Source organism: Bradyrhizobium sp. KZN70725, assembly GCF_055264925.1.
In genome coordinates this window covers 1-52,650 of sequence record NZ_JBUYWT010000056.1, presented here as the reverse complement: position 1 = coordinate 52,650, position 52,650 = coordinate 1, and the positions used below count along the sequence as shown (strand labels likewise).

Genomic DNA, 52,650 nt, shown 5'->3' with positions numbered 1-52,650 from the left:
CGCCGATGGGGACGGTCCTCCGGTCGGGCTACGCCCTCCCTTCGGTCCGCCCCCATCGGCGCAGTCTCACCTTGATTGTCGCTGAAGTCTCACCCTGATCGCCGCCGCGCAGTGCCAGCATACGCGATTGGGCTGCGACGTTCCGGACAATGGCGCGCTCGGGAGCGAGTAGCTTCACGGCCACATCATCGCACTGTGCTGCCATCGCTCGCATCTCTTCCGACGTCATGGTGTCGTATTAGAGGGCGCTTCGACCGGGCCTGCATTTGCCTATGTTTCAGCCCCAAGCCGGGGATTGTGCCGGAGATTCAGCCGCGAGCTTGCGGAGGATGGATCGCAACCACAGGAAGGGAGGCGCCGCTCTCATTTGGCGTGACGGCTAACTCGGAAGCAGAAGTGCGCGAGCGATTTGAATCGAGCTTGCGCCGATGGATCGAGATCATAAACGGAGAGGCCGCCAACTGAGGCGGCCTTACTCAACGACGCCTTTGATATCGGACCTTCGCCGGAACAGTTTTATTTGTCCGATCAGCGGTCGGATCAGATATTTTAGAACAAGGCCGAGACCTATGATCGACACCAGGATTGGCCAGTAGGCCAAGATCGCAAGAACGGCCAACCATTCCGGGCTGCGCTGCTCCCGCCAATACACCGACGCCGCGATGACGTGGGCCACCAATAGCGCGGCCCAAATAGCAAGCGCGACGATGACGGGCTCATCGAATGTCAACGCTTCCCACGCGGCTTCACCCGGCCCTGAAGGCGCACTTTCGCTTTCCATGGCTTGGTCGACCTCCCTCAGCTTCCAACCCCTGCGATGGCGGGCTTATTCCATCGGAATGCTAAGGGGGACGGTAGCGGAGGCTGGAACTCCGTTCACCCACGGAGAACCCCGGTAACACTTCTGCCCTGTGGAGCGAGAACACTTGGCGGATTGCAAAAGCCAGAACATCTGGCGTGCGACTCAGTAGTCTTGCCGAGAACATCGGCCAAGTTACGGTTTTCGTTAGCTTAATCGGAATTAAGACACTCCAAGATTCAACTTGGGACACGGGGCTTAAATACGGCCAGTACCTCGGTTGACATAGGAACATAATAGGAACATAGGTTCTGTAACCTGAGGGTGTGGCGATCGCCTCATCCGCGGCGGACTTGCGTGGCCGCAGGACCAAAGACCAAGCCGCGCACCACTTGCGGATGAATTTCGACGCCTCCTATGATGGGTTGTGGCTGGGGGAGTGCGCGTCATGAGAGTTGCGATCTGGGCGGCCGTTGCGGCCGCGTGGCTGTTTGCGTCTGCAACTCCGTCGAGCGCCCGCGGTCCCTACGGCTCGATCACGGTCGGCAACTGGAAGGGCGGCGCTTTCACCAACGACAAGAATGGCGCCTTCACCCATTGCTCGGCGGGCACCACCTATCAAAGCGGCATCTTCTTCATGGTGTCGATCGCCGAGAATGGCAGCTGGCGGCTCGGCTTTGCCCATGACAGCTGGCGTCTGACGCCGGGCGAGGCCTTTCCGCTGGCGCTGACCTTTGACGGCCAGCCGGCGTTCAACGTCTACGGCATGCCGCTCGGCACCCAGCTCGTGAATGTCGAGATGCCGGTGAATTCCAGTCTAATCAACCAGTTCCGCAAGGCGCGCCAGATGACGGCATTCGCGCAGGGACAATTGTTTCAGTTCAACCTCAATCAGACCGCGCAGCTGTTGCCGGCTCTGCTCAACTGCGTCGTCTCGGTGAAGAAGAACGGCGTCTCCAATGCCGGCGAGTTCGCGGTCGCGACAAAGCCTGCGGCGGCGCCGCCGCAGCAGGCTGCAGCACCCAGCGCGCCGCCGGCGAAGCAGGCGAGATCGGGGACCGGCACCGGCTTTGTGGTCAGCAGCAGCGGCCACGTCGTCACCAATCACCATGTCGTCGGCGGCTGCAGCGAGATCACGGGCAACCTGAGCGGCGAGGCGCCGGTCAAGCTGCGCCTGGTGTCCGATGACGAGACCAATGATCTCGCGTTGCTGCAGGCGCCGACCCCTTTCAAGGATGTCGTCAGCCTCAGGCAAAACCCCATCCTGGTCGGCAACGGCGTAGTGGCGATCGGTTATCCCTATCACGGATTGCTGACATCCGATTTCACGGTCACCACGGGCATTGTCTCTTCGCTGAGTGGCATCCTCAACGATACCCGTCATCTGCAGATCAGCGCCGCCGTGCAGCCGGGCAACAGCGGCGGTCCGCTGTTCGACCTTACCGGCGCGGTGGTCGGCGTGGTGGCTGCCAAGCTCGACGCGGTCAGGATGGCGCGGGCGACGGGGACCATCCCGGAGAACATCAATTTCGCGATCAAGACCGGCGCGCTGCGCGACTTTCTCGACAACAGCGCGGTGGCGTACCGGACCGCCGAGTGGCGCGAGGAGATGAAGAAGGAAACCGCCGAGATTGCCAAGAATGCGCGCGGCTACACGCTGCTGATCACCTGCACGGTGAACGAGCAGAGCGCGAGTGCGAAGAAGGGCAATTGAGACCTCCGCTACCGCTTTCTCCGCTGTCGACCATACGATTTTACCTGCGGCTGCGCGTCCGGGCAGCCGCCGGCTCCTTTGCATGGGGTTGTTTTCGATATTGGCAATGCGCGCCTGCGCCTGCCGCCTACGGGCGGGTATCAGAGCTCAGCGGTCGAGCCGCCGCAGCGAATGCACCGTGATCTCGGCCGGGCAGTTCAGCCGCACCGGCGCCAGGCTGGTGCCGGCGCCGGCCGATGTGTAGCCGGCAAGCGTGCCGAAGCGCCAGGCGCCTCGGCCCATCCGGCGCGGCAGCCGGGCCTCCAGCTTGATCGCGATGCCGCCAGGCAGGCAGAGCTGGCCGCCATGGGTATGGCCGCTCAGCATCAGGTCGAAGCCGGCCGCCGCCGCCGCGCGGTAGGATTCCGGCGTATGTGCCAGCAGGATCGAGAACGCATCGCGCGGGATCGCCGCGGCAGCCCTTGCAATGTCGTCGGTGCGGTAGAAGTGCGCGTCGTCGATCCCGGCGAGGTGGATCGTCGCGCCATCGCGCGTGATCGACTCCTGCTCATTGAACAGCATCCTGATGCCCATCGCCTCCAGCGCCGGCGTCATGCGGATGCTGTCGTGATTGCCGAGGATGCCGTAGAGCGGCAGCTTGATCCGCGCGCACAGATCCCGCATCAACGCGAGGCTCGTTTCAAACGGCCCATACGTCTTGCCGCGGTAGTCGCCCGTGAGAACGCAGATATCGCAGGCGATATCGCTCACGATGTCCATCAGATGCCGCATCGCGCGTTGGCTGATGTCGGCATGGAGATCGCTGAGCTGAAGCATGGCGAAGCCGTCGAAGGCCGCCGGCAGGCGCGCCGACGTCACCAGATTGTGCCGCACTTCGACCCTATCGGCATTACGCCGCGCGCGGCCGTGCAGGCCGGTCACCTTGAGCGCGGTCTCGATGATCCGCGGCGCCAGTTTCCAGTTCTCGACGTTGAACAGCAGCGTGCCCTGGCCGAACACCTGCTTCTCATGCGCGGCCTCGATCCCAAGCCGGCGCACGACGTGATCCGCGCCGATCCGCTCGACCAGTCCCTGCAATGCCGTGTCGGCCATCGTCCCCCGTGCGCTCCGCGATGCCAAGCGCGGACCGGCGCGACACTATCATGCGCAATCCCGGTGGGGATACCGCCGGCACTCAGACCACGGGAACCCGCTTCGCGGCGACCGCGGCCGGCGAGATCACCTCGATGTCGAGCGGTACCTGCCAGCGCTCGGTGAAGCGCACCTGCGGCGGTGCATTGCCGTTGCGCCCACCCTGCAGCACGAAGCCGTCGTAACCCGAGTTCATCACCTCATTGCACTTCTGCACATAGATCGGGAAGCCGCCGATATAGGGCATGAACACGCGGGGACGGCCCGGGATGTTGGCGCCGACATACCACGAGCTGCAGGTCGAGCGCAGCGAGACCGTTGAGACGTCGTTGACATGGGCGACCCAGGCGTCTTCGTCGTCGCGGACCGCCTCGATCGTGCCGGCGCCGATGTCGCGCATATGACTGATGCAATCCGCCAGCCAATCGACATGCTGCTCGATCGCCTGGATCATGCTGGCGAGCACCGACGGGCTGCCGGGCCCGGTGATCATGAACAGGTTCGGAAAGCCCTCGGAGGCAAGGCCGAGATAGGCACGCGGGCCCGCGCGCCATTTCTCGGCCAGCGTCTGCCCGCCGCGGCCGGTGATCGCGATCTTGTCGAACGAGCCGGTCATGGCGGCAAAGCCGGTGGCGGAGACGATCGCGTCGAACTTGTATTCGGTGCCGTCGACGACAATGCCTTCCGTCGTGAAGCGATCGATCGGCGTCGTCGACACGTCGACCAGCTTCACATGCGGCAGATTGTAGGTCTCGAAATAATTGGTATCGACGCAGAGCCGCTTGCAGCCGAACACGTTTCGCGGGCACAGCAATTCGGCGGTGGCGGGATCCTTGACGATGCCGCGGATCTTCTCGCGCGCGAAATCGGCGATGGTGTCGTTGGCGGCCTTCTCGAACAGGAGATCGCCGAACGCGCCGAGGAAGGGCAGGCCGCCGCGCTGCCACGCTTCTTCATATTGCTGCTCGCGCTCCCGCTCGCTCGCCTGCAAGGCGGGCTGGGCGTTGAACTGGAAATAGAAGCCGGTCGGGCGCGCGCGGGCCTTGGCGCGCAGCTCCGGATAATGCGCCTTGGCCTCCTTGAGATATTCGGCCGACAGCCGCTCGTTCCACGCCGGCACCGACCAGGTCGCGGTGCGCTGAAACACGGTGAGCTCGGAGGCCTGCTGCGCGATGATCGGGATCGACTGGATCGCCGACGAGCCGGTGCCGATCACGCCGACGCGCAGGCCGCTGAAGTCGACACCCTCATGCGGCCATTCGCCGGTGTGATAGATCGGCCCGCGGAAATCCGCCATGCCCGGGAAAGCCGGCCGGTTCGGCGCCGACAGGCAGCCGACCGCCATGATGCAGAACTTTGCGGTAACCCTGTCGCCGCGGTCGGTCTCGATCAGCCAGGTGCCTGCCTGCTCGTCGAAGGTCGCCGCGGTGACGCGGGTGTCGAACACGATCTGGCTGCGCAGATCGAAGCGATCGGCGACGTGATTGGCGTAGGCGAGAATTTCAGCCTGCGGAGAATATTTCTCCGACCAGCTCCAGTCCTGATCGAGTTCCTCGGAGAACGAGAAGGAATATTGCAGGCTCTCGACGTCGCAGCGCGCGCCGGGATAGCGATTCCAGTACCAGGTGCCGCCGACGCCGCCGCCGGCCTCATAGACCCGCGCGGTGAAGCCGAGTCCGCGCAGCCGATGCAGCATGTACATGCCGGCGAACCCGGCACCGATCACCACGGCATCGAACGTTCCGGTCTCGGCAGGGCGCACAGTTTTGCGCGCGGTGCTCTCCTGAGCCATGGGCCGTCTCTTCCCTATATCGTTATGTCTTGTCCGCGCCTCGTTGGACGCGGTAGGCAAAGATTAGGGCGAGGGCGGCGCGGCCCGCAAGCAAGCGTATTGCCGTCCAGCGAATAGCTCCTATGCTGTCTCTGGGAGAAGATGGGGATAAGCGGTGATCGGGTAGTTGTTCTGTCGTGACCGTTCATCTGCCCGCGAAGATCGAGGTCTCATGAAGAAGGAAGAAGTAGAAGCTATCTTCGAGTTGGGCGATTTGGGGCCGATCGAAGACTATCTTGAGGCCGTCGCGACCGAGAAACAATTGCCTGCGGCCGCAGTCGGAATGTGCCTGATCAGAATGGAAGAAGCGGCCCCCGCGCTGCGCGCCATCGTCGCCCGGGCAGGGAACGGCGAGGAACTGTCCGACGATGAGGCCAGGCTGCTGTTCCGAGGTGTCTATATCCTCGGTGGAACTCGTGACACGGATGTTTGCCGCGACCTGCTGCGACTGCTGCGCAGACCCGAAAGCGAACTTGATGACCTGTTGGGTGACTGCCTGACCGAAAGCATGGCGCGCATTGTCGCGGGTGTCTTTGACGGGGATGTCGACGCCTTGTTGAGTCTGGTCGTGGATCAGTCCGTCGATCAATTTGCGCGCGAGCAGGTTCTCGGCGCGGCCACCTTCCTCACATGGAATGGGATGATCGGGCGGGAGCGCATGCAGCGCCTGCTCAAAGCATTCCACGAGCAAAACCTGGCGGATGACGAGAACCATGCCTGGTACGCGTGGCAGCAGGCAATTGCCCTCCTGGGGCTGCGCGAGCTGGCGCCCTTGGCGTATCGCGCTTTCGATGACGGGCGTATACCCGATTGGATGACAGAACGCCGCGAGTTCGACGAAATGCTCGTCGATGCCGAGCAGCGACCCGAGGAAATCGCACGATTCGAGGAAGTTGGCCTCGGCTATATCAAGGATGCGGTCCAGGAAATGGAAGGGACCGACTACGGCTACAACGAGACCTTCGACGATCTGGACGCCCCCTTTGGGGACGATCTCGATACATTGTGGAGCCACACCGAACCCGTGAGGAATCCCTTGCGCCATGTCGGGCGCAACGACCCATGCCCGTGCGGCAGCGGCAAGAAATACAAGAAATGCTGTCTCGCTGACCAGCGTTGAGCTGCGGCTCCCTCGGTCTCAGCGCCGGCCAAAGCGACTGTCGTCGCTTCGGCGTCGAGAGGACCGGTCACGCTCCTGTCGTCTTCACGATGCGGATCAGCTCGTCGCCGTAATGCTCGAGCTTCTTGTCGCCGATCCCCGCGATGTTGCGCAGCTCGCTGAGCGTGTCCGGCCGCATCGCGGCGATGCCGTCGATGGTGGAATCGTGCAGCACGACATAGGCCGGCACGCCGCGCTGGCGCGCGACATCCGAGCGCCAGGCGCGCAACGCCGCATGCAACGCGGGATTTGCGACGCCACCCGGGCTGTCGGCCGCTGGCACAAGCTCGCCGCGGCGCGACTTGCCGCGGACCGCGCGGTTGCGCGCGCCTTCCGGCTGCTCGCGCAGCATCACCGCGGTCTCGCCCTTCAGCACGCCGCGGGCGCTGTCGGTCAGAACAAGCGCGCCGAAGGCATCGCTGTCGGCGCGCAGATGGCCCATCGCCACCAGCTGGCGCAGCACCGCGCGCCATTGCTTCTCGTTGAGCTCGCGGCCGATGCCGAACACCGACAGCTGGTCGTGGTTGAACTGCTTGACCCGTTCGGTCAGCCGCCCGACCAGCACGTCGATCAGGTGCATGGCGCCGAAACGTTGGCCGGTGCGGTAGACGCAGGACAGCAGCTTTTGTGCGAGCACCTTGCCGTCGCGGACGCGCGGCGGCGTCAGGCAGTTGTCGCAATTGCCGCAGCTATCCTCCGCGCGGGTCTCGCCGAAATAGCCGAGCAAGCGCTGCCGGCGGCAATGCACCGTTTCAGCCAGCGCAACCAGCGCGTCGAGCTTGCCGACCGAGACGCGCTTGAAGGCGTCGGAGCCGGTCGATTCATCGATCATGCGGCGCTGCTGCACGATGTCGGACAGGCCGTAGGCCATCCATGCCGCCGACGGCTTGCCGTCGCGGCCGGCACGCCCGGTCTCCTGGTAGTAGGCTTCGATGCTCTTCGGCAGATCGAGATGCGCGACGAAGCGCACATCGGGCTTGTCGATCCCCATGCCGAAGGCGATCGTGGCGACGATCACGAGCCCGTCCTCGTTGAGGAAGCGGTCCTGATGTCGGGCGCGCACGCCGGCATCGAGCCCGGCATGATAGGGCAGCGCCGGAATGCCGGCCTCGCTCAGCGCCGCCGCGACGTCCTCGACCTTGGCGCGGGACAGGCAATACACCACGCCGGCGTCGCCGGCATGCCGCTCCTTGATGAAATTCTTCAGCTGCGTGGTCGCATTCTGCTTGTCGACGATCTCGTAGCGGATATTGGGCCGGTCGAAGCTCGCGACGAATTGCGGCGCGTCGGTAAGCTGCAGCCGCTCGGCGATCTCCCTTCGGGTCAGCGCGTCCGCGGTCGCGGTCAGCGCGATGCGCGGCACCTTGGGGAAGCGCTCGGCGAGTGCGGACAGGCCGATATATTCCGGGCGGAAGTCATGGCCCCATTGCGAGACGCAATGCGCCTCGTCGATCGCAAACAGCGCGATCTGCGCCTGGCCGAGCAGATTGAGGCAGCGCGGCGTCAGCAGCCGCTCCGGCGCCACATAGAGCAGGTCGAGATCGCCGGCGAGCAGCCGCCGCTCGACCTCGGAGGCTTCCTCATAGGACAGCGTCGAGTTCAGCACCGCGGCGTTGACGCCGGCTTCAGTGAGGCCCGCGACCTGGTCGCGCATCAGCGCGATCAAAGGTGATACCACGATGCCGCAGCCGTCGCGCAGCAGCGACGGCAATTGGTAGCACAGCGACTTGCCGCCGCCGGTCGGCATCAGCACCAGGCAATTGCCGCCATCGGTGACGTGACGGATGATGTTTTCCTGCGCGCCGCGGAAGCCCGACAGGCCGAACACGGAACTGAGCACGGACAGCGCATCGCGAGACGGGGCGGATGCGCGATCGAGGGCGGGCTGGGCGGTCATGATCCCTTGCGCGATCCCTTTGGGATTTTCAGGATTCCTTGAGGTCAACAGGCGGTGATCGAGGTCTTCTGGCCGAACGATACCGGAACGAAAGGTGTTAATACACGTCCCAACAACAAACTCAATTCAGCATGACTGGTCAGCTGCGGATCATCACAGGCATTGCCGCGATCGTGCTGGTCGCGGGCGCGGCGGCGGCCTTTGCCGTCGCCTGGCGGCCGCAGATTGCCGCCATTGCGCCGCCGCGGGCCGATACCTTCGACCCCGATGTGGTCAAACGCGGCCGCGAACTCGCCGCGATCGGCAATTGCAACACCTGCCATACCGTGCAGGGCGGCGCGACTTATGCCGGCGGGCTCCCGGTTCCAACGCCGTTCGGCATCGTCTTCTCATCCAACATCACGCCGGATGCCGAAACCGGCATCGGGCGCTGGCCGGAGGAGGCGTTCGTCCGCGCGATGCGCTCCGGCGTCGCCCGCGATGGCCAGCATCTCTACCCGACCTTTCCCTATGACCATTTCACCAACGTCTCGGATGCGGACGACCGGGCGCTGTATGCGTTCCTGATGACGCGGCAGCCGGTCCACGCGTCGCCGCCGGCGAATCAGCTTTCGTTCCCGCTCAACTATCGACCGCTGATTGCAGGGTGGAAGCTGCTGTATCTGCGCAGCGGCGATGCCCCTCAGGACTCGGCGAAGGGCGCGGAATGGAACCGCGGCGCCTATCTGGTGGAGGGGCTCGCGCATTGCGGCGCCTGCCACACGCCGCGCAACGCGCTCGGCGCCGAGCGGGTGAATGCGCAGTTCTCCGGCGGCGAGGTCGACAATTGGCACGCCTACGCGCTGAACGACACCTCGCACGCCCCGGTGCGGTGGACCGCCGACGCGCTCTACGCCTATTTGCGCCACGGCTGGCAGGCCGATCATGGCACCGCGCGCGGGCCGATGGCTGAAGTGGTCGGCAATCTGGCGACGGTGCCCGACAGCGACGTGCGGGCCATCTCCGTGTACATGGCCGATATCTCGGGCGCGCCGGCGCCGGATCGCAAGCGGCCGGCCGACGTCGTCGCACAATCGTCTTCCGATGATGCGGCACAGACCCATGCGGCCGGCGCAGCGATCTATGCCGCGGCGTGTGCCTCCTGCCATGAGGGCAACCGCGCGCTGCCCTACGGCGGCGTGAATCTCGCGCTCAGCACGGCGATCGCAAGCCCCGACCCGCGCAACCTCCTCAATATCGTGCTGTCGGGCGTTGGCGCCGTCGAAGGCGAGCGCAGCCCGATCATGCCGGGCTTCGCCAGCAGCATCGATGATACGCAGATGGTCGCGCTCACGGCCTATCTGCGCGAGCGGTTCGGCAAGCGGCCGGCGTGGGCCAATCTCGACAAGGCGGTGCGCGATGCGCGGGCGGTGCAGGCCACGTCGCTTGCGGCGCGCGACACGCCGGCGGAATCCAGACAGCGAGGCAAGCCATGATGACATTGAAGGTCAATGGCAGGGATCATCAGGTCGATGCGGAGCCGGATACGCCGTTGCTCTATGTGCTGCGCAATGATCTGGCGCTCAATGCCGCCAAGTTCGGCTGCGGGCTCGGGCAATGTGGCTCCTGCACGGTGATCGTCGACGGCAAGGCGGTGCTGTCCTGCGTCACGCCGCTGGTCCTGGTCGAGGGCAAGCAGGTGACGACGCTCGAAGGGCTCGGCACCGTGGCCGCGCCGGCGCCGATCCAGCGCGCCTTCATGGAGGAGCAGGCGGCGCAGTGTGGCTACTGCATCGCCGGGATGATGATGCGCGCGCAGGCGCTGCTGATGCGCAACCCGAAGCCATCGGATGCGCAGATCCGCGCCGAGCTGGAGCCCAATCTCTGCCGCTGCGGCACCCATATGCGCATCCTGCGCGCGGTGCACCGCGCCGCCAGGTTGATGGATACGGCCGACGCCGCAAGCGACAGGAGCGTCCGATGACCGCGCCGGTAATTCTCGATCGCCGCAGCGTGCTGGCCGGCGGCGGTGCGCTGATTGTCAGCTTCTCGCTGCGCCATGCGGTGGCGCAGGAGCAGAAGGCTGCGCAGGGCCCGGCGTTGCCGGGCAGCCTGGCCAAAACGCCCAATCTGGATTCCTGGATCCGTATCGATGCCAATGGCCAGGTCACGGCCTTCACGGGCAAGGCCGAACTCGGCCAGGGATTCCGCACCGCGTTCCAGCAGATTGCGGCCGAGCAGCTCGATATTCCCTTCGATGCGCTGAAGGTGATCACCGCCGACACCAAACTCACGGCGAACGAGGGCTACACGTCCGGCAGTCATTCGATGCAAGACAGCGGCACGGCGATCCTGCATGCCGCAGCGCAAGCGCGCATGTTGCTGGTGGCCGAGGCGGCAAAGCGTTTCGGCTTGCCGCCCGACGGCTTGCGAACCGAGAATGCGGCCGTCGTTGCTCCCGATGGCCGGCGTCTGGGCTATGGCGAGCTTGTCGCCGCGGACATGTTGCACGTCCAGGCGCAACCGACATCGAGCCTGAAGGATCCGGCGAGCTTCAAGGTGATGGGCCAGCCGGTGCCACGCGTCGATATTCCGGCCAAGGTCACGGGCGGCGCCGCCTATGTGCAGGACATGCGGCTTCCCGGCATGGTGCATGCGCGCGTGGTGCGCCCGCCGAGCTACGGCGCGCAGCTCGTGGAATGCGACACGGCCGCGATCAAGAAAATGCCCGGCGTGATTCAAATCGTGCGCGACGGCAACTTCCTGGCCGTGGTGGCGGACAAGGAATTTTCGGCGGTCAAGGCCATGCACGCGCTGGCTGCCGCGGCGAAGTGGCGGGAGAGCGCGAAGCTGCCGAACCAGCACGATCTGGCCAACGTGCTGACCACGCTGCCCTCTCAGGATTTCGCGATCTTGCAGCGTAGCGATCCCACGGTGAGCGGCGCGCGGTCGCTCGAAGCGACCTATGCGCGGCCTTACCAGTCGCACGGCTCGATCGGGCCGTCCTGCGCGGTCGCGCAATTCGTCGACGGCGCGATGACGGTGTGGACGCACACGCAGGGCGTCTATCCCGACCGGCAGGCGATCGCCGAGATGCTCGGCATGACGCCCGCCAGCGTCCGCCTGATCCATGTCGAAGGCTCCGGCTGTTACGGCCACAATGGCGCCGACGATGCCGCGGCCGACGCCGCGCTGATCGCCCGGGTGCTGCCAGGGCGCCCAATTCGGGTGCAGTGGATGCGCGAGCAGGAGCACGGCTGGGAGCCCTATGGCCCGGCGATGGTGACGAAATTGAGCGCGTCGCTCACGACCGACGGCAAGATCGCCGACTGGAATTTCGCGGTGTGGAGCAATACCCATTCGATGCGGCCGGGCGGCGCCGGCGCGCTGCTTGCGGCCCAGCACATGGCGCGATCATTCGCGGTGCCGGCACCAAAGCCGTTGCCGCTGCCGGAGGGTGGCGGCGATCGCAACGCGATCCCGATCTACAATTTTCCGAACGCGCATGTGATGCATCACTTCATCCCCGCGATGCCGCTGCGGATCTCCGCGATGCGCGCGCTCGGCGCCTATCACAACGTGTTCTCGACCGAGAGCTTCATGGATGAACTGGCCGATCTCGCCGGCGCCGATCCGGTCGAGTTTCGCCTCAGGCATCTCGACGATCAGCGGGGCCGCGCGGTGGTCGAGAAGGCCGCGGAGGAATTCGGCTGGACGCGCGGACAGCAGCCGCTGCGAAATCACGGCTACGGCTTTGCGTTCGCGCGCTACAAGAATCTCGCCGCCTATTGCGCCATCGCGTCCGAGGTCGAGGTCGATCGAGAAACCGGGCGGGCCCGGCTGGTGCGCGCGGTCGCCGCCGTCGACGCCGGCCAGGTCGTCAATCCGGACGGCATCACCAACCAGATCGAGGGCGCGATCGTGCAGTCGACCAGCTGGACGCTCTATGAAAGCGTCACCTTCGACGAGACAAGGATCACCAGCATCGACTGGCAGACCTACCCGATCCTGCGCTTCAATGCGGTGCCCGACAGTATCGCCGTCCACATCATCAACCGCCCCGGCCAGCCGTTCCTCGGCAGCGGCGAGACCGGGCAGGGCCCGGCCGCCGCCTCGCTCGCCAATGCCATCGCGCATGCAACCGGCAAGCGGCTGCGCGAGCTGCCGCTCAGCCGCAAACGGATCAAGGACGCGATCGACGCGTAATGCGGTCAAGCCGTTGCAGCGGGGGGAGCCGGGGGCGGCGTCATCGGCTCGACGTTGTAGGTCATCGGCATATTGATCGGCTTGTAGGCCGGATCCTTCTCCATGCGCTCCAACACCGAGGCATGGATGGTCGCGCCGTCCGCAATCGGCCGCGGCTCGCCGCGCGGCAGATAGAAGCCGAGGAAGGATTTCCGCTCCGACCATTCCTTCCATTTGTCGCTCTTCGGAATCCATTCCAGGATTTCCCAGGCGGCGGTCAGCGAATTGTGCAGCGGAGCGGTCGCGCTCGGCGGCACATATTCGTGCTTGTGCGGCGGCAACGGCATCCCCCAGGCGAGATGATCGATCAGCGCCTGATCCATGTGCAGCCCGGCTGCCTTGGCCTGCTCGAGCATCCAGATCAGCGGAAACTTCGACGGCCCGCTCTGGTCTTCCGGATAGCCGCCGCCGACGTCGGAGTGCACGCCGGCAAACCAGACCTGGCGGATGTCCTGCTCCACCTCCGTTGCCGGATCGAATGGATCCGAGCGAAATTTCTGCGGCTCGATCCAGCGATTGAGTCGGAACATGCGCCTGCGCTCGTCGATCGAGATCGCCTGGCGGAACCGTTTGACGCTGGAATTGGTGCGGGTGAACAGCAGCGTCTGGAGGTCGAACAGGAAATTGTCCTGTCGCGGCACGATGATCGAGGCCACGGTGTCCCAGACCCCGACGAACTCGATGCCGATGTTGCGGCCGCCGGCAATCTGGCTGAAATGCCAGGCTTCCTTCAATGGAGCATAGTCGAACGTGCCGTCGGATTTCTGGGCGTCGGAGCTGGCTTTTTTGTAGGTGCCGAAGGCGTAGCTCGCGAGGTCGAGCTGGTCGACGGGCAGCAGGCCCATCACATGGACGAAGGCCGCGAGCACGCGCACCGTGTAGGCACCGCGGCTGAAGCCGAACATCCAGACCCGGTCGCCTGGCTCCCACGCCCGGCACAGGAACAGGTAGGCGCCGAGCGTGTCCTGGTCGAGACCGGCGCCGAAGGCCAGCCCGAACAGGCCGCGCATCTGCTGCTTGAAGCGGCCCCAGGCGTTTTGCAGGCCGATGGTGCCGAGGCCGGGGTGATAATAGATCCGCTGCCGGTCATTCTTGTCGGCGACGCGGAACAGCTTCAGCACGTTGGAAATATTGTCACCGATCTCGTTGCCGGTGCCGTCGCAACAAATCACAATATCCTTCGGCATCCGTTGCCCTCGCGGCCGCCGTGAAAATTCGTGGCCTCTATGTACGGCAGAATGCGGTGAAAATTCAATCTCCAATTGAAGACGGTTCTGTGGCGGCGGCGTGACCGCCGGTGGTGCCGGGTAGCGAAGCGCGATGCGCGCCGGCGTTGCCTGCCGTTGGCTTTCGAATTGAATCTCGCCACAGCCGGCCAAAGCTGCGCCAAGGACGGCATCGCTTCAGCTCGCCGATGCCCGGCCGTGACGGAGTGTCCGTGAGAGACCCAATTGCGGTTCGCGATGCTTTGGGCCAGCCGCCAATGGCGCTCTCAAAATTCAATTGCAACACTTCGGAAAAGATGGAAATCTGCTCGTCGATCATTGCTATATGCGTCGACATTTTCTCCCTTTCAGGGACTCCGCGGTGCACGCGATCATCTTTCCTGCGGCTTCCCGCAGCTTCCTCAGCAGCAACAGGAACAGGTCGGCATGAGCCCTCAAGCTCTCGTGACGGCCATTCTCTTGGGACTTGTGGTGGTGGCGTTCGGGCTGTTCTGGTGGGTCGGCAGCTATTCCGATCGCGTGTTCGCAAGCAGGTTCCGCACCCGCTTTCCGGAGAAGACGCTGAGCTACACCGGCGACCAGCTCGGCGAGCTGGTGCAGTCCGATCTGCGGATGAAATATGTCTTTCCGATCCTGTTTCCGCTCGACCTGATCGTCATGCTGGCGCTGGCGGGTGCGATGGGGGCGGCGTCATCGCACTGGCTCAGCCGGATCTACCCGTCCGCTGCGTGGCTCGGCCTGGTCGTGCCGGCGGTGTACCTGCTCAGCGACCTGATCGAGGATTGTCTCCTGGTATGGCTGCTGCTGCACGGCGACCCGCATGCGGCGGCGCGGTCTGTCTCGATCCTGAAGGCGATCACGACGATCAAGCTGGTCGGCATCTTCGCCTCGATCGCTCTGACATTGGCTGCGTTCGTCGGGTGGCTGTTCCACGGCGAGTCGCTTGCCATCTAAGTGCGGCGGGCGGCCTATTGATAGGTCGCGACGATATCCGACACGGCACGCTCGAGCTGCTGCGCGGTCGCGCACTGCCGCAACACGCTGCAGAAGGTCGCGTAGCGCGGCATCTCGGAATCGCCAAAACCCCAGACCATGCGGCCCTCGGGATTGAGCCAGACCAGCCGTTTGGAGCGCTCGCCGATCCGGCGCAGGATGTCGGCGCGCGGATCGAGGTTGTTGCTGCGGGCGTCGCCGAGCACGATCACCGTGGTCTGCGGCGTGATCGCGCTCATCCAATTGTCCTCGAAATCGGCGAAGGAATTGCCGTAGTCGGACGAGCCGAAGCCGACCTTGGACATGATCTCCTTCATCGCCTCTTCCGGCGATTTCGATTCCAGGATGTCGCTGACCTCGATCAGGTGGCCCGAGAAGGCGAATGAGCGGACGTCGTCCACCACCTCGTGCAGGCTGTGGATCAGGAGCAGGAAGAAGTCCGAGACGCGGGCGACCGAGCCGGAAACGTCGCACAGCGCGACGATCTTCGGCCGGTCGCGATGCTTGCGCTTCCAGGCGGTGAGGAAGGGGACGCCGCCCCAAGCCGCGTTGCGGCGCAGCGTGCGGCGGACGTCGAGATGACCGCGGCGCTGGCGCTTGCGCGGCTTGGAGTAGCGCTCGCGCAGCCGGCGCGCGATCTGGCGGATCAGCGCGCGCATCTGCTCGACCTGCCGCGGCTCGATCCGCGCCAGCGGCGCGTTGCGCAGGATCTCGTTGCGCAGATTCTCCGCTTCCTCGCGCCCGTAGAGCAGCAGGGCCTGCGAGACCGCGTCGCGAACGGTGCCGCGCAGGCCGTTGAGCGCCTCCTGCAGCCGTTCGGCGAGCGCGGGATTGCGCGTGGTCTGGTCGTCGATGTCGTCGCGCAGGCGCTGGATCCCCATCGCATCGAGGATGCGGGTCTGGAAGATGCCGCGCTGGGTGAAGTAGCGGATATCCGGCAGCGAGGCGGCGCCGGAGGCGTTGGCGATCGCGCTCGATATCGCGGAGCGATCCTGCGACAGCAGCATCTGCGCCAGCGGCCCGACGTTCTCGCTGGCGGCGCCGCCCGACGCATCGCCATGCTCGTCGGCCGATGGGTTGGCACCGGATTCGCTGCCGTCGTCGGTCTTGCTCTGCTCGGCTTCCTCCTGCTGCGGCTCGGGCTGGCTGAAGAACAGGTCGAAGCATTCGCCGAGCGCGCGCTTCTCGTCCTGGGTCTTGGCCAGCGTCAGCAGGAAGGTGTCGCGCAGGATGTCGCGATCGGCAAAGCCGACCTGGGCGACCGCCCGCATCGCATCGATGCTTTCGGCGGGCGAGACCCGGACCCCGGCTCCCCGCGCCGCACGAAAGAAGCGATGCAGGTTCTCGCGCATCTTGGTTTAGCTGAACACGCCCTGGCGCGACGCCTTGGCGATGAAGGACGAAATCTGCGGTGTCGCGGCCTCGATATCGGCCTCGTATTTCAGGAGCACGTTGAGCGTGTCCTTGACGATCTCGTGGTCGAGCTCGCTGGCCTGCAGCAGCACCAGCACGCGCGCCCAGTCGATCGCCTCGCTGACCGAGGGCAGCTTCTTCAGGTCGAGCGAGCGGATCTCGTGGATGAAGCCGACCATCTGCTTGCGCAGCGTCTGCGAGATGCCGGGCACCCGGCTCTCGACGATGCGCTCCTCCAGCTTCTGCTCGGGGAAGCCGATGTGCAGATGCAGGCAGCGCCGCTTCAAGGCATCGCCAAGATCGCGCTCACTGTTCGAGGTCAGGATCACGGTCGGCGGCGCCACCGCGGAGACGGTCCCGAGCTCGGGGATCGTGACCTGGAAGTCCGAGAGGATTTCCAGCAGCAGCGATTCGAATTCGGCATCCGACTTGTCGATTTCGTCAATCAGGAGCACGCAGCCGGCCGGCTGCTCCAGCGCCTGCAACAGCGGCCGCGGCTCGACGAATTCCTTGGAGAAGAACACATCGCCGAAGGTGTGGAGCTGGTCGAGCGCAGCCGCCAGCGACTGTGCGCCGCCGAGCACCTCGCCGAGCTTGTCCTTCAGGATCTGGGTGTAGAGCAGCTGCTTGGCGTATTTCCACTCATACAGCGCCTTGGCCTCGTCGAGGCCCTCATAGCATTGCAGGCGGATCATCTTCATGCCGCGCCATGCGGCGATCGCCTTCGCCAGCTCGGTCTTGCCGACGCCGGCAGGGCCCTCGACCAGGATCGGCTTCTCGATCTGCTGCGACAGATAGACCGCGGTCGCGATCTGCCGGCTCGCAATATAGCCTTGCGCGGCGAGGCCGCTTTCCACGGCCTCGATCGAGGCGGTGGGCCTGGTGTCAGCCACGAGGATCAGCTCCGAATTTGCCTTGAACTCGGACCTGTTCTGCGCCCGTTGCGGACAAAGCACAAGGCTCGTTTGGCCCGCATAGCGCATGGTTCCGGGGTATTCCGCCAAGCGCAATACGGGCTACGCTTGTTAGCGTGTAGTTCGAACCTCCCCTTGAAAAGAGGAGGTCGCTTTGCTCGCCAGAGCAAAGCGGGTGGGGATCTACTCTCTCCATCAACGCCGGCGTCTGCGGCTGACCCCCATCCCGACCTTCCCCCTTTCAGGGGGAAGGAGAAGAATCTCGTAGCCCGGCTACCGTCAACCCGCAGCTCTTCACGAAATCCTTGCGCTGCGGGCCCGTGATCTTTTGGTCGATGGCCTGCTTCAGGCAGTCGAGCCGCGCCTGCGCCATGCAGAGCTGCATCTGGTCGTGCCGCTCCTGACCCTTCAGCGCCTTCGCCGCGCTCTGGCAGGCCGCGCGCTTCGCGCCGGGCACGGGCGCCGCCGTCGACGCGCTCTGTTGCGCGGGAGCTGCCACCGGCGCTGTTGTGGGGGCTGATGTTGTCTGCGCGAGCGCTGCGACCGGGATCAGCAGCGAACCAGCGGAGACAAGGGCGACGACAAGACGTTTCATGGGAAGTGCCTCCGCGAGGCATGATCCGGAGAAGTGGACGTCGGTTTTCCGGAACGTCATGCTCAGACCAGGAAAGGGGTCACGATGCGATCGCGCCGTGACCCGGGGGGAGGCCGACAATTAGAAGCCGCCGCGTGAATGCGGCATGAACAGGCGCGTAGCCCGCTTCACCTCAGCGTGAGGCCGGTCGCGGCTTCAAGCTCGCCGATCGCCTGCGCGGCATTCGCGACCTTGATCGTGGTCATGCCCATCTCGCGCGCCGGCTTCAAATTGACGCCGAGATCGTCGAGATAGACGCAGTTCTTCGGGTTCACCTGCAGCGTCTCCACCATCATCTGGTAGATTCGTGGGTCGGGCTTGCGCAGGCCGATCTTCGCGGACTCGATGACGTGATCGAACAGCGCCATCACCTCTGCGACGTAGAGCGTGCGTCCGCTGCGGCTGCCGATCGCGTTCGCCGGCAGGTTGTTGGTGATGCAGCCGGTCTTGAATTTCGCCTTGATGCGCTTCAGCGCCTCGACCATCTCGGGGCGCAGGTCGCCGGAGAGCAGCGGCAGCACGTCCTTGCCGCGCACCTCGGCGCCGAGCGCCTTTGATTCCGTGGCGAACAGCGCGTCGAACGCGTCGATATCGATCTCGGCGCGCTCGAACTTGGCCCAGGCGTTCTCGAGATGATTGGCGGCGTTGGTGCGGCGGATGATGTCGATCGGCAGGCCGCGCTCGGTCTCATAGCGCGCGAACGCCTCGAACGGCGAGGTGGTCAACACGCCGCCGAAATCCCAGATCACTGCCTCGATCATGCTTTCCTGCCCAATGATGCGTTGCTTGAGGAGCGGCTAACACGGATCGCAGACCGGGACCAGCCCGATCCGGCGCTTGTTCGGTGCTCGTTCGGCGCTTGGCGACCCGCGCGGAGCGGGCTATTGCTTCGCCGATGAAGTCATCCCGCCTGATCCTCGCCGTTCTCGTGTCGCTGGTCTGCCCTCCGGCTTTCGCCATCGTCGGCGGCGGCGCGCCGTCGACGGATGGCGTTGCGCGCTCCGTCGTCACGATCGTCGGCTCGCGCGGCAATTTCTGCACCGGTGCGCTGATCGCGCCGAAGGTCGTGCTGACCGCGGCGCATTGCGTGCAGCCCGGTGCCGATTACAAGATTGTCGAATATGGCGCGGACAGGCAGCCGAAGCTGCAGGACGTCAGGACGGTTGCGATCCATCCCGGCTTTCGGATGCAGGCGATGACCAGTCATGTCGCGACCGCCGATGTCGCGCTGCTGCAGCTCGCGGCGCCGGCCGCAGGCAAGGCGCCGGCCGCGCTCGGCATGCCAAACATTCCGATCCAGGTCGGCGGCCGCTTCACCATCGCGGGCGTCGGCGTCACCGTGCGTGGTGACGGCAAGAGCGGCGGCGCCACCCGCGTCGCCGGCCTGATCGCGAGCGGCAAGCCCGGCACGTTGCAGATCCGTCTCGTCGATCCGGTCGGGCAGGGCGTGCGCGACGGGCTCGGGGCCTGCACCGGCGATTCCGGCGCGCCGGTGTTCGAGGACAAGCAGGGCGGCCCCGCAATCGTCGGCGTGGTGAGTTGGTCGACGGGACCGAACGGCGCCGCCGGCTGCGGCGGCATCACCGGCGTGACGCCGCTGACACTCTATCGCGACTGGGTGCTGCAGACCGCGCGGCAGTGGGGTGCGAGCTTTTAGCCCAAGATGCATGCTTCGGACAGACCGCACACTCGCAGTTCCGTCATCCTGAGGCTCGCTTCGCTCGCACCTCCAGCGACAAAGGCGAAGCCTTTGCGCGGGGATGACGGTGATGAATTTGCGATGAACCCTAATGCCCCGCGGCCTTGTTCGCGGCGGCGTTGTTCAGCACGATCAGGCCGTCGACGGCGACGCCGAGCTTGCTGTTGATCAGGAACGGGTTGACGTCGATCGAGGCAATGCGGCCATTGGCGTCGGCCATCAGGTTGGAGAGCCCGACCAGCGCCTTCACTGCCGACGGCTCGTGCAGCGCGGGCTTGCCGCGATAGCCCTTCATCTTGACCCCGGCCTTGGTCCTGGCGATCAGCTCCTTCGCCTCGGCGGCGTCGAGCGGCGCGCCGGCGAGCGCGACGTCCTTCATCAGCTCGATATCGACGCCGCCGGTGCCGAACAGCACGACGGGGCCCATCTCGGCGTCGAGCGAGGCGCCGACCACGAGCTCGAGGTCGGCCTTGACCTGCTGCGCGATCAGGATGCCCTCGAGCTTCGGCTTGCCCTTCAGCTTCTTCACCCGCGCGGTGATGTCGTTGAAGGCTTTCTTCACCTCGGCCGCATTGGCAAGGTTCAGCACCACGCCGCCGATATCGGATTTGTGCAGGATGTCGGGGCTGACCACCTTGGCGACCACCGGGAAGCCGATTTGCTTGGCGATCTTCACGGCCTCCGCCGCGGTCTGCGCGACCTCTTCCTTTGAGATCGGGATGCCATAGGCCTTGAGCAGCTTCTTCGAGGCAACCTCGTCGAGCGCGGCGGCACCGTTGGCGGCCTTCAGCGTCTTCTCCAGCACCGCGCGCGCAGATGCCGTCGAGCTCGACGCGATATCGGGCACTTCCTTGCGCAGGCCGGCATATTCGATCAACGACTTGATCGCGCCGACCGCGCGGTCAAGGCCCTGCATGACCGCGATATCGGGCAGCGACTTGCGCAGCCCCTTGGTGAATTCGGTGAAGCCGATCGACATCGCGCTGATATAGATCACCGGCTTGTTGGCCTGGCCCGCCATCTCGTTGACGATGCGCAGATTGCGCTCGCGCAGCTCGTGCGGCGCCTTCGGCAGCTCGGCATCGATGATGACGATATCGGTGTCGGGATCGTCGATCATGATCTTGATCGACTTCATGTAGACGGAGGGATCGACCACCGCCGCGAAGCCGGCGTCGAGCGGATTGCCGACGATGCTGCCGGGGCCAAGCATCTTCGCCAGCTGCTCCGAGGCGTTCGGACTCAGCGGCGCGAAGTTCAGCCCGGCGGAATAGAACGCGTCGATCAGGAGGCCGCGCTTGCCGCCCGACAGCGACACCGCCGCGAGGCGATTGCCCTTCGGCGGATCGGCATGGACGAAGCACTCGGTGGTTTCGATCAGTTCATCCAGCCCGCGCACCCGGATCACGCCTTCGCGGGTCGAGATCGCATCGAAGGTCTCGATCGAGCCGGCGAGCGCGCCGGTATGCGCCATCGCCGCCGCGCGGCCGCCTTCGGAGGCGCCGAGCTTGAGCGCGATCACCGGCTTGCCGGCGGCGCGCGCGGCCTTGCAGGCATCGCGGAATACCTTCGTGTTCCTGACGCCTTCGAGATAGACCACGATGACACGGATGCTCGGATCGGCGGCGAAATAGCTCATCAGGTCCGGGGTCTCGAGGCCGGATTCATTGCCGGTCGTGACCATGTAGCCGACGCCGACCCCACGATCCTCCAGCGCCTGGCGGATCGCCATCACGATCGCGCCGGATTGGCCGGCGATCGCCACCGCGCCCTGCTCCATGGTGACGATGCGGTCGTCGATATTGGTGAACAGGTTCTCGCCGGCGCTGAGATTGCCGAGGCAATTCGGACCGGTGACCGCAAGCCCGGTCTCCTTGATCGCCTGCTTCAGCTCGACCGCGAGGCGCTGGCTCTCTTCATCCTGCAATTCGCTGAAGCCGGAGGTGACGATGGTCGCCGAGCGCGCGCCGGCCGCCGCCGCATCGCGGATCACCTGCACCGCAAACCGGGCCGGCACCAGCACCAGCACATGGTCGGGTTTTTCGGGAAGGCTAGCGAAGTCCTTGTAGCAGGTGACGCCCCAGATCGCTTCGCGCTTGGCGTTGATCGGATAGAGGCCGCCGGCATATCCGTATTTAACCAGATTGTTCCAGATCCGTTCGGCGTAATTGCCGGGCTTGTCGGTGGCACCGACCAGCACGATGTTGCGCGGATGCAGCATCGCGTGGATGCTCTTGACGATATCACTGGCGTCAGCGGGCGGCGCCCATTCGTGGGACACATGAGACGCGGTGCTTGCGAAAGCTTCCATGGAGCCTGCCCTTATCCTTGTTGTCTTTGTTTCCTCTGGCCACGGCGGATCACCGTGAGGCGCGCGATTTTTCATTGTTTTTATGGCGAGGGAAAGGGGGTAGCAACTCATGCCGGCGCAGGTCAGGGCACCGCGCGCAATATCCCGGCAGGCGCAAAATTGATTGCGTATCAGGAACCCGATCCACGCGGGCGCGAATCCGTTTCGACCAAAGTCGCGTGCAACAGATAACGCTCGGGCCCCGATGTCAGCGCATCGAACGGCCAGCAGGTCGACAGCACCAGTTCACGACGGTCGGTGAGCGGATCGATCCCCGATTGATCGAAGCGGACCACCGAACTGCGATCGGCCCGATAGCGAAACATCTTGCCGTCGCTGCGCGTGACGTCGATCTCGTCACCGATTGTGACATCCCTGAGAAAGTGAAAATGCGTATCGCGGTGAGCGGAATAGACCGCGACGCCCCGCTCGCCGGCATCGACTGTCTGTTCGACATGGCCGGGGCCGAACGCCAGCGCCTGGCCGCTGCTGCCGGCAAGCACGATCGCGGAGGCGTGCAGACGCTTCACCTCGATCCGCGCCACTGGCCAGGTATCGGCCCAGCTCCACGGCCTCACCGGCTGGCCGGTCGCGATGCTTTGTGTGAAGGCGCGCTCCAGCAGCACCTGTGCGAGCAGCGCCTTGGCGTGGATATAGGCGCCCTGGCCGAACAGGATCAGGCCGATGAGGGCGAAGGCGAGGAGTGGGATGAAGCGGGGCATTGTTGCGCCTGTTGCTGTCATTCCGGGATGGTCCGAAGGACCAGACCCGGAATCTCGAGATTCTCAGGCGCGCAAGCGCGCACCATAGTTCGATGCTGCGCATCGCCCCGGAATGACATTGTGGGTTGGAAAAAAGTTGCGCGCGCGGCCCCTGGGGGACGGGTGGGAACGCCGCGCGCGCTCTTGAAGGAGGAGGTTGGGGGGCACCTCCTCCTTTCATCCGACGTCATTGGGGCGACGTCTGATGCCGGTTGAACACCAGGAGGAGAATGCTCACCGTGAGCAGGATCACGCCCGCGATCATCTTCAGCTCCGCATCGGTCGCGGTCTTCGGCAGCTGGATCGTGCCGGGACCTTGCGTGGCGACCGGTGACCGCTTCAGCGCAGCGAGCTGCAGCTTGCCGTCGCCGGCGTCGGCGCGCCGCTCGCCCGGGACGGCCGGCAGACTCGGACGCTCGCCGAACAGCTTCGCGAAATCCCAGCCGGCGGGCAGGTTGAGCGGGAGTTCGCTCAACTTCAGCGGCTCGCCTTCCGGGCGGCTCGGCGTCTTGTCGACCGCGACAAGGCTGGTCAGCCGCGTGACGAGCTGATGCTCCAGCGCCAGCGCGAGGATGGTCTTGTCGGCGTCCTCGGGGTTCTGCTGCCGCGTGGTGCGCGCCACTTCGGCATCGGCGATCTTGCGCCGGGCCCACAGTTTCGACAGGCCCTTGCCTTCAGCGGCATTCGCGAGCGGCAGCGTCACGCTCCACGGGCGATCGCCGATACGGCCCTTGATCTCGACCGAGCCGGCCAGCTTGTCGAGCTTGGCGGCCAGCACCAGCGGCTCGTCGCGATAGACGTCAGGCAGTGCCGACGGTGTCAGGTCGGCCGTCGCCTCGGAGAATTTCGCGGAGAGGCTAGTCACCGCGGGATTTTCCAGCTTGGCGAACAGGCCGCGCATGCGCTCGTCGACCTGCTCGACCGAGCCGATATGGGTGAAGGTGCCGCGGCCGAGTTCGGCGGCGCGCGTCATCAGATAGGTGTTCGGCGCCGAGCCGATGCCGACCATGAACACCCGCGAGCGGCCGCGCAGCGCGCTGATGGTCTCGAACAATTGCTGCTCGTTGCCGATGGCACCGTCGGTCAGGAACACGACCTGACGGACGTAATTGGCGTCGTCATGGTTGGTGTCGGACAGCGCTGCGCGCATCGCCGGCACCATCTCGGTGCCGCCGCGGGCCTGCAGCGCGCTGACGAACGCCGTCGCGTTGCCGATATTGGCGTTGTTTGCCGCGACCGGTGCCGGATACAGCGTGTCCATGGTGTCGTCGAACCGGATCACGTTGAAACGATCGGTCGGCTGCAAGCGACCGAGCGCGTAAGTCAGGCTCGCTTTGGCCTGGATGATCGAGGTGCCACCCATCGAACCGGAATTGTCGATCACGAAGATCACTTCGCGCGGCAACGGCTTCTGTTGCGCCTGCTCGACCGACGGCGGGGTGACGAAAGCGAGCAGATAGTCGGAATTGCCGACATGCTCGCGGAACAGCCCGACCGACGGCGCCTTCTCGGCGGCCGGCTTCCAGGTGAGCTCGAAATCACGATCGGCCGGCACCGGGCCTTCGGCGAGCTTGACGAGCCGCGTGGTGCCGTCGGGGCTCTCGATCCTGACCTGGTGGAAATGGCTCGTCACCTCGCCGAGCGCGAAGCCGGCGTTCAGATGCACCGTGATGTTGGTCGGATTGACCGGCGCATTCTCCGCCGGATCGAGCACTTGCGAGGCAATGCGGTCGCGGTCCGGCACGGGATCGGTTGACGTGGCGCCCCAGCCGTTGCCATCGGCGCGGAGGTCGACGCTCTGCACCACCGGGCGCGGATTGTAGCGCGGGCCGACCACCATCGGCACCCGCAGCGAGAACTCGCTGCCGTTCTGCTGCACCGGCTCCTGATATTCGATCTGCACCAGCACGGTTTCGCCGGGGCCGATATTGGCGACCGAATTGGTGAAGATGTTGGGCCGCTCCTGTTCGGTGAGGGCGGCCTTCTGGCCGTTCTGCTTGGCTTGCTCGTAGATCGCGCGCGCCTGCTGCCGCTCCTTGATGTCGCCGACCACGACGCGGTCGCCGACCACCATCTTCAGCGTGTCGACCGCGCCGCCCGCCGGCAGCGGATAGACATAGGTCGCCTCCACCCAGTCCTTGGTCGGGTTGCGGAAGATCTGCGTGACGCGGGCGCGGACCGTCGGACCCGACACCGTGAGGTCGACGTCGATGCCGAGCCTGGTCGCGTCGGCATAGCCGTCGTCGGTCTTGAACAGCAGCGAGCCGGAACGCGCATCTGATGGACGCAGCGCCGCCTGTCGCGGCAGTTCGGCCGACCACACCGGATCGAAACTCACGAACAAGGCCGCAAAGCCGATCACCAGCGCGGCCACACCTTCCACCAGAAAGAACAGCGCAATGCGCATCCTGCGCGACAGGCGGATCTGCGGGCTGCTCTCACATGCATCGTAAATCGTCATTTTCGTCACTCCCGAGCGAGGCTTTCGCTGCCTCGCGATCATGGAGAACGGCGGTTTTGGCGCGAGCAGAATGATCGGCAATGATTAGCCGCCGTCCGGCGCGGCCCGCCGCCGGCTGAGGCGGATTTGTGCGGTTTGGTGATGGATTGTCCGGTCTGCTAGACTGCGCGGAATCAAGGGGAACCGGGCAGGAATCTGGATGCCGACGCCTGATAAGCAGCTATCCGCCGAGCAGAGCCAGCAGGTCGCGGAGACCATCCGCGAGGAAATCGCGCGCCGCCGCATCTCGCGGCAGACGCTGGCCGAGCAGGCCAAGCTCAGCCTCTCGACCCTGGAGAAGGTGCTCGGCGGCCGCCGCCCGTTCACGCTGGCGACCACCGTGCGGCTGGAGCAGGCGCTGGGTGTGTCCTTGCGCAAGCTGCCGGAGACGATCACGGTGGCCGCACCCGCCAATGGCGGGATTGCACCCGACGGCCTCGGGTCCTATTCGCGCCGTGCGGTGGCGCGGATCGAAGGGACCTACATCACGGTGCGGCCGTCGTTCGGCGAGCAGGGCGCGCTCTACGCCTATCGCACCGAGATCGCCTGGGACGAAGCGGCGTCATCGCTCGGCTTTCGCGAGGGCGAGCGGCAGGACGCCGACTATACGCAATACGGCGAAGTCGCGGTGCCCAATGAATCCGGCTTCGTCTACCTCGTGACCAACAGGCACGGCCAGCATCGCGTGATCACGGTGTCGCGCCCGCGCAATTCCGGCGAGATGTACGGCATCATCACGACGCTGCTCGCCGGCCGCGGCTCGCTGCTGACGCCGGTCGCCGCGCCGATCGCGTTCCTGCCGGTGAAGAACGTGCCCAAGCCAAGCCTCGGCCGGGTGTCGGCGGATGATGCGAACTACGCCACCTATCGCGAGCATCTGCGCCGGACGATCGATGAGCCGTTCGCGATCTTTTTGCCGGGCTAGCAACGGCAGGGTTAGCTCCGTCATCCTTGCGGCGCGATTGCGCCGCTGGGCGAGCCTCGAAGGATGCGCGGCCACCGGCCGGCCGTCGACCCTTCGAGACGCCGCTTCGCAGCTCCTCAGGGTGACGGTGAGATAGCTTGCGCGTCGCTCGGCTTGGCTTCACCCGCGATTCGCAAAACAAACGAAGCCGCCCGGATGGGCGGCTTCGCGATGGCTGATGTTTGGTGGCGGTGCGCGTCACGCTAGCCGCCGGTCTCGGCGCTGATGATGTCGCCGAACAGCTCCCACTGCCCGTTCTTGAACTGCATCATCTTGAGCTGCTCGACCGGCGCGAAGTCGGTCGCGCTGGTGTTGATCCTGATGCCGGGGATCAGCGTGTCGGGCGCAAAATCCTTCAGGCTCGCGGCCTGCTTCATCACGTTATCACGTGTCAGGTTGTCGCCGGCCTGCTTCAGCACCTGCACCATGGTCTGCGCCGCGGCGTAGCCATAGACCAGATTGGCGTCGGCGAGGTTGGCGCCCGGCATGTACTTCTCGGCGAAGGCCATGAACTTCTTCATGCCCTCGTCATTCTTCCATTGCGGATCGGACGCGTCCTTCAGATAGCCGGCCGACAGCACGCCTTCGGAAGCTTCAAGCCCGGCGGGCTTCATCACCGCGCCGATCGAGATCGAGACGTCGGTCATCACCTGCATCGGCTTCCAGTTGAGCTCGGCGATCTTCTTGATCGCCTGCGCCGCGAATTTCGGCGTCGAGATGTTGACGAACACGTCGGCGCCGGTGTCCTTCAGCTTGACGATGTGGGAGTCGATCGACGGCTCGGTGGTCTCGTAGCTCTCTTCGGCGACGATCTTGACGCTCGACTTGTCGAGGATCTCCTTCAGGCCGACCAGGTAATCCTTGCCGAAATCGTCATTGGCATAGAAGATCGCGACCTTGGCATCCGGCTTGGCCTTCAGGATGTACTTGCCGAAGATCCGCGCCTCGACGCGATAGCTCGGCTGGAAACCCATGGTCCACGGGAAATCCTTCGGATCGTTCCACTTGCTGGCGCCGGTGGCGAGGAACAGCTGCGGCACCTTCTTGGCGTTGTGATACTTCTGCACCGCGGTCTGGGTCGGCGTGCCCAGCGCGTTGAACACCAGGAACACTTCGTCGCTCTCGATCAGCTTGCGGATCTGCTCCACGGTCTTCGGCGGGGAGTAGCCGTCGTCATAGGAGATCCAGTTGATTTTGCGGCCGTTGATGCCGCCCTGGTCGTTGATCATCTTGAAATAGGCTTCTTCGGTCTTGCCGATGACGCCGTAGGCGGAGGCGGGACCGCTATAGGCCTCGACATTGCCGATCTTGATCTCGGTGTCGGAGGCGCCGGTATCATACTTCTTTTGTGCAAAGGCGGCCTGGGTGGAGAGCAGGCAGAGCGCCGTGGCGGTTGCCAGCAGCGACAGTGTTGTTGTTCTCATAAAGGAAATTTCCTCGATTGATCTTGGTTGGGGACTTACGCAACGAACCCGCAGCCGGTCCCGGCAGACGGCAGCGGGGCAATCCTTGTCGCGGCGAATTCCGGAACGCGCGGCGCGCGTCTGGCTCACCCCGCGGTATCGGTTGGCTTCGGCCGGCTGAATTGTTGCCGGAGCGTCGGCTTATGAATTTTGCCTGTCGCGTTTCGCGGCAGGACCTCGATGAATTCGATCAGGCGCGGGCATTTGAACCGCGCCAGATTGGCCTGGCAATGCGCGTGGACCTCGGCCGGGGTCAGCGAATGGCCGGATTTCACGGCGATGATCGCCATGCCGACTTCGCCCCATTGCTCGTCGGGGATGCCGATCACGGCGGCTTCGGCGACGGCCGCCATTTGATGCAGCACGCTCTCGACCTCGGCCGGATAGACGTTCTCGCCGCCCGAGATGTACATGTCCTTCCAGCGGTCGACGATGTAGTAGAAGCCTTCCTCGTCGATTCGCGTGGCGTCGCCGGTGTGCAGCCAGCCGTCGGTGAAGGAGGAGGCATTGGCGTCCGGCCTGTTCCAGTAGCCCGGCGTGATGTTCGGGCCCTTGACCCAGAGTTCGCCGAGCTCGCCGACCGCGGCGTCGCTGCCGTCGGGCCGCACGATGCGGACCTCGGTGTGCAGCACCGGCTTGCCGGAGGAGCCGGCCTTGCGCGCGGCATCCTCGCGGTCGAGCACCATCACCGCCGGCGAGGTCTCGGTCATGCCGTAGCCCTGCTGCAGTGCGACGCCGCGCGCCTCCCAGGTCTTGAGCAGCGGCACCGGCATCGGCGCGCCGCCGACGCCGCCGATCACGAGGCGGCTGAAATCCGCCGTAGCGAAGGACGGGTGCTGCGCCATGAACTGGTAGATCGCGGGCACGCCGAAGAACACGTTGATGCCCTGCGCGGGATCGTCGATCAGCTTCAGCGCCTCGCCGGGATCGAACGCGCGCATGATCAGCACGGTGCCGCCGGCATGCAGCACCGGGTTGGTATAGCAGTTCAGACCACCGGTGTGGAACAGCGGCAGCACCGTGAGCAGCACCGAGGCCGGCGAGATGTAGGCGGGGCCGCCGAGATTGACGCAATTCCAGAACGTCATCCCATGCGTGATGATCGCGCCCTTGGGCTGGCCCGTCGTCCCCGAGGTGTACATGATGGTCGAGATGTCATCGAGCATGACCTCCTCGAACCGTTCGAGCGGCGCGGCTGCCGCGATGCCGGTCTCATAGGCGCCGCCCGGGCCGAGCTTCACGGTCGCAGCGACATTGCAGAGCTTTGCCACCGCAAGCGCGGTCTCGGCGAGGTCGTCGTCATGGATCATCACCTTCGGCGCGGCGTCGCCGGTGATGTAGCGCAGCTCGGGAACGGTGAGGCGGGTGTTGAGCGGCAGAAAGATCGCGCCGATCCGGAAGCAGGCGAACTGCACCTCCAGCGTATCCGTCGTGTTCAGCGCCAGCACCGCGACGCGGTCGCCGCTGGCAACCTTGAGCCCATCGCGCAGCCAGGCCGCGAGCCGCGACACGCGGGCGTCGAGCTCCGCATAGCTGAAGCGGCGTCCGCTGGCGAGATCGACAAGCGCCATCTTGTCCGGCGTGCGCCGGCGATGATGCGCGATCCAGTCGTAGTAACGAACCGGCAAATTTCCCTCCTCCGGAACGGCAGTCTTGCGCCGCCTGTTCCTGGCTCAATTGATGCCATGAATTGGCAGTGGAGGGGGCGTATAAGGATACTGTCTTGCGTTTAGTGGCTGGCAAATCGCCGGACCGGGCGTCGGCACCGATGGCAGCCACTCGACGCAAGTGAACCGGGAGAAATCCGGACATCGTCGGAGGGAAGAATCAACGGAGCACGCGGATGGCAAACCCGTTCTACACCGGCGAGCATGAGGCCTTTCGCGAGGTGATGCGGCGCTTTGTTGCCAGGGAAATCGAGCCTTATGCCCATCAATGGGACGAGGACGGCGAGTTTCCGCGCGAGCTCTATGCCAAGGCGTCCGCGATCGGGCTACTCGGCCTCGGCTTCCCGGAAGAATATGGCGGCATCGCCGCCGACCAGTTCATGAGAATCGTGGCCTCGCAGGAGCTGGCGCGTGCCGGCGCCGGCGGCGTCTCCTCGAGCCTGATGAGCCACACCATCGGTTCGCCGCCGATCGCCCGTGCCGCGCGACCCGAGGTCAAGGCGCGGGTGCTGCCGGAGGTGCTCGCCGGCAAGAAGATCTCCGCGCTCGCGATCACCGAGCCGAGCGGCGGCTCCGACGTCGCGAACCTGCGCACCAGGGCGCGGCGCGACGGCGATCACTACGTCGTCTCCGGCGAGAAGACCTTCATCACCTCGGGCATGCGCGCCGACTATCTGACGGTCGCGGTGCGCACCGGCGGCGAAGGTCCCGGCGGCGTCAGCCTGCTGTTGATCGAAGGCAATACGCCCGGTCTGTCCCGCACCAAGCTGAAGAAGATGGGCTGGTGGGCGTCGGATACCGCGACGCTTCACTTCGACGAATGCCGCGTGCCGGTCGAGAACCTGATCGGCGAGGAAGGGCAGGGCTTCAAGATCATCATGCAGAACTTCAACAGCGAGCGCATGGGCATGGCGGCGAGCTGCACCGCCTATGCGCGCGTCTGCCTCGACGAGGCGGTCGCCTATGCCAAGGAGCGCAAGACGTTCGGCAAGCCGATCGCGCAGCACCAGGTGATCAGGCACAAGATCGTCGACATGGCACAGAAGGTTGCGGCCTCGCAGGCGATGCTGGAAATGCTGGCATGGCGGCTCGGCCAGGGCGAAAGCCCGGTCGCCGAGATCTGCATGATGAAGAATCAGGCGACCCAGACCATGGCGCATTGCGCCTCCGAGGCGGTGCAGATCTTCGGCGGCGCCGGCTTCATGCGCGGCGTCAAGGTCGAGCGTATCTACCGCGAGGTCAAGGTCAACGCCATCGGCGGCGGCACCGAGGAGATCATGAAGGACCTCGCGAGCCGGCAGATGGGGTTGTGATCGCGTCAGGTGATGATGTGGTCGCGGCGAAAAGGCGGATTGTGAACCCTCCCCCTGAAAGGGGGAGGGCAGGGTGGGGGTCAAGCCGCGAGTCGGACTGCTAGTTTGACCCCCACCCGGCCCGCTCGGCATAGCCGAACGTGCCGACATCCCCCTTTCAGGGGGAGGTGAGAAGGCAAGGTCATTCCGGGGCGCGCGCCAGCGCGAACCCGGAATCCAGAGGTAATGGATCGAGATTCCGGGTTCGATGCTTCGCATCGCCCCGGAATGACAAAGGATAGTTCGAGAACATGCTCTTCACCGCCGACCACGACGAACCGCGCCGCGCTCTACAGAAGTTCATCGCGGCCGAGATCAATCCCCATGTCGACGAATGGGAGAAGGCCGACATCTTCCCGGCGCATGAGCTGTTCAAGAAGCTCGGCGATCTTGGCTTCCTCGGCCTCAACAAGCCGGTCGAGTTCGGCGGCCAGGGACTGGATTATTCCTACGCGCTGATGATGGCCGAGGAGCTAGGCGCCATCACCTGCGGCGGCGTGCCGATGGCGATCGGGGTGCAGACCGACATGGCGACGCCGGCGCTGGCGCGGTTCGGCTCCGACGAGGTGCGGCGCGAATTCCTCAGCCCGGCGATTGCCGGCGATCAGGTCGCCTGCATCGGCGTCTCCGAGCCCGGCGCCGGCTCCGACGTCGCCTCGATCAAGACCAGTGCGCGCGCCGACGGCGACGACTACGTCATCAATGGCGGCAAGATGTGGATCACCAACGGCACCCAGGCCGACTGGATCTGCCTGCTCGCCAACACCAGCGACGGCCCGGTCCATCGCAACAAGTCGCTGATCTGCGTGCCCATGAAGACAAAGGGCGTGCAGATCGCGCGCAAGCTCGACAAGCTCGGCATGCGTTCGTCGGATACGGCGCAGATCTTCTTCGACAATGTCCGGGTGCCGAAGCGCAACCGGATCGGCGAGGAGGGCCAGGGCTTCACCTACCAGATGATCCAGTTCCAGGAGGAGCGGCTGTGGGGTGCGGCCGCCTGCCTGAAGGCGCATGAATTCATCATCAACGAGACCATCGACTACACTCGCAACCGCAAGGCGTTCGGCGGCTCGATCCTCGACAATCAGGTGGTTCACTTCAAGCTCGCGGAAATGCAGACCGAGGTCGAGCTGCTGCGCTCGCTGATCTATCGTGCCGGCGAGGCGCTGGTGGCCGGCGAGGACGTGACGCGGCTCGCGACCATGGCCAAGTTGAAGGCCGGCCGGCTCGGCCGCGAGCTTACCGATGCCTGCCTGCAATATTGGGGCGGCATGGGTTTCACCAACGAGACGCCGGTCAGCCGCGCCTATCGCGACAGCCGCCTGACCTCGATCGGCGGCGGCGCCGACGAGGTCATGCTCATGGTATTGTGCAAGATGATGGGCACGCTGCCTGGCCTGAAGCAAAAGGGAAACGCCTGATGATCACGCTCTATCACTGCGACGCCGCGCGCTCGTTCCGTCCGCTGTGGATGCTGGAGGAGCTCGGGCTTGCCTATGAGCTGAAGATGCTGCCGTTCCCGCCGCGCGTGTTCGCCAAGGAATATCTCGGCATCAATCCGCTCGGCACCATCCCGTTCATGATCGATGGCGAGACCAGGATGACGGAGTCCTCCGGCATCTGCCATTATCTCGGCACCAAATACGGCCCGACGCCGCTGATCGTCGGCGTCGACGAGCCGGCCTATGGCGCGTTCCTGAACTGGATGTATTTTTCCGACGCGACGCTGACCTTCCCGCAGACGCTGGTGCTCCGCTACAGCCAGCTTGAGCCGGAGGAGCGGCGCAACCCGCAGGTCTCGGGCGATTATGCAAAATGGTTCCTGGGCCGCCTGCGCGCGGTCGAGGCCGCCGCCGCGAAGTCGGAATTCCTCTGCGCGGAACGCTTCACCGCGGCCGACATCGCCAACGGTTATGCGCTCCGTCTCGCCAGCAATATCGGCCTCGCCAAGGATTTCGGGCCGAATGTCGCGGCCTATTGGGCGCGGCTGCAGCAGCGCGACGGTTACCAGCGTGCGGTCGCGGCGGAGCAAAAAGCCGGTCAGGAACAGAACGTTGCGCCGCGGGCGCGGCTTTAGCGCTCGTCATTCCGGGAGGGTGCGTTAGCACCAGACCCGGAATCTCGAGATTCCGGGTTCGATGCTGTCGCATCGCCCCGGAATGACGACGTTTCGTTGCAGTGACAGCGTGCGAATTTGCGTTATGGTAGCTCCGCCGCAGCGGCCAAAGAGCCGCGCGAGGAGGAACCGCCATGGACGCGATCGTGGACGCGAAGTGCCAGAGCTCCAGCCAGCAATCCGGTCACCGGATGCTGATCACGCCGGAACGGGTGTTCTATGCCGGGCTGCTCGGACGCCCGCGCGAGCGCTGTCCCGGTGCATTCCATGTCTATGTCGCGATCCGCGACGGCTTGCATCTGTCGACCAGCGAAGGCCGCGAGTCGCATGGCGAGCTCGCGGTGACGATGCCGAACCTCCGCCACACCATCACCAGCGAATATCGCTCGGCGATCTGCGTCGCGATCGAGCCGGAAAGCGTGCCCGACGGCACGCTCGAAGCCGTCGCCCGCCGTCTGCAAGGATCGGACTCCCATCTGTTCGCCAATCGCATTCGCAACGCCTATGCGACGCTCGCCGAGATGCAGCATCGCGATGCGATCGCGAATGCCGAGTTCGACACCATGTGCTTCGGCGACGCGCTGCCGCAGCGCGTGCTCGATCCGCGTGTCGTGCGCGCGATCGGCCGCATCGGGCAGTTCTCCGGCGAGCCGGTAACTGCGGCGGGCTGCGCCGCCGAGGCCGGGCTATCGCCCTCGCGCTTCCTGCATCTGTTCAAGGAGGAGACCGGGATTTCGTTCCGCTCCTTCCGCGCCTGGAAGCGCGCGCGGCATCTGCTGCACTTCGCCAACCAGGACATCAACCTCGCGCATCTCGCGCAGGATATCGGCTATCCCGATAGCACGCATTTCAGCCACTCGATCCGCCGCTTCTATGGCTTGAAGCCGCGCGCGATCTTCTCCGGCTCGCGGGACCTTGCGATCTACCGCACCGGGCAAACCGCGAGCGAGCGCGCGCTGACGTAACCTCCGCTGTCGTCCCGGCGAACGCCGGGACCCATACCGCGTGATCTATCCGTGATGCGGGATGGCAGACGCGCTGTTAAATAATGAGCAGCGGTGGTTATGGGTCCCGGCCTTCGCCGGGACGACATTGGGGTTGTTCTCCGCTACAAATTCGCGCCCTGGATCACCTCCCCGAACCGCAGCCAGCCCGGACCTTCGATCCGTTGCAGCTGAAGCTGCTGCAGCGGGTGATGATTGGTCGGGCTGGTGTTGACGCGGATGCCGGGCAACAGCGTCGGCACCTCGATGTCCTTCAGGTTGTTGGCCTGCGCCATGATGTTGTCGCGCGTGAAATTGCCCTTGCACTGCTCGAGCACGATCTTCAGCACCTGCGCCACCGTGTAGGCGTAGAGGTTGTAGCCTTCCTTCGGATTGCCGTCGGGGAAGTACTTCTCCATGAAGGCGAGGAAGTTCTTCACGCCGGGATCATTGGCCCAGGCGGGTCGGCGACGTCCTTGACATAGGCCGACGAGATCGTGCCCTGCGACTTGTCGAGGCCGACAGGCGCGATGGTCGAGGAGATCGAGGCGGCGCCGCTGGCGATGAAGTGCATCGGCTTCCAGCCGAGCTCATAGATCTTGCGGATCGACTGCGCGCAGAACTTTGCCGTGGTGCCGGAGATCAGCACATCTGGGTTGCCGCCGCGCAGCGCAACGATCTGGGAATCGATCGTGGGATCGGTAACCTCGTGCGAGGCCACCACGGCCGCGGTCGCGAACCGCTCGCCGAGCACGTCCTTGGCCCCGGCGACGAAATCCTTGCCGAGATCGTCGTTCTGGTAGAGCACCGCGAATTTCGCGTTCTTGTTCTGGCTCAGTGCATACTTGACGAACACCTGCGCCTCGGTCCGCGCGCTCGGCGCAAAGCCCATGGTCCAGGGATAGGTCTTGTAGTCGCCCCATTTGTCGCCATTCACCGACAGGAACAAGTGCGGCACCTTGGCGGCGTTGATGTATTTGACGACCGACGAGTTCGGCGCGGTGCCGAGCATGTTGAACAGAAAGGCGACATTGTCGCTTTCGATCAGTCGGCGCACCTGCTCGACCGTCTTCGCCGGGTTGAACGCATCGTCATAGTAGATGTACTTGATCTGCCGGCCGGCGATGCCGCCCTGCTCGTTCAGCATCTTGAAATAGGCTTCCTGGCAGCGCGCCTGCACGCCGAGCGCGGATACCGGGCCGCTCAGGGAGGTGGTGCTGCCGATCCTGATCTCGGTCGCGGTGACGCCTGGCGTGTCGTCGGCCAGCGAAGGCTTAAGACCCGCGACCGCGGCAAGTCCCGCGCCTGCCGCGCCGGTGAGCCATGTGCGCCGGTTGATCGAGACCATGACGTTCTCCCCGTGATGCCGGCTTGTTGCGCCGCTTCTGCTTGGCAGCAAGGTTAGGCGTGATACGGGCGCCGCGTCTTGTGTTAACCGGCTGGCGGCAGATCGTGTCGTCGCCGCATCCACTTAGCCAGTCAACGCAAGATGGCGCGAAGGCAAAGTTCTCATCATGGCGAAATCAGCAGCGCATGTGCGCTGCAAGCGGACAAGAGACCCATGAGCGACAAGGCCGTCATCACCTGCGCGCTGAACGGCGTGCTTACCGACCCGAAGCAGCACAACGTTCCGGTGACGCCGGAACAGATGGCGCGCGAGGCCAAGGCCGCGTTCAACGCCGGCGCCAGCATCATGCACATCCATCTGCGGCAGCAGGAGCCGAACAAGGGCCACCTGCCGTCGTGGGATGTCGGCGTCAGCAAGGAGATCCAGCAGGCGATCCGCGAGGCCTGCCCCGGCGTGATCATCAACCACACCACCGGCACCTCTGGCCCGAACTACCAGGGCGCGCTCGATTGCGTGCGCGAGACGCGGCCCGAGATCGCCGCCTGCAATGCCGGCTCGCTGAATTATCTGAAGGTGAAGGCCGACAACACCTGGGCCTGGCCGCCCATGATGTTCGATAACGCGGTCGAGAAGGTGCAAGACTATCTCGACGTGATGAAGGCGGCCGGCACCATTCCCGAATTCGAGTGCTTCGATGTCGGCATCGTGCGTTGCGTTGGCATGTACCGGCAGACCGGGATGTATTCCGGTCCGCTCGAATACAATTTCGTGATGGGCGTCGCCTCGGGCATGCCGGCCGATCCGGAGCTGTTGCCGATCCTCCTGAAGCTGAAGGCGCCGGAGGCGCATTGGCAGGTCACCGCGATCGGCCGCGCCGAGATCTGGCCGCTGCACCAGCGCGCCGCCGACCTCGGCGGCCATCTGCGCAGCGGGCTCGAGGATACGTTCTATCTCGGCGACGGCACCAAGGTGACGTCGAACGGGCAGCTCGTCGAAGGTCTCGCCGCCTGCGCGCGCCGCGCCGGCCGCGAGATCGCGAGCCCGGCCGAGGCGCGGCAGATTTTTGGAACGCGACACTGACCGTCATTCCGGGGCACGCGAAGCGTGAACCCGGAATCTCGCGCCACACCTCTGGATTCCGGGTCTGCGCTTCGCGCATCCCGGAATGACGGAGCCCGGGAGGAGAAACGCATGCACAATCTCGCAGCAACCGGCGGCGTCACCGGGCCGGGTCGTATCGGCCGGGTCGCGATCGGCGACCTGTTGAAGCGCGCCGCGCGGCGGTTTCCGGATCGCATCGCGCTGACCGACGGCAGCAGGCAGGTCACCTTCACCGAACTCGAGCGCGACGCCAATCGCTTCGCCAATCATCTGGTGCAGCGCGGGCTGAAGCCGGGCGAGAAGATTTCGACCATCTGCAACAACTCTGTCGAATTCGTCAAAGCGCTGTTTGGCATTCACCGCGCCGGGCTGGTCTGGGTGCCCATCAACACCATGCTCGGACCGGCTGATATGGACTACATCCTCGGCCATGCCGAGGTGCGTTTCGCCATCATCGATGACGCCCTTCATGCCCAGGCCGACCGCCGCGCCGCGCTGGAAGCGCGCGGCATGGAGATGATCGCGATCGATCTGACCGGCAATGCCGGCAAGACCGGATTGCAGGAGTTCAACGGTCTGCTGGAGGGACAGTCCGATATTGAGCCTGACATCGAGATCAACGACCGCGACCTCGCGATGATCATCTATACGTCAGGCACGACCTCGCGGCCGAAGGGCGCGATGCATTGTCACCTCGCCGTTGTCATGGCCGTGATGAGCAATTGTATCGAGATGCAGCTCTCGCGCGATGACGGGATCACCGGACAGTTTCCGCTGTTCCACTGCGCCGGCCACGTGTTGCTGCTCAGCTATCTCTCGGTCGGCGGCCGCATGGCGCTGATGCGTGGCTTCGATCCGGTCGCGTGCATGGAGGCGATCGTGCGCGACAAGCTCACCGTGTTCGTCGGCCTGTCGTTGATGTATCAGGCGATCCTCGACCATCCGCGCCGGCGCGACTACGACCTGTCAGGCCTGCGCTGCTGCATCTACACCATGGCGCCGATGGGCAAGCCGCTGCTCGAGCGCGCCATGGCCGATCTCTGTCCGAACTTCGTGCTATCCAGCGGCCAGACCGAGATGTATCCGGCGACGACGATGTCCCGCCCGGAGGTGCAGCTCGACCGTTTCGGCAATTACTGGGGCGAATCGCTGATCGTCAATGAGACCGCGATCATGGACGACAACGGCAATCTGCTGCCGCGCGGCGAGATCGGCGAGCTGGTGCATCGCGGACCCAATGTGATGATGGGCTACTACAAGGACCCCAAATCGACCGAGGAGGCGCGCAAGTTCGGCTGGCACCATACCGGCGATCTTGCTTTGATCGACGGCAACGGCGAGGTGCTGTTCCTCGACCGCAAGAAGGATATGATCAAGTCGGGCGGCGAGAACGTTGCCTCCGTCAAGATAGAGGAGACGTTGCTGGCGCATCCCGCCGTGCAGAACGCCGCCGTGGTCGGCCTGCCGCATCCGCAATGGGGCGAGGCGGTCTCCGCCTTCGTCAAGCTGAAGCCCGGCGCGGTGGCCGACGAGGCCGGCATCGAGGCGCATTGCAGAAAGCATCTCGGTGGCTTCCAGGTGCCGAAGCTGGTGCGTATCCTCGAGGAGATGCCGATGACCGCGACCGGCAAGCTGCGCAAGGTCGAGCTGCGGCAGCAATACAGCGGACATTTTGTGGAGCGCGCCTAGTGGCCATCATCGAGAACACGATTTCCACCGGCAGCGCCGCCTTCCAGGGCAATCGCGACGGCATGCTGGCGCTGATCGCCCGGATGCGCGCCCTGGAGGAGCGGACGCGCGCAGCCTCCGCCGCGGCAAAGGACCGCTTCCACAAGCGCGGCCAGCTATTGCCACGCGAGCGCGTCGCGCTGGTGCTCGATCCCGGTTCGCCCTTCCTCGAACTGTCGACGCTCGCCGGTTACATGTTCGACGTAGCGGATGCGGACAAGAGCGTGCCCGGCGGCGGACTGGTCGCGGGCATCGGCTTCGTCTCCGGCATCCGCTGCATGGTCAGCGCCAATGATGCCGGCATCGACGCGGGCGCATTGCAGCCTTACGGCCTCGACAAGACGCTGCGGGTGCAGGAGCTCGCGCTGGAGAACAAGCTGCCCTATGTGCAGCTGGTCGAGAGCGCCGGCGCCAACCTGCTGCGCTACCGTGTCGAGGACTTCGTCCGTGGCGGCAACATCTTCCGCAACCTGGCGCGGCTGTCGGCGGCAGGGCTTCCCGTCGTTACCGTCACCCACGGCTCCTCGACCGCGGGCGGCGCCTACCAGACCGGTCTCTCCGACTACATCGTGATGGTGCGCGGCCGCACCCGCGCGTTCCTTGCCGGGCCGCCTCTGCTCAAGGCGGCCACCGGCGAGATCGCGACCGAGGAGGAGCTCGGCGGCGCCGAGATGCACACCTCGATCTCGGGCCTTGGCGATTATCTCGCCGAGGACGACCGCGACGCACTGCGCATCGCGCGCGACATCATGGCCAAGTTGCCTTGGGACCGGCCGGCACCGGCGCCGGCCGCGTTCAAACCGCCGCGTTATGACGCGGAGGAACTGCTCGGCATCATGCCGATGGACCACAAGCGTCCCGTCGACATGCGCCAGGCGATCGCGCGCTTCATCGACGATTCCGACTTCACCGAGTTCGGCGCCAATTACGGTCCGGCGACGGTCTGCGGCCAAGCCCGCATCCAGGGCCAAGCGATCGGCATTATCACCAATAATGGCCCGCTCGACGTGCCCGGCGCCAACAAGGCGACGCATTTCATCCAGGCCTGCTGCCAGTCGCGCACGCCGATCCTCTACATGAACAACACCACCGGCTACATGGTGGGCAAGGCCTATGAAGAGGCCGGCATGATCAAGCACGGCTCCAAGATGATCCAGGCGGTGACCTCCGCGACGGTGCCGCAGATCACGCTGTATTGCGGCGCCTCGTTCGGCGCCGGCAATTACGGCATGTGCGGCCGCGGCTTTCACCCGCGCTTTTGCTTCTCCTGGCCCAACGCCAAGACCGCCGTGATGGGCGGCGAGCAGGCCGCCGAAACCATGGCGATCGTCACCGAAGCCGCGGCGGCGCGGCGCGGCAAGCCGATCGAGAAGGAGAAGCTGGACGCGATGAAGGCGCAGATCACCGGGGTGTTCGACAGCCAGATGGACGTGTTCTCGACCAGCGCCCGGGTGCTCGACGACGGAGTGATCGATCCGCGCGACACGCGGACGGTGCTTGCCGAGGTGCTTTCGATCTGCCGCGAGGCCGAGGCCCGCAGCCCGCAGCGCATGCAGTTCTCGGTGGCGCGGCCATGAGCGGGGCAATCGTGAAGCGGACGCCGTTCTTCAAGATCCTGATCGCCAACCGCGGCGAGATCGCGCTGCGCATCATGCGATCGGCACGGCGGCTCGGCCATGGCGTCGTAGCGGTCTATTCGGACGCCGACCGTGACGCGCTGCATGTGCGCGAGGCCGACCAGGCGGTGCGGATCGGCGAGGCGCTGCCGGCGCAATCCTATCTGAAGATCGACGCGATCATCGCCGCCGCCAAGGCGAGCGGCGCCGGCGCGGTGCATCCCGGCTATGGCTTCCTCGCCGAGAACGAGGATTTTGCGCATGCCTGCCGCGATGCGGATCTGGTGTTCATCGGTCCGTCGCCGGAAGCGATCCTTGCGATGGGCAACAAGGCCGGCGCCAAGGAGATCATGCAGCGGGCCGGCGTGCCCTGCGTGCCCGGCTATCAGGGCGCCGACCAGAGCGATGCCGTGATGCTGGCGGAAGCCAGGGCCATTGGTTTTCCGGTCATGATCAAGGCGGTCGCCGGCGGCGGCGGCCGCGGCATGCGGCTTGTCGCCGATGCGGCGGCATTTCCCGACGCGCTGCGCAGCGCGCGGTCGGAGGCGCAGGGTGCGTTCGGCGATCCGACCGTCATTCTGGAGCGCGCGATCGTCAATCCCCGCCACATCGAGATCCAGGTGTTCGGCGACCGCCATGGCAACGCCATCCATCTCGGCGAGCGCGATTGCTCGGTGCAGCGGCGGCACCAGAAGCTGGTCGAGGAGGCGCCGTCGCCGGCGGTGACGCCGGAGCTGCGCGCGCGGATGGGCGCGGTCGCGGTGCAGGCGGTCAAGGCGATCGGCTACGAGGGTGCGGGCACGCTGGAATTTTTGCTCGATCGCGCCGGCAATTTCTACTTCATGGAGATGAATACGCGGCTGCAGGTCGAGCATCCCGTCACCGAGGCGATCACCGGGCTCGATCTGGTCGAATTGCAGCTGCGCGTCGCCAGTGGCGCGCCGCTCGGCTTGACCCAGGAGGACGTCAAGTTCTCCGGCCATGCCATCGAGGTCCGGCTCTGCTCGGAGGATGCTGCGCACGATTTCATGCCGCAATCCGGTACGATGGCGCGGTGGCAGATGCCCGACGGTATCCGCGTCGAGCACGCGCTGCAGTCCGGCTCGGAGATTCCGCCGTTCTATGATTCGATGATCGCCAAGGTTATCAGCCATGGCACGACCCGCGAGGAGGCGCGCGGCAAGCTGATCTGTGCCCTGGAGCAGGTCACGGCCTTCGGCGTCACCACCAACCAGGGCTTCCTGATCGACTGCCTGCGCTACCCTGTCTTTGCTAGAGGCGAGGCGACCACGGCCTTCATCGGCGACAACCGCGACGCGCTGTTGGCGCCGCGGCCGGATCGCGGCAGCGACCTCGCGCTTGCGGCGCTGCTGCTCTACGTCACCAATCCGCACGCCCCGCCATGGCGGCGCGGCCGGTCGCTCGCAGCGACATTCCCGCTCGGCCTGCGGATTGATCTCGGCCACGGCGTGCAGGAGATCGAGATTGTCCGCGAGCGCGACGGCAGCTACATCGCGACCCGCAACGGCGATCGCTTCAGCTTCGTGATCGACGAGCTCAGCCAGGACAGCATCCGCTTCCACCACGATGGGGTGATGGAGCATGCCCAATTCCTGCGCGATGGCGACCGGCTCTATATCCTGCATCGCGGCGTCACGCTGTCGGTGCGCGATCTCACGCTGGCGCCGCCGGAGAGCGCGACGGCGGCTGGCGGTGACGGCAAGGTCCGCGCCGCCATGAACGGCCGGGTCGTCGCGGTGCTGGTGAAGCCGGGCGACAAGGTCGCGGCCGGCCAGCCGGTGATGACGCTGGAGGCGATGAAGATGGAGCACGTCCACACCGCCGGCGTCGCGGGCACGGTGTCGTCGATCGATGTCGCCGAGGGGGAGCAGGTGACGACGGGGAAGATCGTGGTGGAGATTGAGGCGGCGGCATAAAGACTGTCGTCCCGGCGAAGGCCGGGACCCATAACCACCGCTGTATGTTGTTGGAGCAAGCTGTGGCCCCAGTTTGGCAAATCAACGGGCATTCGGGGTAATGGGTCCCGGCCTTCGCCGGGACGACATTTATGAGGCCGCTTGCCCCGTCCCGTCATTCAGCCAGCAGGCGACCTGATGCGCCGGGCCGGCCGCCTGCAGCGCCGGGCGTTCGCTCTTGCAGCGATCCATCGCGTAACGGCAGCGGGTGTGGAAGGCGCAGCCTGAGGGCGGGTTGATCGGGCTCGGCACGTCGCCGTCGATCAGCGGTGCGGTTCGCTTGGCCTTGGGATCGGCGATCGGCACCGAGGCGAGCAGCGCCTGGGTGTAGGGATGGCGCGGATTGGCGAACAGCTCGTGCTTGTCGGCGATCTCGACAATGCGGCCGAGATACATCACCGCGACGCGGTGGCTGATATGGGCGACGACCGCCAGATCGTGCGCGATGAACAGGTATGAGAAATTCTGCTTGCGCTGCAGGTCGATCAACAGATTGATCACCTGCGCCTGGATCGAGACGTCGAGCGCGGAGACCGGCTCGTCGCAGACGATCAGCCGCGGCCCGAGCGACAGCGCACGCGCGATGCAGATGCGCTGGCGCTGGCCGCCGGAGAACTGGTGCGGGAAATTCTTCATCTGGTCGGGCCGCAAACCGACCTGCTGGAACAGTTCCGCGACGCGCTCCTGCTTCTTCGCCCCGGTCGCAAGGCCATGCACAATGAGGGGCTCGCCGACGATGTCGCCGGCCGTCATGCGCGGGTTGAGCGAGGCGAACGGATCCTGGAACACGATCTGCATCGAGCGCCGGTACGGCCGCAGCGCCGTCTTGCTGAGCGGCGCGATGTCCTCGCCATCCAGCTTGATGGCGCCGCTGGTCGGCTCGACCAGCCGCAGCACGGTACGCGCCACCGTTGACTTGCCGCAGCCGGATTCGCCGACCAGCCCGAGCGTCTCGCCGGCGCCGAGCGCGAAGCTGACGCCGTCGACCGCATGCACGGTGCCGACCTGCCGGCGCAGCACACCGCCGCGCACCGCGTAGTGCTTGACGAGGTCGGTCACCTCGAGGAGCGGGCGCTGTTCGGTCATTACGCCTCCGCAATCTCGCCGGCGCGCCAGCACGCGGCCCAGTGATTGCTCTTGATCTCGTCGAGCGGCGGATATTCCTGACGGCAGCGGTCGACCGCCAGCTTGCAGCGCGGCGCGAAGGCGCAGCCGGGCGGCAGCTTGGTCAGCGACGGCACCATGCCGGGGATTTCGGTCAGCCGCGCATCGGTCTTCGCGCCGAGCGCGATCACCGCCGGCATCGAGGCCATCAGTCCGCGGGTGTAGGGATGCAGCGGCGTCTCGAACAAAGCTTCGACCGTCGCCTCCTCGACCTTCTTGCCGGCATACATCACGATCACGCGCTGCGCGGTTTGCGCGACGACGCCGAGGTCGTGGGTGATCAGGATCAGCCCGGTGCCGAGCCGCTTTTGCAGATCGACGATCAGCGCCAGGATCTGCGCCTGGATGGTGACGTCGAGCGCCGTGGTCGGTTCGTCCGCGATCAGGAGCGCCGGCCGGCACGCCAGCGCCATCGCAATCATCGCGCGCTGGCGCATGCCGCCGGACAGCTGATGCGGATATTCCTGCGCGCGGCGCTCCGGCTCCGGAATCCGCACCAGCCGCAGCATGTCGACCGCCTGCTTCCAGGCCTCCTTGCTGCTGACCTTCTGGTGCAGCCGCACCGCCTCAATGATCTGGTCGCCGATCCGCATCACCGGATTGAGCGAGGTCATCGGCTCCTGGAAGATCATCGAGATGCGGTTGCCCCTGATGTCGCGCATCGCGGCATCGTCGAGCTTCAGCAGATCGGTGCCCTCGAGCGTCACCGAGCCGCCGACGATGCGGCCGGGCGGATCGGGCACCAGCCGCATGATCGACAGCGCGCTGACGCTCTTGCCGCAGCCGGACTCGCCGACGATCGCCAGCGTCTCGCCGCGGCGGACCGAGAACGAGACGTCGTCTACCGCGCGGAACAGGCCGGAGTTGGTGAAGAACACCGTTTGCAGGTTCTTCACGTCGAGAATCGTATCGAGCGTCTTGGCCTCGCTCATCAGCCGCGCTGCCTCGGATCGAGAATGTCGCGCAACGCGTCGCCGAACAGATTGGTGCCGAACACCGCAAGGCTGATCGCAATGCCGGGGAAGATCACCAGCCACGGCGCGGTGCGGACATATTCGGCGGCGGATTCGGACAGCATGCGACCCCAGGACGGATAAGGCTCGGGGATGCCGAGGCCAAGGAACGACAGCGACGCTTCGGTCAGGATGGTTGAGCCGAGCTGCGCGGTGGCGAGCACGATCAGCGGCGCGATGGTGTTGGGCAGCACGTGGCGCAGCGCGATCCGCATCTCGCTCATGCCGATCGATTTGGCGGCCTCGACGAACGGCTGCTCGCGCAGCGCCAGCGTGTTGGCGCGGATCACGCGCGCGACCGTCGGGATCAGGGGAATTGCGATCGCCAGGATCACGTTCGGCAGGGAGGGACCGAGCGCCGCGGTCATGACGAGTGCGAGTACCAAGAGCGGCAGTGATTGCAGGATGTCGGTCACCCGCTGGAACACGAGGTCGACCCAGCCGGAGAGATAGCCAGAGGCGAGGCCGACGATCACGCCGAGCGTGGCGCCGAGCGTCGTCGAGCCGATGCCGACCGCAAGCGAGATCCGCGCACCATGGATGATGCGGCTCCAGACGTCACGGCCGAAGGAGTCGGTGCCGAACCAGTGCAGCGCGGACGGCGCAGCCAGCCGGTGCGCGGAATCGACGCTGAGCGGATCGTAGCGGCTGATGACGTTAGCGAAGATCGCGGTCAGCACGAACAGCAGCATGATGACGAGGCCGACCGTGCCGAGCACGTGGCGCTGCGCGAGGAACGCAAACCGTCCCCAGCCACCGGTGGCGTTGGCCCCGGCACGTCGCAATTCGCTGTCGAAATTGATCGTCGCCACGTGTCAGCTTCTTCGCCTGATGATTGCAGAACGGTCTTCTCCCTCTCCCCGCTTGCGGGGAGAGGGTTGGGGTGAGGGGGGCTCTCCGCAAGCGCGGTGGGCGTTGGATTCGCGGTGAGCCCCCCTCACCCGGATCGCATCTGCGATGCGATCCGACCTCTCCCCGCAAGCGGGGCGAGGTAAGAGTTGGACTCGGCCTTCGACCAATCCTGTCATGTCACTCTCCAAACCGGATACGTGGGTCGATTGCCGCATAAAGCATGTCGACGATGAAGTTCACCACCACCACGACGACGGCGATGAACATCACGAGGTTCTGCACGATCGGGTAGTCGCGCCAGCGCAGCGCCTCGACCAGGAAGCGGGCGATGCCAGGGATGTTGAACACGGTCTCGGTGACAATCAGGCCGCCGATCAGGAACGCGGCCTCGATGCCGATCACGGTGATGACCGGCAGCACCGCGTTCTTCAGCGCGTGGTGATAGTTCACGGAGGCCTCGGAGGCGCCCTTGGCGCGCGCGGTGCGGATATAGTCCTGGCGCAGGATCTCCAGCATCGAGGAGCGGGTGATGCGCATGGTGAGTGCCGCGCTGCGGAAGCCCACCGCCATCGCCGGCACCGCATAGATGGTCAGCGCCTCGAGCCAGGTTTTCGGGTTCGGATTGAAGATCGGCATGGTGCCGAACAGCGAGACCGAGGCCATCAAGACCAAGAGGCCGAGCCAGAAAGACGGCAGCGACAGGCCGCTGAGGCTGACGACGCGCAGCGCATAATCGAGCCGTGAGCCCTGGTGGACGGCGCTGATGACACCGAGCGGAATACCGATCGAGGCGGAGAACAATAGCGCCAACCCGGCGAGCCGCGCCGTGATCGGAATCCGCGGCAGGATTTCCTCCAGCGCCGGCTTTTCCGAAACGTAGGAATAGCCGAGATCGCCGTGCAGCAGGCCGCCGATCCAGTGCAGATACTGGATCACGATCGGCTGGCTCAACCCGAGCTCGCGCTCGAGATTGGCCTTGTCGGCGGGGTCGACGAAGCCCGCGGCGTCGAACAGGATGTCGACGATGTTGCCGGGAACGACGCGCAGCAGCACGAAGATGATGACCGAGATCCCGAACAGGGTCACCAGCATCAGGAACAGCCGCCGCACGATATAGGCAAACACCCTGGCTCTCTCCTTGATCCCGCCTGTGTCTTGTCTTCCGACGCGCTTTCTTTGCGCGAACCGGTATCCACTTCGCCCGAAAACGCTAGGCCTACTTGTCCAGCCAGACGTCTTCGTAACGATAGCCGTTATAGGAGCTGTTGGACATGATCGTGACATTCTTCACGTAAGGCTGCCAGCAGGTGCCGGTGCGGGCATGGAAGATAATCGGACGCGCGACGTCTTCCTGCAGCTTCTTGTCGATCTCCCAGACCATCTTCTTGCGCTTGTCGACGTTGGTCTCTTCCGACTGCTGGTCGAACAGCTTCTCGATCTCCTTGTTGCAGTAGTTGGTGTAGTTCCGCTCCGAGCCGCAGGCGTAGTTCTCGTAGAACGACTGGTCGGGCTCGTCGACGGCATTGCCGGTGAGGTTGAGACCGAGCGAATAGTCCTTGCGGGCGATCTTCGGGAACCATTGCGCGGTGTCGACGACGTCGAGCTCGGCGTCGATGTAGATGCTCTTGATCTGGTCGATCAGGATGATCGCGGGATCGCGATAGACCGCGATGTTGCGGGTCGAGACCTTGATCTGCAGGTGCTTGTCCGGGCCATAGCCCGCCTTCTGCATCAGCTTGCGGGCTTCCTCGCGGTTCTTCTCGATGTCGGGACCGTAGCCGGGGATCTGCTCCAGCATGTCCTTCGGCATCGCCCACAGCCCGTCCGGCGCCGGCTCCATGGTACCGCCGATGTCGCCCTGGCCTTCGAACATGATCTGGATGAACGCCTTGCGGTCGAGCGCCAGCGCCAGCGCGCGGCGGATGTCGAGATTGTCGAACGGCGGCGCGGTCGAATTGATGATGATGTTGGTGGAGACGTTGTTCGGCTCCACCATGCAGACCGCATTGGCCGCCTGCGACTTGACGTCCTTGAGCAGCGGGATCGAGACCTCGGTCGGGAACGTCATGTCGAACTTGCCGGAGACGAAGCCGAGGATTGCGGTCGAGCGGTTCGGGATGATGGTGAACTCGATACCGTCAAGATAAGGCAGGCCCTTCTTGAAGTAATCCGGGTTCTTGGTGAGCTTGATCGATTCGTTGGCCTTGAACTCGACGAACTTGAACGGGCCGGTGCCGACCGGCTTGGTGCGCATCTCGGCCGGCGACACATGGCAGGGATAGACCGGCGAGTAGCCCGAGGCGAGCAGCGACAGCAGCGCCGGCTGCGGCCGCTTCAGCTTGAACGACGCCTCATGGTCGCCGTTGGTCGTGACCTCTTCGACTTGCTCGTACCAGGACTTGCGCGGGTTCTGCCGGAACTTCTGCTGCGACTTGCCCATCAGCATGTCGAAGGTGCATTTGACGTCGGCGGCGGTGAACGGCTTGCCGTCGTGCCATTTCACGTCCTTGCGCAGCTTGAAGGTCAGCGTCTTGTTGTCGCCGCTCCAGGCCCAGCTTTCCGCAAGCTCGGGCCGGATCGTGCTGGTGCTGTTCTGGGCGATGTGCTGGTCGAAGATGACGAGATTGTTGAAGATCGGCATGAACGGAACGTTCAGCGAATAGGTCGCGCCCTCGTGGATCGAGGCGCTGCCGGGGCTGTCGCGGTGATAGATCCTGAAGATGCCGCCCGGTTTCGGCTCGGCTGCGCGTGAAACGTCGCTGATGATCAGCACAGACAACACCGCGACGGCCAGCGCTTGCACGCTCCGCATGGTCCCCTCCCACATTTCGGTCTCAATGGCCGATTGGCATCGACGATACCACGGTGAGGCTGTCGGGCAACCAGCGAGGATCGCGCGGGGATTGGCAATTCGGATGACCCCACAACATTAAAATTTCCACGGATCGGGAATAATGGCTGTGATTGCGGGGAACCTGGGTCGTTTTGCTATGCAGCGGCGAAACTCCGTTTGAATTCGGTTGCCGATGCCGATGTGTGCGGCGTGAAGCGGGCTGCAATCAGCGACAGTATGTCGCCGATGTAAGCCGCGCACTGCACACGCTCTCCGTCATCCTGAGGAGCGCGAAGCGCGTCTCCAAGGATCGACGGCCCAGCTGGTGGCCGTGCATCCTTCGAGGCTCGCTCCGCTCGCACCTCAGGATGACGGGGAAACATTCGCATTCACCTCACTCCGCCGCCTGCGGCGAAGGCAGGTGCATGTTGGCGACGCCATCGGCCTCGGTCGCCGAGATCGTGGTGCGAATCATCAGGCGGCCCTCATGCGCCGGCCAGGGGCGGCCGCGATGCATGGTGGCGCGGTTGTCCCACATCACGACGTCGCCCTGCTTCCATTGATGCAGATAGCTGACGCCGGGCGCGGTCGCGGCTTCGGTCAATTGCTCGATCAGCGCCCTGCCGGCCTCGGTATCCATGCCCTCGACGCCATAGGCATGGGAGGCAAGATACAGCGCGCCGCGGCCGTTGACGGGATTGCGCCAGACCATCCGCCAGCATACCGGCGGCAGCGCGTCGACTTCTTCAGTCGTTGCGAGGCCGGTGGCCACCTTGCTGCGCGAATGCGCGTAGGAGTGCCAGGCGAACTTGTTCTCCAGCCGACTTGCCGCGTCCTTGTCGAGCCGCTCGAAGGCAAGCCGCATCGAGACGAATTCGGTCTCGCCGCCATGTTCAGGAATGATGCGCGCCGACAGGATCGAGGTCAGCGCCGGCACCTGCTTGAAGGAAGAGTCGGTGTGCCAGAGCTGGTTGGCCCTGGCGCGCAGCTGCTGCCGGTGATCGGATGGAACCACCTTGCCGTCGGGCCCGAAGGTCGAGAGGATCACGAAATGCGAACCGGTGCCCATCGAACCGACCTTGGTCACCTCGGGCGGACCGAACCGGCGCGAGAAGGCGAGCTGGATGTCGTCACTGACCTCCTGACCGCGGAACACCAGCACCGAATGTTCCTCGAACGCCGCGCGCACCGCCGCATAGGCGGCATCGCTGGCGGCAACGTCTGACAGCGTGACGCCGCGCAGCTCGGCACCGAATCCCGGACGCAGTGGGATCACTTCCATCGCAAGTCCTCCCTTTTCTTTGTTGTTGCGGCGAGGTTAGGGGAAAAGCCCGCGATCGGCAACGCGGCCCGCGGCGCCTCAGCCCATTGCGATCAGATTGTGCCGCGTGCGCCGGTCCGCGACCTCGATGCGATGTGTGACGAAGGCGAACAGCGCCCAGCTGGAATGGAAGGCGACACCGGCCAGAATCACGATGGTTCCGGGAATCGGACCGATCGAAGCGCGGTCCAAGATCGCGCTCATCGTGGTCAGCGGCAGCGGGTGGATCGCCAGCTTGCCGTAATAGGCGATGGCCTGGATCGCGAAGATCCAGCCATAAGTCCGTCGCAGGCGCCGGCCGATCGCTCTGACATAGCTGATGTGATAGCTGGGGCGGCGGTAGTCGTTGGCGAGCAGGTCGGTCCAGGCTGCGTTCGGTGTGGGGCCCTCGCCGCGGATCATCGGTGCGTAGAAATCGGTTTCGAGCAACCGCGCCCGGGCGCGCCAGACGTTGAAATAGCGATAGCGCCGCGCCTCGAATAGCAGGAATACGGTCACCAGCAGTCCGACCAGGACCATCGGCAAGGGCGAGGCTTCCGCACTGCTGTAGGTCGCCGACAGCGCGATCCCGGTCGTGACCACCGCCCAGTTGGTCGAACTGTCGAGACGGGTGCGCCAGACCGTGCTGCGATAGACCTCGCCACGATAGAGATGGGCGAGTGCACCGATCTCGGCGGCAGTGAATTCGAGCCTTCCGGCCTGCACCGGCTCCGGCTCGCGCGGCTGGGGCAATGGCATGGCGGCCTCCGGCGAAGCTGGCTTACGATCCCGGAGCATAGCGCGAAATCCGCGCGACCGGCGAGTCCGTTGCGTCCGTCGGCTTGGTTGGCAGCATCAGTCCGGATGCCGCACCGCCGCTCACACGATCCGCGAGGTCTTGTTGCCCCAATAGCGGTCACGCAGCAGGCGCTTGTAGAGTTTGCCGGTCGGCAGCCGCGGCAGCTCGGCTTCGAAATCCACCGAGCGCGGCACCTTCTGGCGCGACAGCGAGCCGGCGCAGAACGCGATCAGTTCCTCGGCAAGCTCCGGCCCCGGCGCGATGCCGTCGACCGGCTGCACCACCGCCTTCACTTCCTCGCCGAGATCGACATTGGGCACGCCGAACACCGCGGCGTCGGCGACCTTGGGATGAGTGATCAGGAGGTTCTCGCATTCCTGCGGATAGATGTTCACGCCGCCGGAGATGATCATGAAGGTGGCGCGGTCGGTGAGATAGAGGAAGTTGTCGTCGTCGACATAGCCGACGTCGCCGACCGTGCTCATGCTGCCGTCGGCCGAGCGCGCCTCGCCGGTCTTGGCGGGGTCGTTGAAATATTCGAATGGCGTGGCGGTCTTGAACCACACGGTGCCCGGCGTTCCCTTGGGGCAAGGCTGCATGTTCTCGTCGAGGATATACAGATCGCCGAGCAGGACCCTGCCGACGGTGCCGCGATGCGCGAGCCACTCCTCGCTGTTGCAGGCGGTGAAGCCGAGCCCCTCGGTCGCGCCGTAATATTCGTGGATGATGGGGCCCCACCATTTGATCATGTCGTCCTTGACCAGCGCCGGGCAGGGCGCGGCGGCATGGATCGCGATCTCGAGGGTCGACAGATCGTAGCGGGCGCGAACCTCCTCGGGCAGTTTCAGCAGGCGCGAGAACATGGTCGGCACCAGCTGGCTGTGGGTGATGCCCCATTGCTCGACCAGCTGCAGATAGCGCTCCGGGTCGAAGCTCTCCATGATGACGACCGTGCCGCCCATCCGGATGGTGAGATTGACCGCGGCCTGCGGCGCCGAGTGGTAGAGCGGCGCCGGCGAGAGGTAGACCATGCCCTCGCGGTAGTGCCAGAGCTTGGTCAGGAAATCGAACAGCGGCAGGTTCTGCGATGGCGGCTGCTCCGGCAGCGGCCGCACGATGCCCTTGGGCCGGCCGGTCGTGCCGGAGGAATACAGCATCGCGGTGCCGGCAAATTCGTCCGCGATCGGCGTTGACGGCAGGCCTGCGGTGGCCTCTCGCAGTCCGACAATGCGATCGCTCTCGCTTTCGCCGTCGACCACGATGCAGAGCTCGACCCGCAGGCACTCCTTCAGCGCCTCGCGCGCGATGTCGAGCTTCAGCTTCGAGGTGATCAGGATCCGCGACTGGCTGTTGGTCAGGATGTAGGCGAGTTCGCCCGCGGTGAGGTAGGAGTTGACGCAGGTGAAGTAGAGCCCGGCGCGCTCGCCGGCGCCGCAGGCCTCGAGGTAGCGGTTGTTGTTCTCCATGAAGATCGAATAATGGTCGAGCCGCCGCAGCCCCTGTTTGCGGAACAGATGCGCGAGCCGGTTGGAGCGCGCCTCGAGCTCACGATAGGTGACGGTCTCGCCGGTCCCGGCCATGATGAAGGCGGGTTGCAGCGGGCGCAGGTAAGCATGCTTGCCGGTATACATCGAACTCCAGATCCCCCTTGATCGTGCTTGTTCTTGTTTGACGCGTTTTCTTCACGCGAACCGGTACCCACTTCGCTCGAAAGCGCTCTATGCAGCCATCTCCAGAATCTCGCGAACCTGGGATGGATCGTCGATCTTGCGCGGATTGCGCGGCACCCAGGGCGTTCGCATCGCTTGCTTTGCGATGCGGTCGAAATGCTCGGGGCCGACGTGGACCTCGTGCAGGCTGCGCGGCATGCCGAGGTCGCGGATGAAGAGGTCGAGCACGTCGCCGGCGTCCGCGCCCGCATGTCCCATTGCGGCCGCGACCAGCGCGTGCCGGTCGGCATTGTCGCGCTTGTTCCAGCGCATCACCGCGGGCAGCATCACGCACGAGGTATAGCCGTGCGGCACGTCGAATTCGGCGCCGAGCACGTAGCCGATGCCGTGGCTCGCGCCCATCGGCACACCCGAGGCGAGCGGGCCGGTGGAGAGCCAGGTGCCGATCTGGCAATCCATTCGCGCCGAAATATCCTTCGGGTCGGCTTTCACCCGCGGCAGGCCGGCTGCCAGCATCTCCAGTCCCTTCAGCGCCTGCGCGTCGCCGTAAGGATGCGCCTCGCGCGAGCAGATGCCCTCGACGCAATGGTCGACGGCACGGATGCCGGTCGACAGGAACAGCCATTCCGGCGTGTGCACCGACAGTTCCGGATCGAGGATGGTGGCGCGCGGCATCACCAGCGGATGGCGCAGCATCTCCTTCTGCCGCTTGGCCTCGTTGGTGACGCCGGCGATCGACGAGAACTCGCCGCCGGCGATGGTGGTCGGCACGCTGATCTGGCGCACGGTCGGTGGGTTCATCGCGGGCGAGACGCCGCCATGGGTGCGGATCGTCTCGATGCCGTCGGACGTCGTGACGTTGTTGGCGAGGCAAAGCTGCACCGCCTTGGCGCCGTCGGTGATCGAGCCGCCGCCGATCGTGACGATCAAATCCGCTTTCGCGCCGCGCGCCTGCTCCGCCGCCGCGATCACCGCGGCGCGCGGCGTATGCGCCGGCATCTTGTCGAAGGTGCCGACGCAGCGGCGCCCAAGCGCCGCGCGAACCTTCTCGATCTCGTCGGTCTCGCGGTTCAGCGTGCCCGACACCATCAGAAAGGCGCGCTCGGCGCCAATCCGGTCCAGCTGCTCGACGATGGCCTCACGCGCGGGCCGCCCGAACACGACCTCGTCCATGGCACCGAATACGACACGGCCTTGATGCAAGCGCCTGTCCTCCCTCAACACGGTCCGCCTTGCTGGCGGATCTTTGCGGCGAGGTTAGCGGAGGAAATCGGGGCCGTCATCAGGGCTCTGGGCCGGTGGTTTGATACGGTCGCGCCGCCCATTCCGCTGTCGTCCCTGCGAAAGCACTAGTGCATCTACACGTTTGTCGGGCCATTTGCGAGGATTTGGAAGCGGGCCATTCCGGTGTGGAAGGTGATTGGTCCAGGTGGACGGTGGGAGGCGTAGCCGGTCCATCC

General features: G+C 65.1%; 42 protein-coding genes. 16 read left to right on the top strand and 26 right to left on the bottom strand.

Annotated features, from left to right (window positions below; translation table 11 throughout):
- Positions 1-472: 472 nt before the first annotated feature.
- Entirely contained in the window at positions 473-781 is a 309-nt protein-coding gene (locus ACZBJS_RS34505; protein WP_229193518.1) for a hypothetical protein, read from the bottom strand.
- Positions 782-1,247: 466 nt separating this feature from the next.
- Here ACZBJS_RS34505 and ACZBJS_RS34500 point away from each other — a divergent pair, with 466 nt between their 5' ends.
- Complete coding sequence (locus ACZBJS_RS34500; RefSeq protein WP_253605153.1) at positions 1,248-2,513, top strand: S1C family serine protease; 1,266 nt, start codon at positions 1,248-1,250, stop codon at positions 2,511-2,513.
- 147 nt (positions 2,514-2,660) lie between these two features.
- On the opposite strand, the gene ACZBJS_RS34495 is transcribed toward ACZBJS_RS34500, so the two are convergent.
- Together ACZBJS_RS34495 and ACZBJS_RS34490 are read right to left on the bottom strand one after the other, a co-directional pair.
- A complete protein-coding gene (locus ACZBJS_RS34495; RefSeq protein WP_316398525.1) occupies positions 2,661-3,605 on the bottom strand; it encodes a metallophosphoesterase in 945 nt (314 codons plus the stop codon).
- 82 nt (positions 3,606-3,687) lie between these two features.
- Entirely contained in the window at positions 3,688-5,436 is a 1,749-nt protein-coding gene (locus tag ACZBJS_RS34490; RefSeq protein WP_229193356.1) for a flavin-containing monooxygenase, read from the bottom strand.
- A 211-nt stretch (positions 5,437-5,647) separates the two neighbouring features.
- On the opposite strand from ACZBJS_RS34490, the gene ACZBJS_RS34485 reads away from it, so the two are divergent.
- A complete protein-coding gene (locus ACZBJS_RS34485; protein ID WP_316398526.1) occupies positions 5,648-6,595 on the top strand; it encodes a DUF1186 domain-containing protein in 948 nt (315 codons plus the stop codon).
- Positions 6,596-6,662: 67 nt separating this feature from the next.
- On the opposite strand, the gene recQ is transcribed toward ACZBJS_RS34485, so the two are convergent.
- On the bottom strand, positions 6,663-8,531 hold the full coding sequence (recQ, locus tag ACZBJS_RS34480) for a DNA helicase RecQ (RefSeq protein WP_316398527.1): 1,869 nt from the start codon (positions 8,529-8,531) through the stop codon (positions 6,663-6,665).
- 131 nt (positions 8,532-8,662) lie between these two features.
- Between recQ and ACZBJS_RS34475 the strand changes: the two genes are divergently transcribed.
- From ACZBJS_RS34475 to ACZBJS_RS34465, 3 genes are read left to right on the top strand one after another with little or no spacing between them, the layout of a single operon-like run.
- Complete coding sequence (locus tag ACZBJS_RS34475; protein ID WP_316398528.1) at positions 8,663-10,006, top strand: c-type cytochrome; 1,344 nt, start codon at positions 8,663-8,665, stop codon at positions 10,004-10,006.
- Positions 10,003-10,494: a (2Fe-2S)-binding protein gene (locus ACZBJS_RS34470; RefSeq protein WP_076834854.1), complete on the top strand. Its 492-nt coding sequence runs from the start codon at positions 10,003-10,005 to the stop codon at positions 10,492-10,494. Before ACZBJS_RS34475 ends, ACZBJS_RS34470 begins: the two co-directional genes overlap by 4 nt.
- Positions 10,491-12,716, top strand: coding sequence for a xanthine dehydrogenase family protein molybdopterin-binding subunit (locus ACZBJS_RS34465; protein ID WP_463439808.1), 2,226 nt, complete (start codon positions 10,491-10,493; stop codon positions 12,714-12,716). The genes ACZBJS_RS34470 and ACZBJS_RS34465 overlap by 4 nt, the downstream gene beginning before the upstream one ends.
- Before the next feature lie 5 nt (positions 12,717-12,721).
- Here the strand turns inward: ACZBJS_RS34465 and ACZBJS_RS34460 are convergent, their stop codons facing one another.
- The gene (locus ACZBJS_RS34460) at positions 12,722-13,942 is read right to left on the bottom strand and encodes a DUF2235 domain-containing protein (RefSeq protein WP_316398530.1); all 1,221 of its coding nucleotides are present in this window, start codon (positions 13,940-13,942) and stop codon (positions 12,722-12,724) included.
- 64 nt (positions 13,943-14,006) lie between these two features.
- Complete coding sequence (locus tag ACZBJS_RS34455) at positions 14,007-14,300, bottom strand: hypothetical protein (protein WP_316398531.1); 294 nt, start codon at positions 14,298-14,300, stop codon at positions 14,007-14,009.
- Positions 14,301-14,407: 107 nt separating this feature from the next.
- Between ACZBJS_RS34455 and ACZBJS_RS34450 the strand changes: the two genes are divergently transcribed.
- On the top strand, positions 14,408-14,935 hold the full coding sequence (locus ACZBJS_RS34450) for a hypothetical protein (RefSeq protein ID WP_210262845.1): 528 nt from the start codon (positions 14,408-14,410) through the stop codon (positions 14,933-14,935).
- 14 nt (positions 14,936-14,949) lie between these two features.
- Here ACZBJS_RS34450 and ACZBJS_RS34445 read toward each other — a convergent pair whose 3' ends face one another.
- The 4 genes from ACZBJS_RS34445 to ACZBJS_RS34430 form a co-directional block, all read right to left on the bottom strand.
- Positions 14,950-16,326 carry a vWA domain-containing protein gene (locus ACZBJS_RS34445; protein WP_316398532.1) on the bottom strand — a complete coding sequence of 459 codons (1,377 nt, stop codon included), beginning with the start codon at positions 16,324-16,326 and terminating at the stop codon, positions 14,950-14,952.
- 6 nt (positions 16,327-16,332) lie between these two features.
- The gene (locus tag ACZBJS_RS34440) at positions 16,333-17,280 is read right to left on the bottom strand and encodes an AAA family ATPase (protein WP_021078095.1); all 948 of its coding nucleotides are present in this window, start codon (positions 17,278-17,280) and stop codon (positions 16,333-16,335) included.
- 262 nt (positions 17,281-17,542) lie between these two features.
- Positions 17,543-17,896 carry a hypothetical protein gene (locus ACZBJS_RS34435; RefSeq protein WP_316398533.1) on the bottom strand — a complete coding sequence of 118 codons (354 nt, stop codon included), beginning with the start codon at positions 17,894-17,896 and terminating at the stop codon, positions 17,543-17,545.
- Between the two features lie 167 nt (positions 17,897-18,063).
- Entirely contained in the window at positions 18,064-18,696 is a 633-nt protein-coding gene (locus tag ACZBJS_RS34430; RefSeq protein WP_168857640.1) for an HAD-IA family hydrolase, read from the bottom strand.
- Positions 18,697-18,830: 134 nt separating this feature from the next.
- Here ACZBJS_RS34430 and ACZBJS_RS34425 point away from each other — a divergent pair, with 134 nt between their 5' ends.
- A complete protein-coding gene (locus tag ACZBJS_RS34425; RefSeq protein WP_316398535.1) occupies positions 18,831-19,592 on the top strand; it encodes a S1 family peptidase in 762 nt (253 codons plus the stop codon).
- Between the two features lie 130 nt (positions 19,593-19,722).
- Here the strand turns inward: ACZBJS_RS34425 and ACZBJS_RS34420 are convergent, their stop codons facing one another.
- The 3 genes from ACZBJS_RS34420 to ACZBJS_RS34410 form a co-directional block, all read right to left on the bottom strand.
- Positions 19,723-21,945, bottom strand: a complete 2,223-nt coding sequence (locus ACZBJS_RS34420; protein ID WP_229191108.1) for an acetate--CoA ligase family protein — start codon at positions 21,943-21,945, stop codon at positions 19,723-19,725.
- Between the two features lie 170 nt (positions 21,946-22,115).
- The gene (locus ACZBJS_RS34415; RefSeq protein ID WP_057021195.1) at positions 22,116-22,706 is read right to left on the bottom strand and encodes a class GN sortase; all 591 of its coding nucleotides are present in this window, start codon (positions 22,704-22,706) and stop codon (positions 22,116-22,118) included.
- Between the two features lie 226 nt (positions 22,707-22,932).
- On the bottom strand, positions 22,933-25,152 hold the full coding sequence (locus ACZBJS_RS34410; RefSeq protein ID WP_410469809.1) for a marine proteobacterial sortase target protein: 2,220 nt from the start codon (positions 25,150-25,152) through the stop codon (positions 22,933-22,935).
- A gap of 253 nt (positions 25,153-25,405) precedes the next feature.
- Here ACZBJS_RS34410 and ACZBJS_RS34405 point away from each other — a divergent pair, with 253 nt between their 5' ends.
- Positions 25,406-26,170, top strand: coding sequence for a helix-turn-helix domain-containing protein (locus ACZBJS_RS34405; protein WP_316398537.1), 765 nt, complete (start codon positions 25,406-25,408; stop codon positions 26,168-26,170).
- 242 nt (positions 26,171-26,412) lie between these two features.
- Here ACZBJS_RS34405 and ACZBJS_RS34400 read toward each other — a convergent pair whose 3' ends face one another.
- Entirely contained in the window at positions 26,413-27,633 is a 1,221-nt protein-coding gene (locus tag ACZBJS_RS34400) for an ABC transporter substrate-binding protein (protein ID WP_316398538.1), read from the bottom strand.
- 125 nt (positions 27,634-27,758) lie between these two features.
- Entirely contained in the window at positions 27,759-29,300 is a 1,542-nt protein-coding gene (locus tag ACZBJS_RS34395) for an acyl-CoA synthetase (protein ID WP_316398539.1), read from the bottom strand.
- A gap of 215 nt (positions 29,301-29,515) precedes the next feature.
- Here ACZBJS_RS34395 and ACZBJS_RS34390 point away from each other — a divergent pair, with 215 nt between their 5' ends.
- The 4 genes from ACZBJS_RS34390 (at position 29,516) to ACZBJS_RS34375 (ending at position 33,772) form a co-directional block, all read left to right on the top strand.
- Positions 29,516-30,652, top strand: coding sequence for an acyl-CoA dehydrogenase family protein (locus ACZBJS_RS34390; RefSeq protein ID WP_316398540.1), 1,137 nt, complete (start codon positions 29,516-29,518; stop codon positions 30,650-30,652).
- 290 nt (positions 30,653-30,942) lie between these two features.
- Positions 30,943-32,112 (top strand): acyl-CoA dehydrogenase family protein, encoded by a 1,170-nt coding sequence (locus tag ACZBJS_RS34385; protein ID WP_057021200.1) that lies wholly within the window; start codon positions 30,943-30,945, stop codon positions 32,110-32,112.
- Positions 32,112-32,768: a glutathione S-transferase family protein gene (locus ACZBJS_RS34380; protein ID WP_057021201.1), complete on the top strand. Its 657-nt coding sequence runs from the start codon at positions 32,112-32,114 to the stop codon at positions 32,766-32,768. Before ACZBJS_RS34385 ends, ACZBJS_RS34380 begins: the two co-directional genes overlap by 1 nt.
- Before the next feature lie 173 nt (positions 32,769-32,941).
- A complete protein-coding gene (locus ACZBJS_RS34375; protein WP_057021202.1) occupies positions 32,942-33,772 on the top strand; it encodes a helix-turn-helix domain-containing protein in 831 nt (276 codons plus the stop codon).
- A 143-nt stretch (positions 33,773-33,915) separates the two neighbouring features.
- Here ACZBJS_RS34375 and ACZBJS_RS34370 read toward each other — a convergent pair whose 3' ends face one another.
- Together ACZBJS_RS34370 and ACZBJS_RS34365 are read right to left on the bottom strand one after the other, a co-directional pair.
- A complete protein-coding gene (locus ACZBJS_RS34370; protein ID WP_463439807.1) occupies positions 33,916-34,230 on the bottom strand; it encodes a type 1 periplasmic-binding domain-containing protein in 315 nt (104 codons plus the stop codon).
- A complete protein-coding gene (locus ACZBJS_RS34365) occupies positions 34,227-35,138 on the bottom strand; it encodes an ABC transporter substrate-binding protein (RefSeq protein WP_463439806.1) in 912 nt (303 codons plus the stop codon). The genes ACZBJS_RS34370 and ACZBJS_RS34365 overlap by 4 nt, the downstream gene beginning before the upstream one ends.
- Before the next feature lie 213 nt (positions 35,139-35,351).
- Here ACZBJS_RS34365 and ACZBJS_RS34360 point away from each other — a divergent pair, with 213 nt between their 5' ends.
- From ACZBJS_RS34360 to ACZBJS_RS34345, 4 genes are all read left to right on the top strand, one after another.
- Positions 35,352-36,218: a beta-keto acid cleavage family enzyme gene (locus ACZBJS_RS34360; RefSeq protein WP_057021261.1), complete on the top strand. Its 867-nt coding sequence runs from the start codon at positions 35,352-35,354 to the stop codon at positions 36,216-36,218.
- A gap of 111 nt (positions 36,219-36,329) precedes the next feature.
- Positions 36,330-37,928: an AMP-binding protein gene (locus tag ACZBJS_RS34355; protein ID WP_253588607.1), complete on the top strand. Its 1,599-nt coding sequence runs from the start codon at positions 36,330-36,332 to the stop codon at positions 37,926-37,928.
- Positions 37,928-39,544, top strand: a complete 1,617-nt coding sequence (locus ACZBJS_RS34350) for an acyl-CoA carboxylase subunit beta (protein ID WP_316398541.1) — start codon at positions 37,928-37,930, stop codon at positions 39,542-39,544. Before ACZBJS_RS34355 ends, ACZBJS_RS34350 begins: the two co-directional genes overlap by 1 nt.
- Positions 39,541-41,520 (top strand): acetyl/propionyl/methylcrotonyl-CoA carboxylase subunit alpha, encoded by a 1,980-nt coding sequence (locus tag ACZBJS_RS34345; protein ID WP_316398542.1) that lies wholly within the window; start codon positions 39,541-39,543, stop codon positions 41,518-41,520. Before ACZBJS_RS34350 ends, ACZBJS_RS34345 begins: the two co-directional genes overlap by 4 nt.
- A 129-nt stretch (positions 41,521-41,649) precedes the next feature.
- On the opposite strand, the gene ACZBJS_RS34340 is transcribed toward ACZBJS_RS34345, so the two are convergent.
- From ACZBJS_RS34340 to ACZBJS_RS34300, 9 genes are all read right to left on the bottom strand, one after another.
- Positions 41,650-42,645 (bottom strand): ABC transporter ATP-binding protein, encoded by a 996-nt coding sequence (locus ACZBJS_RS34340; RefSeq protein WP_316398543.1) that lies wholly within the window; start codon positions 42,643-42,645, stop codon positions 41,650-41,652.
- Positions 42,645-43,655, bottom strand: a complete 1,011-nt coding sequence (locus ACZBJS_RS34335; RefSeq protein WP_316398544.1) for an ABC transporter ATP-binding protein — start codon at positions 43,653-43,655, stop codon at positions 42,645-42,647. Before ACZBJS_RS34335 ends, ACZBJS_RS34340 begins: the two co-directional genes overlap by 1 nt.
- The gene (locus ACZBJS_RS34330) at positions 43,655-44,548 is read right to left on the bottom strand and encodes an ABC transporter permease (RefSeq protein ID WP_016848340.1); all 894 of its coding nucleotides are present in this window, start codon (positions 44,546-44,548) and stop codon (positions 43,655-43,657) included. Before ACZBJS_RS34330 ends, ACZBJS_RS34335 begins: the two co-directional genes overlap by 1 nt.
- A gap of 217 nt (positions 44,549-44,765) precedes the next feature.
- On the bottom strand, positions 44,766-45,713 hold the full coding sequence (locus tag ACZBJS_RS34325; RefSeq protein WP_057021208.1) for an ABC transporter permease: 948 nt from the start codon (positions 45,711-45,713) through the stop codon (positions 44,766-44,768).
- A gap of 91 nt (positions 45,714-45,804) precedes the next feature.
- Positions 45,805-47,400 carry an ABC transporter substrate-binding protein gene (locus tag ACZBJS_RS34320; protein WP_316398545.1) on the bottom strand — a complete coding sequence of 532 codons (1,596 nt, stop codon included), beginning with the start codon at positions 47,398-47,400 and terminating at the stop codon, positions 45,805-45,807.
- Positions 47,401-47,815: 415 nt separating this feature from the next.
- Complete coding sequence (locus ACZBJS_RS34315; RefSeq protein ID WP_316398546.1) at positions 47,816-48,703, bottom strand: TauD/TfdA dioxygenase family protein; 888 nt, start codon at positions 48,701-48,703, stop codon at positions 47,816-47,818.
- A 78-nt stretch (positions 48,704-48,781) separates the two neighbouring features.
- Positions 48,782-49,480, bottom strand: a complete 699-nt coding sequence (locus ACZBJS_RS34310) for a DUF2270 domain-containing protein (RefSeq protein ID WP_371852193.1) — start codon at positions 49,478-49,480, stop codon at positions 48,782-48,784.
- Between the two features lie 120 nt (positions 49,481-49,600).
- Positions 49,601-51,151 (bottom strand): AMP-binding protein, encoded by a 1,551-nt coding sequence (locus ACZBJS_RS34305; RefSeq protein WP_168858616.1) that lies wholly within the window; start codon positions 51,149-51,151, stop codon positions 49,601-49,603.
- Between the two features lie 87 nt (positions 51,152-51,238).
- Positions 51,239-52,393: an iron-containing alcohol dehydrogenase gene (locus tag ACZBJS_RS34300; RefSeq protein ID WP_316398547.1), complete on the bottom strand. Its 1,155-nt coding sequence runs from the start codon at positions 52,391-52,393 to the stop codon at positions 51,239-51,241.
- Positions 52,394-52,650: the final 257 nt, after the last annotated feature.

Bases quoted from the DNA above. Each gene is read 5' to 3' on its own strand.
- ACZBJS_RS34505 (WP_229193518.1), bottom strand. From the start codon at position 781: ATGGAAAGCGAAAGTGCGCCTTCAGGGCCGGGTGAAGCCGCGTGGGAA.
- ACZBJS_RS34500 (WP_253605153.1), top strand. From the start codon at position 1,248: ATGAGAGTTGCGATCTGGGCGGCCGTTGCGGCCGCGTGGCTGTTTGCG.
- ACZBJS_RS34495 (WP_316398525.1), bottom strand. From the start codon at position 3,605: ATGGCCGACACGGCATTGCAGGGACTGGTCGAGCGGATCGGCGCGGAT.
- ACZBJS_RS34490 (WP_229193356.1), bottom strand. From the start codon at position 5,436: ATGGCTCAGGAGAGCACCGCGCGCAAAACTGTGCGCCCTGCCGAGACC.
- ACZBJS_RS34485 (WP_316398526.1), top strand. From the start codon at position 5,648: ATGAAGAAGGAAGAAGTAGAAGCTATCTTCGAGTTGGGCGATTTGGGG.
- recQ (WP_316398527.1), bottom strand. From the start codon at position 8,531: ATGACCGCCCAGCCCGCCCTCGATCGCGCATCCGCCCCGTCTCGCGAT.
- ACZBJS_RS34475 (WP_316398528.1), top strand. From the start codon at position 8,663: ATGACTGGTCAGCTGCGGATCATCACAGGCATTGCCGCGATCGTGCTG.
- ACZBJS_RS34470 (WP_076834854.1), top strand. From the start codon at position 10,003: ATGATGACATTGAAGGTCAATGGCAGGGATCATCAGGTCGATGCGGAG.
- ACZBJS_RS34465 (WP_463439808.1), top strand. From the start codon at position 10,491: ATGACCGCGCCGGTAATTCTCGATCGCCGCAGCGTGCTGGCCGGCGGC.
- ACZBJS_RS34460 (WP_316398530.1), bottom strand. From the start codon at position 13,942: ATGCCGAAGGATATTGTGATTTGTTGCGACGGCACCGGCAACGAGATC.
- ACZBJS_RS34455 (WP_316398531.1), bottom strand. From the start codon at position 14,300: ATGATCGACGAGCAGATTTCCATCTTTTCCGAAGTGTTGCAATTGAAT.
- ACZBJS_RS34450 (WP_210262845.1), top strand. From the start codon at position 14,408: ATGAGCCCTCAAGCTCTCGTGACGGCCATTCTCTTGGGACTTGTGGTG.
- ACZBJS_RS34445 (WP_316398532.1), bottom strand. From the start codon at position 16,326: ATGCGCGAGAACCTGCATCGCTTCTTTCGTGCGGCGCGGGGAGCCGGG.
- ACZBJS_RS34435 (WP_316398533.1), bottom strand. From the start codon at position 17,896: ATGAAACGTCTTGTCGTCGCCCTTGTCTCCGCTGGTTCGCTGCTGATC.
- ACZBJS_RS34430 (WP_168857640.1), bottom strand. From the start codon at position 18,696: ATGATCGAGGCAGTGATCTGGGATTTCGGCGGCGTGTTGACCACCTCG.
- ACZBJS_RS34425 (WP_316398535.1), top strand. From the start codon at position 18,831: ATGAAGTCATCCCGCCTGATCCTCGCCGTTCTCGTGTCGCTGGTCTGC.
- ACZBJS_RS34420 (WP_229191108.1), bottom strand. From the start codon at position 21,945: ATGGAAGCTTTCGCAAGCACCGCGTCTCATGTGTCCCACGAATGGGCG.
- ACZBJS_RS34415 (WP_057021195.1), bottom strand. From the start codon at position 22,706: ATGCCCCGCTTCATCCCACTCCTCGCCTTCGCCCTCATCGGCCTGATC.
- ACZBJS_RS34410 (WP_410469809.1), bottom strand. From the start codon at position 25,152: ATGCGCATTGCGCTGTTCTTTCTGGTGGAAGGTGTGGCCGCGCTGGTG.
- ACZBJS_RS34405 (WP_316398537.1), top strand. From the start codon at position 25,406: ATGCCGACGCCTGATAAGCAGCTATCCGCCGAGCAGAGCCAGCAGGTC.
- ACZBJS_RS34400 (WP_316398538.1), bottom strand. From the start codon at position 27,633: ATGAGAACAACAACACTGTCGCTGCTGGCAACCGCCACGGCGCTCTGC.
- ACZBJS_RS34390 (WP_316398540.1), top strand. From the start codon at position 29,516: ATGGCAAACCCGTTCTACACCGGCGAGCATGAGGCCTTTCGCGAGGTG.
- ACZBJS_RS34385 (WP_057021200.1), top strand. From the start codon at position 30,943: ATGCTCTTCACCGCCGACCACGACGAACCGCGCCGCGCTCTACAGAAG.
- ACZBJS_RS34380 (WP_057021201.1), top strand. From the start codon at position 32,112: ATGATCACGCTCTATCACTGCGACGCCGCGCGCTCGTTCCGTCCGCTG.
- ACZBJS_RS34375 (WP_057021202.1), top strand. From the start codon at position 32,942: ATGGACGCGATCGTGGACGCGAAGTGCCAGAGCTCCAGCCAGCAATCC.
- ACZBJS_RS34365 (WP_463439806.1), bottom strand. From the start codon at position 35,138: ATGGTCTCGATCAACCGGCGCACATGGCTCACCGGCGCGGCAGGCGCG.
- ACZBJS_RS34360 (WP_057021261.1), top strand. From the start codon at position 35,352: ATGAGCGACAAGGCCGTCATCACCTGCGCGCTGAACGGCGTGCTTACC.
- ACZBJS_RS34355 (WP_253588607.1), top strand. From the start codon at position 36,330: ATGCACAATCTCGCAGCAACCGGCGGCGTCACCGGGCCGGGTCGTATC.
- ACZBJS_RS34345 (WP_316398542.1), top strand. From the start codon at position 39,541: ATGAGCGGGGCAATCGTGAAGCGGACGCCGTTCTTCAAGATCCTGATC.
- ACZBJS_RS34340 (WP_316398543.1), bottom strand. From the start codon at position 42,645: ATGACCGAACAGCGCCCGCTCCTCGAGGTGACCGACCTCGTCAAGCAC.
- ACZBJS_RS34335 (WP_316398544.1), bottom strand. From the start codon at position 43,655: ATGAGCGAGGCCAAGACGCTCGATACGATTCTCGACGTGAAGAACCTG.
- ACZBJS_RS34320 (WP_316398545.1), bottom strand. From the start codon at position 47,400: ATGCGGAGCGTGCAAGCGCTGGCCGTCGCGGTGTTGTCTGTGCTGATC.
- ACZBJS_RS34315 (WP_316398546.1), bottom strand. From the start codon at position 48,703: ATGGAAGTGATCCCACTGCGTCCGGGATTCGGTGCCGAGCTGCGCGGC.
- ACZBJS_RS34310 (WP_371852193.1), bottom strand. From the start codon at position 49,480: ATGCCATTGCCCCAGCCGCGCGAGCCGGAGCCGGTGCAGGCCGGAAGG.
- ACZBJS_RS34305 (WP_168858616.1), bottom strand. From the start codon at position 51,151: ATGTATACCGGCAAGCATGCTTACCTGCGCCCGCTGCAACCCGCCTTC.